54 protein-coding genes (1 of these 54 running past the window's edge) are annotated in these 57671 nt (G+C 43.7%); 14 read left to right on the top strand and 40 right to left on the bottom strand.

Annotated features, from left to right (window positions below; genetic code table 11):
• The 7 genes from G9G53_RS19730 to G9G53_RS19700 form a co-directional block, all read right to left on the bottom strand.
• On the bottom strand, positions 1-3190 hold the 5' portion of the coding sequence (locus tag G9G53_RS19730; RefSeq protein WP_029515515.1) for a nitrate reductase subunit alpha. 485 nt of this gene lie to the left of the window's left edge; 3190 of the gene's 3675 nt are visible here — the first part of the coding sequence; the start codon lies at positions 3188-3190; the stop codon falls past the left edge of the window.
• A 198-nt stretch (positions 3191-3388) separates the two neighbouring features.
• Positions 3389-4066 carry a molybdate ABC transporter permease subunit gene (modB, locus tag G9G53_RS19725; protein WP_165149743.1) on the bottom strand — a complete coding sequence of 226 codons (678 nt, stop codon included), beginning with the start codon at positions 4064-4066 and terminating at the stop codon, positions 3389-3391.
• Positions 4063-4917 carry a molybdate ABC transporter substrate-binding protein gene (modA, locus tag G9G53_RS19720; protein WP_165149730.1) on the bottom strand — a complete coding sequence of 285 codons (855 nt, stop codon included), beginning with the start codon at positions 4915-4917 and terminating at the stop codon, positions 4063-4065. Before modA ends, modB begins: the two co-directional genes overlap by 4 nt.
• A gap of 29 nt (positions 4918-4946) precedes the next feature.
• Positions 4947-5666 (bottom strand): iron-sulfur cluster repair di-iron protein, encoded by a 720-nt coding sequence (gene ric, locus G9G53_RS19715; RefSeq protein WP_165149728.1) that lies wholly within the window; start codon positions 5664-5666, stop codon positions 4947-4949.
• Between the two features lie 109 nt (positions 5667-5775).
• Complete coding sequence (hemG, locus tag G9G53_RS19710; RefSeq protein ID WP_029515519.1) at positions 5776-7197, bottom strand: protoporphyrinogen oxidase; 1422 nt, start codon at positions 7195-7197, stop codon at positions 5776-5778.
• On the bottom strand, positions 7181-8299 hold the full coding sequence (locus G9G53_RS19705; RefSeq protein ID WP_165149726.1) for a TIGR04053 family radical SAM/SPASM domain-containing protein: 1119 nt from the start codon (positions 8297-8299) through the stop codon (positions 7181-7183). Before G9G53_RS19705 ends, hemG begins: the two co-directional genes overlap by 17 nt.
• 14 nt (positions 8300-8313) lie before the next feature.
• The gene (locus G9G53_RS19700; RefSeq protein WP_069010497.1) at positions 8314-9102 is read right to left on the bottom strand and encodes a YwiC-like family protein; all 789 of its coding nucleotides are present in this window, start codon (positions 9100-9102) and stop codon (positions 8314-8316) included.
• 169 nt (positions 9103-9271) lie between these two features.
• On the opposite strand from G9G53_RS19700, the gene G9G53_RS19695 reads away from it, so the two are divergent.
• Positions 9272-9694, top strand: a complete 423-nt coding sequence (locus G9G53_RS19695; RefSeq protein WP_029515522.1) for a hemerythrin domain-containing protein — start codon at positions 9272-9274, stop codon at positions 9692-9694.
• Between the two features lie 28 nt (positions 9695-9722).
• Here the strand turns inward: G9G53_RS19695 and G9G53_RS19690 are convergent, their stop codons facing one another.
• From G9G53_RS19690 to G9G53_RS19670, 5 genes are all read right to left on the bottom strand, one after another.
• Positions 9723-10520, bottom strand: a complete 798-nt coding sequence (locus G9G53_RS19690; RefSeq protein ID WP_165149724.1) for a hypothetical protein — start codon at positions 10518-10520, stop codon at positions 9723-9725.
• A 78-nt stretch (positions 10521-10598) separates the two neighbouring features.
• On the bottom strand, positions 10599-11066 hold the full coding sequence (locus G9G53_RS19685; protein WP_165149722.1) for a hypothetical protein: 468 nt from the start codon (positions 11064-11066) through the stop codon (positions 10599-10601).
• A 52-nt stretch (positions 11067-11118) separates the two neighbouring features.
• Positions 11119-11589 carry a DUF6097 family protein gene (locus G9G53_RS19680; protein WP_029515525.1) on the bottom strand — a complete coding sequence of 157 codons (471 nt, stop codon included), beginning with the start codon at positions 11587-11589 and terminating at the stop codon, positions 11119-11121.
• A gap of 100 nt (positions 11590-11689) precedes the next feature.
• On the bottom strand, positions 11690-12400 hold the full coding sequence (locus G9G53_RS19675) for a DUF1963 domain-containing protein (RefSeq protein WP_238794847.1): 711 nt from the start codon (positions 12398-12400) through the stop codon (positions 11690-11692).
• Between the two features lie 11 nt (positions 12401-12411).
• Positions 12412-13338 carry a cell division protein ZipA C-terminal FtsZ-binding domain-containing protein gene (locus G9G53_RS19670; RefSeq protein WP_165149718.1) on the bottom strand — a complete coding sequence of 309 codons (927 nt, stop codon included), beginning with the start codon at positions 13336-13338 and terminating at the stop codon, positions 12412-12414.
• A gap of 160 nt (positions 13339-13498) precedes the next feature.
• Between G9G53_RS19670 and G9G53_RS19665 the strand changes: the two genes are divergently transcribed.
• From G9G53_RS19665 to G9G53_RS19650, 4 genes are all read left to right on the top strand, one after another.
• Positions 13499-14245 (top strand): hypothetical protein, encoded by a 747-nt coding sequence (locus G9G53_RS19665; RefSeq protein ID WP_165149910.1) that lies wholly within the window; start codon positions 13499-13501, stop codon positions 14243-14245.
• 268 nt (positions 14246-14513) lie between these two features.
• Positions 14514-15599 carry a WXG100 family type VII secretion target gene (locus tag G9G53_RS19660; RefSeq protein ID WP_165149716.1) on the top strand — a complete coding sequence of 362 codons (1086 nt, stop codon included), beginning with the start codon at positions 14514-14516 and terminating at the stop codon, positions 15597-15599.
• A gap of 35 nt (positions 15600-15634) precedes the next feature.
• Positions 15635-16471, top strand: coding sequence for a hypothetical protein (locus G9G53_RS19655; protein ID WP_165149714.1), 837 nt, complete (start codon positions 15635-15637; stop codon positions 16469-16471).
• Positions 16464-16949 carry a DUF5381 family protein gene (locus G9G53_RS19650; RefSeq protein ID WP_029515531.1) on the top strand — a complete coding sequence of 162 codons (486 nt, stop codon included), beginning with the start codon at positions 16464-16466 and terminating at the stop codon, positions 16947-16949. Before G9G53_RS19655 ends, G9G53_RS19650 begins: the two co-directional genes overlap by 8 nt.
• Positions 16950-16967: 18 nt before the next feature.
• Here the strand turns inward: G9G53_RS19650 and G9G53_RS19645 are convergent, their stop codons facing one another.
• From G9G53_RS19645 to G9G53_RS19635, 3 genes are all read right to left on the bottom strand, one after another.
• Positions 16968-17294 carry a phosphorylase family protein gene (locus G9G53_RS19645; RefSeq protein ID WP_338018501.1) on the bottom strand — a complete coding sequence of 109 codons (327 nt, stop codon included), beginning with the start codon at positions 17292-17294 and terminating at the stop codon, positions 16968-16970.
• Positions 17295-17316: 22 nt separating this feature from the next.
• On the bottom strand, positions 17317-18492 hold the full coding sequence (locus tag G9G53_RS19640; RefSeq protein ID WP_165149712.1) for an aminotransferase class I/II-fold pyridoxal phosphate-dependent enzyme: 1176 nt from the start codon (positions 18490-18492) through the stop codon (positions 17317-17319).
• A gap of 69 nt (positions 18493-18561) precedes the next feature.
• Positions 18562-19401, bottom strand: coding sequence for a MetQ/NlpA family ABC transporter substrate-binding protein (locus G9G53_RS19635; protein WP_165149710.1), 840 nt, complete (start codon positions 19399-19401; stop codon positions 18562-18564).
• Positions 19402-19690: 289 nt separating this feature from the next.
• Here G9G53_RS19635 and G9G53_RS19630 point away from each other — a divergent pair, with 289 nt between their 5' ends.
• On the top strand, positions 19691-20248 hold the full coding sequence (locus tag G9G53_RS19630; RefSeq protein WP_165149708.1) for a YdhK family protein: 558 nt from the start codon (positions 19691-19693) through the stop codon (positions 20246-20248).
• A gap of 86 nt (positions 20249-20334) precedes the next feature.
• On the opposite strand, the gene G9G53_RS19625 is transcribed toward G9G53_RS19630, so the two are convergent.
• The 5 genes from G9G53_RS19625 to G9G53_RS19605 form a co-directional block, all read right to left on the bottom strand.
• A complete protein-coding gene (locus G9G53_RS19625; protein ID WP_029515536.1) occupies positions 20335-22218 on the bottom strand; it encodes a stalk domain-containing protein in 1884 nt (627 codons plus the stop codon).
• A gap of 159 nt (positions 22219-22377) precedes the next feature.
• On the bottom strand, positions 22378-22665 hold the full coding sequence (locus G9G53_RS19620; RefSeq protein WP_029515537.1) for an antitoxin Xre/MbcA/ParS toxin-binding domain-containing protein: 288 nt from the start codon (positions 22663-22665) through the stop codon (positions 22378-22380).
• A 13-nt stretch (positions 22666-22678) separates the two neighbouring features.
• Positions 22679-23164: a methylated-DNA--[protein]-cysteine S-methyltransferase gene (locus tag G9G53_RS19615; RefSeq protein ID WP_049816894.1), complete on the bottom strand. Its 486-nt coding sequence runs from the start codon at positions 23162-23164 to the stop codon at positions 22679-22681.
• 25 nt (positions 23165-23189) lie between these two features.
• A complete protein-coding gene (locus G9G53_RS19610) occupies positions 23190-23750 on the bottom strand; it encodes a bifunctional transcriptional activator/DNA repair enzyme AdaA (RefSeq protein WP_029515538.1) in 561 nt (186 codons plus the stop codon).
• Positions 23751-23787: 37 nt separating this feature from the next.
• Entirely contained in the window at positions 23788-24576 is a 789-nt protein-coding gene (locus G9G53_RS19605) for an isocitrate lyase/PEP mutase family protein (protein WP_069010482.1), read from the bottom strand.
• 265 nt (positions 24577-24841) lie between these two features.
• Between G9G53_RS19605 and G9G53_RS19600 the strand changes: the two genes are divergently transcribed.
• On the top strand, positions 24842-25846 hold the full coding sequence (locus G9G53_RS19600; protein WP_069010481.1) for a chitosanase: 1005 nt from the start codon (positions 24842-24844) through the stop codon (positions 25844-25846).
• 227 nt (positions 25847-26073) lie between these two features.
• Here G9G53_RS19600 and G9G53_RS19595 read toward each other — a convergent pair whose 3' ends face one another.
• Positions 26074-26445, bottom strand: a complete 372-nt coding sequence (locus G9G53_RS19595) for a hypothetical protein (protein WP_029515541.1) — start codon at positions 26443-26445, stop codon at positions 26074-26076.
• A gap of 439 nt (positions 26446-26884) precedes the next feature.
• Here G9G53_RS19595 and G9G53_RS19585 point away from each other — a divergent pair, with 439 nt between their 5' ends.
• Positions 26885-27697 (top strand): GNAT family N-acetyltransferase, encoded by an 813-nt coding sequence (locus G9G53_RS19585; RefSeq protein ID WP_029515543.1) that lies wholly within the window; start codon positions 26885-26887, stop codon positions 27695-27697.
• Between the two features lie 101 nt (positions 27698-27798).
• Here the strand turns inward: G9G53_RS19585 and G9G53_RS19580 are convergent, their stop codons facing one another.
• The 4 genes from G9G53_RS19580 to G9G53_RS19565 all read right to left on the bottom strand — a co-directional run bounded on the left by G9G53_RS19580 (position 27799) and on the right by G9G53_RS19565 (position 30613).
• The gene (locus G9G53_RS19580; RefSeq protein ID WP_165149706.1) at positions 27799-28971 is read right to left on the bottom strand and encodes an MFS transporter; all 1173 of its coding nucleotides are present in this window, start codon (positions 28969-28971) and stop codon (positions 27799-27801) included.
• Positions 28972-29042: 71 nt separating this feature from the next.
• Positions 29043-29321: an ArsR/SmtB family transcription factor gene (locus G9G53_RS19575; protein WP_029515545.1), complete on the bottom strand. Its 279-nt coding sequence runs from the start codon at positions 29319-29321 to the stop codon at positions 29043-29045.
• 223 nt (positions 29322-29544) lie between these two features.
• Positions 29545-30282 (bottom strand): SDR family oxidoreductase, encoded by a 738-nt coding sequence (locus G9G53_RS19570; protein WP_069010479.1) that lies wholly within the window; start codon positions 30280-30282, stop codon positions 29545-29547.
• A 49-nt stretch (positions 30283-30331) separates the two neighbouring features.
• Positions 30332-30613 (bottom strand): Atu4866 domain-containing protein, encoded by a 282-nt coding sequence (locus tag G9G53_RS19565; RefSeq protein ID WP_029515546.1) that lies wholly within the window; start codon positions 30611-30613, stop codon positions 30332-30334.
• A gap of 198 nt (positions 30614-30811) precedes the next feature.
• On the opposite strand from G9G53_RS19565, the gene G9G53_RS19560 reads away from it, so the two are divergent.
• Positions 30812-31741, top strand: a complete 930-nt coding sequence (locus tag G9G53_RS19560; RefSeq protein ID WP_165149704.1) for an AraC family transcriptional regulator — start codon at positions 30812-30814, stop codon at positions 31739-31741.
• Positions 31742-31881: 140 nt separating this feature from the next.
• Here G9G53_RS19560 and G9G53_RS19555 read toward each other — a convergent pair whose 3' ends face one another.
• Positions 31882-32532: a hypothetical protein gene (locus G9G53_RS19555; protein ID WP_165149702.1), complete on the bottom strand. Its 651-nt coding sequence runs from the start codon at positions 32530-32532 to the stop codon at positions 31882-31884.
• Positions 32533-32650: 118 nt separating this feature from the next.
• The gene (locus G9G53_RS19550; protein WP_165149700.1) at positions 32651-33688 is read right to left on the bottom strand and encodes a LacI family DNA-binding transcriptional regulator; all 1038 of its coding nucleotides are present in this window, start codon (positions 33686-33688) and stop codon (positions 32651-32653) included.
• Positions 33689-34028: 340 nt separating this feature from the next.
• Between G9G53_RS19550 and G9G53_RS19545 the strand changes: the two genes are divergently transcribed.
• On the top strand, positions 34029-35081 hold the full coding sequence (locus G9G53_RS19545) for a 2,3-butanediol dehydrogenase (RefSeq protein ID WP_028542246.1): 1053 nt from the start codon (positions 34029-34031) through the stop codon (positions 35079-35081).
• Positions 35082-35254: 173 nt separating this feature from the next.
• Here G9G53_RS19545 and G9G53_RS19540 read toward each other — a convergent pair whose 3' ends face one another.
• Positions 35255-37249 carry an AraC family transcriptional regulator gene (locus tag G9G53_RS19540; RefSeq protein ID WP_081317522.1) on the bottom strand — a complete coding sequence of 665 codons (1995 nt, stop codon included), beginning with the start codon at positions 37247-37249 and terminating at the stop codon, positions 35255-35257.
• A 179-nt stretch (positions 37250-37428) separates the two neighbouring features.
• Between G9G53_RS19540 and G9G53_RS19535 the strand changes: the two genes are divergently transcribed.
• From G9G53_RS19535 to G9G53_RS19525, 3 genes are all read left to right on the top strand, one after another.
• Entirely contained in the window at positions 37429-38733 is a 1305-nt protein-coding gene (locus G9G53_RS19535; RefSeq protein ID WP_165149698.1) for a VWA domain-containing protein, read from the top strand.
• A gap of 181 nt (positions 38734-38914) precedes the next feature.
• Positions 38915-40258: an amino acid permease gene (locus G9G53_RS19530; protein WP_165149696.1), complete on the top strand. Its 1344-nt coding sequence runs from the start codon at positions 38915-38917 to the stop codon at positions 40256-40258.
• 7 nt (positions 40259-40265) lie between these two features.
• Positions 40266-41423, top strand: coding sequence for a VanZ family protein (locus G9G53_RS19525; protein ID WP_165149694.1), 1158 nt, complete (start codon positions 40266-40268; stop codon positions 41421-41423).
• Between the two features lie 143 nt (positions 41424-41566).
• Here the strand turns inward: G9G53_RS19525 and G9G53_RS19520 are convergent, their stop codons facing one another.
• The 7 genes from G9G53_RS19520 to G9G53_RS19490 all read right to left on the bottom strand — a co-directional run bounded on the left by G9G53_RS19520 (position 41567) and on the right by G9G53_RS19490 (position 49764).
• Positions 41567-42220 carry a nitroreductase family protein gene (locus G9G53_RS19520; protein ID WP_069010473.1) on the bottom strand — a complete coding sequence of 218 codons (654 nt, stop codon included), beginning with the start codon at positions 42218-42220 and terminating at the stop codon, positions 41567-41569.
• 51 nt (positions 42221-42271) lie between these two features.
• Entirely contained in the window at positions 42272-42664 is a 393-nt protein-coding gene (locus G9G53_RS19515) for a MarR family winged helix-turn-helix transcriptional regulator (protein ID WP_029515555.1), read from the bottom strand.
• Positions 42665-42947: 283 nt separating this feature from the next.
• The gene (gdhA, locus tag G9G53_RS19510; RefSeq protein ID WP_165149692.1) at positions 42948-44324 is read right to left on the bottom strand and encodes an NADP-specific glutamate dehydrogenase; all 1377 of its coding nucleotides are present in this window, start codon (positions 44322-44324) and stop codon (positions 42948-42950) included.
• Positions 44325-44705: 381 nt separating this feature from the next.
• The gene (gene thrC, locus G9G53_RS19505; RefSeq protein WP_165149690.1) at positions 44706-46097 is read right to left on the bottom strand and encodes a threonine synthase; all 1392 of its coding nucleotides are present in this window, start codon (positions 46095-46097) and stop codon (positions 44706-44708) included.
• A gap of 216 nt (positions 46098-46313) precedes the next feature.
• Positions 46314-47657, bottom strand: a complete 1344-nt coding sequence (locus tag G9G53_RS19500) for a TldD/PmbA family protein (protein WP_165149688.1) — start codon at positions 47655-47657, stop codon at positions 46314-46316.
• Between the two features lie 2 nt (positions 47658-47659).
• Positions 47660-49054 carry a TldD/PmbA family protein gene (locus G9G53_RS19495; protein ID WP_165149686.1) on the bottom strand — a complete coding sequence of 465 codons (1395 nt, stop codon included), beginning with the start codon at positions 49052-49054 and terminating at the stop codon, positions 47660-47662.
• Positions 49055-49458: 404 nt separating this feature from the next.
• Positions 49459-49764, bottom strand: a complete 306-nt coding sequence (locus tag G9G53_RS19490) for a hypothetical protein (RefSeq protein WP_185156361.1) — start codon at positions 49762-49764, stop codon at positions 49459-49461.
• A 679-nt stretch (positions 49765-50443) separates the two neighbouring features.
• On the opposite strand from G9G53_RS19490, the gene G9G53_RS26935 reads away from it, so the two are divergent.
• Complete coding sequence (locus tag G9G53_RS26935) at positions 50444-50587, top strand: IS3 family transposase (protein WP_425312629.1); 144 nt, start codon at positions 50444-50446, stop codon at positions 50585-50587.
• A gap of 349 nt (positions 50588-50936) precedes the next feature.
• On the opposite strand, the gene G9G53_RS19480 is transcribed toward G9G53_RS26935, so the two are convergent.
• From G9G53_RS19480 to G9G53_RS19460, 5 genes are all read right to left on the bottom strand, one after another.
• Positions 50937-52025: a DUF262 domain-containing protein gene (locus G9G53_RS19480; RefSeq protein ID WP_164964584.1), complete on the bottom strand. Its 1089-nt coding sequence runs from the start codon at positions 52023-52025 to the stop codon at positions 50937-50939.
• A 14-nt stretch (positions 52026-52039) separates the two neighbouring features.
• Positions 52040-52825, bottom strand: a complete 786-nt coding sequence (locus G9G53_RS19475) for an FRG domain-containing protein (RefSeq protein ID WP_164964585.1) — start codon at positions 52823-52825, stop codon at positions 52040-52042.
• A gap of 232 nt (positions 52826-53057) precedes the next feature.
• Entirely contained in the window at positions 53058-55070 is a 2013-nt protein-coding gene (locus tag G9G53_RS19470) for a DUF3732 domain-containing protein (RefSeq protein WP_164964586.1), read from the bottom strand.
• 3 nt (positions 55071-55073) lie between these two features.
• On the bottom strand, positions 55074-55556 hold the full coding sequence (locus G9G53_RS19465) for a three component ABC system middle component (RefSeq protein WP_164964587.1): 483 nt from the start codon (positions 55554-55556) through the stop codon (positions 55074-55076).
• Positions 55557-55559: 3 nt separating this feature from the next.
• A complete protein-coding gene (locus G9G53_RS19460) occupies positions 55560-56837 on the bottom strand; it encodes an ABC-three component system protein (RefSeq protein ID WP_165149684.1) in 1278 nt (425 codons plus the stop codon).
• Between the last annotated feature and the right edge of the window lie 834 nt (positions 56838-57671).

Below are 57671 nucleotides of genomic sequence, written 5' to 3'. Positions count from 1 at the left end.
GATCCCGAGGACCGAACACCATCGGTGGCAACGTCGGTTTGTAGATCGGCAATGATTCTCCAAATTGTTGGAAAATCTCATGATCAATATAGAAATGCTGTCTTCCCGTCAAAGTACGAAACGGAACGAGACGTTCAATATTCGTTGTAAATGGTGAATAGCGGCGTCCCTTCTTGTTCGATCCAGTGAATACTGGTGTCGGTATAACTTCCCGAGGCTGTGCCGTGATACTTTGGAAAGTGATTCTTTCCGCTGCCCGATCAGCCGAGATGTCTTTAAGTTCAACACCGTGAAGCTCTTCTGCCTGCTCATAAGCCTTTTGCGATACCCGTCCATTAGTCGCGGATGAAAGATGAAGAATTGCATTGGCCACTTGGCGAGCTGTCTGGATTTTTGGCAGTCCGTCTTTAATGGACTCATCGTAATAAACTCCGTTCAACTTTTTCATTTCCTCATATTCTTCTGCTACGGAGAAGCTGACGCCATGCGCACCTGCTTTCCCAGTAGTCAAATTCGGACCGAGTGAGATAAATTTATCGTGAATTTTAGTATAGTCACGTTCGATGATGCTGAAATTCGGCATGGTTTTACCCGGGGTCGCTTCAATCTCGCCCTTCGTCCAATCCTTTACAAGACCCATCGGCTGTGAAATTTCACCCACACTGTCGTGTGCGAGCGGCGCGGTCACAAGGTCTTTATATATACCTGGCAGGTACTCTTTCGCCATATCAGAAAAGACTTCGGAAAGCTGGCGGTAAATATCCCAGTCCGCACGGGATTCCCACAGTGGATTAACGGCCGGATTAAACGGGTGTACGAAAGGATGCATATCGGTGGACGACAAATCCGTTTTCTCGTACCAGGTTGCCGCCGGAAGCACGATATCCGCGTACAATGGGGTTGTCGTCATCCGGAAATCAAGTGCAACCATCAGATCAAGCTTTCCTTCTACATCTTCTCTCCAGACGATTTCCTCCGGTTTCTGCTCCTCGTTCGGCCGGGCAAGCAGGGCATCAGATGCTCCGAGTAAATGCTTCATGAAATACTCTTGTCCCTTTGCCGAACTGGAAATCAGATTGGACCGCCAAACAAAGAGTGAACGCGGGAAGTTCTCGGCTGCCCCAGGATCTTCTACAGCGAAGCGTGTCTTACGTGATTTAATCTCTTCCACAGAATGATTAATGATTTCCTCGTTGGACTTTTTGCCTAATTGCGCTGCCTCTTCGGCGAACAACAGACTATTTTTATTAAACTGTGGATAAGAAGGCAGCCAACCCAGACGCGCTGCGAGCACGTTGTAGTCTGCTGGATGTCTGTAACTGACATCCCCGCCAGTCGGTGACTTCAAGGTGTCTGTTCCACTTTCTTCGTAACGCCACTGCTCTGTTGCAAAGTAGAAAAACGATGTAGCATTTTGCTGTCGAGCCGCCCCTTGCCAGTCTTTTGCAAAGGCAATCGTTGACCAGCCTTCGATTGGGCGGAGCTTTTCTTGACCCACATAATGCGCCCAGCCTCCCCCGTTTACACCTTGGGAAGCCGTCAACACGACAAGGTTCAAGATGGACCGATAGATGGTGTCACTATTGAACCAGTGGTTGATACCCGCACCCATAATAATCATGGAGCGCCCTTTGGTATCGATAGCATTTTGGGCAAATTCCCGAGCAATCTGTACCACAACAGACGCCTTCACACCTGTGATCTTCTCCTGCCAGGCAGGGGTATAATGCGAAGCTTCGTCGTAATAATTCTTGGCGTTATGAGAGCTGTCATTGCGTGCGACACCGTACTGGCTCATCATCAAATCGTACACGGTTGCTACGTAACGTTCCGAGCCATCTGCCAAGCGTACTTTTTTGACTGGAATTACACGTTTGAACGTTCCATTACCTGCGTTATCAAAATAAGGGAATACGATTTCTTCCCATTGCTCGCCATGACCTTCCACAGTGAGTGCGGGCTCAACCTTTGTTCCGTCTTCCCGCTCCAGAATCAGGTTCCATTTCTTATCCTGCTCCCAGCGCTGTCCCATCGTACCGTTCGGAACCAGCATTTCCCCCGCTGCTTCGTCATATATGACTGGCTTCCAGTCCGCATGCTGCGAAGCATCTCCAAGGTCACTCGCCCGTAGGAAACGTCCACCTTTCCAGGCTCCCTCGTGCGGATCAAGCAGAATCATAAACGGCATATCTGTATATTGTTTGGCATAGTTAATGAACATCGGTTCTTGGCGCTCTTTGTAAAACTCATCCAGAATAACATGTGTCATAGCCTGGGCTACAGCAGCATCTGTACCCGGATGTGGTGCAAGCCAGTTGTCAGCGAACTTCACATTCTCCGCCAAGTCGGGAGCCACTGATACAACTTTTGTCCCCTTATAACGTACTTCCGTCATAAAATGAGCGTCTGGCGTCCGGGTAAGTGGTACATTCGATCCCCACATGATCAGGTAACCCGCATTGTACCAATCAGAAGATTCCGGTACATCCGTCTGCTCACCCCAAATTTGAGGAGATGAAGGCGGAAGGTCGGCATACCAGTCATAGAAACTCAACATCTGTCCACCAAGAAGCGAAATGAATCTGGCTCCTGAAGCGTAACTTATCATTGACATCGCCGGTATTGGCGTAAAGCCCGCGATCCGGTCAGGACCATACTTACGAATGGTATAGATGAGTTGCGCCGAGATCAGACGCAGGACATCGTCCCAAGCGACACGGACATGACCGCCTTTTCCGCGAGCTGCTTTGTAGAGCTTGGCTTTCTCCGGATCTTCCACAATGCTTGCCCATGCTTCCACCGGATTGGCATGTTCCTGGATGGCAGCCTGCCAAAGCCGCAACAGCTTACCGCGCATATAAGGGTATTTCACACGTAACGGACTGTATTCATACCAGGAAAATGTAGCGCCACGCGGGCATCCTCGCGGTTCAAATTCTGGCATATCTACACCGCAGGAAGGATAATCGATCTGTTGATTTTCCCAGGTAATGATGCCGTTTTTCACAAAAACCTTCCAACTACAGGAACCGGTGCAGTTCACTCCGTGAGTCGTCCGAACCACTTTGTCGTGAGACCAACGCTGTCGGTACACGTTTTCCCATTCTCTATTTTTTTCCTCAAGGATTGACCAATTTCCCGAATAGCTTTCGATCGGTTTAAAAAAGTTGAGGTTGTATTTTTTTTTCATCGATGACCAACACTCCTTTTTAGAATAAATCATCCCAACGCAAGTTCCATGGGAAGGTTCATTCGCTTACTCTCATTATGTAATTCATTCATCGCTGTTCCCATTAGGGAATGTCCTATAGCGCTACAGGAAATCCCTCGTTCTATCGAAAGATACAAAAAAGCCTCCCTCTGCTAAAGGGAAGCTTATATGAAGAGATTAATTGTTCTTTTGGCCCGTTAACAGGAGCATGATAAAAGAAATGAGTATGATAGAGCATGTCCACGCCCAGGCCATAGGAAGATGCCCAGAATCCACCGCAATATAAATGGCCGTCGGAATCGTTTGTGTTTTACCCGGAATATTTCCGGCAATCATCAACGTAGCACCAAATTCGCCCAGACCGCGGGCAAAACCGAGTATAAAGGCAGCTTTAAAAGAAGGGAAAATTAAAGGAAAGGTGATATACCGGAAAACCTGCCATTCACTTGCACCCATCGAACGTCCCGCGTTTTCCATGTCCTGGTCAACAGAAGACAATCCCATTTTCAGTGTCCGATAAACAAGAGGAAAAGCCACTACCACCGCTGCTATAACCCCAGCCCACCACGAGAATATAATAGGTTCTCCAAACGATTGCTCCACAAAACGTCCGAATCCGCTTTTTCGTCCTAGTAATATTAGTAGTAAAAAACCAACAACCGTCGGTGGGAGTACCAAGGGCAGCATAAGCACAGTTTCAACAACCGTTTTCCCTTTAAATAAACCTAACCGTGACATGGACCATGCCACAAGCAATCCTAATATGATCACTAGAACGCTGGATAACAGTGCAACCTGCAACGATAAGCGGATAGGAGGCCAATATTCATTCCAATCTATATCTTGCATGCTCACTTCGGTATGGTAAATCCATACTTAGCCATAATATTCAGAGATTCTTGTGATTGTAGGTATGCATAAAAGTCTTCGGCTTCTTGAATGTGCTTTGAACCTTTGATAATCCCGATTGGATACTCAACAGGTGAATAGGTTTTGGGATCCACCTCAAAGGCGATTTTTGCCTTTTGTGAAGTCAACGCATCTGTTTTATATACAAATCCGACATCAGCATTCCCAGTTTCCACATATTGCAGCACTTGTCTAACGTCTTTCGCTTGAACCAGCTTGCTCTGTAACGTGTCCCAAAGCTTCGCTTTCGTCAGCGCTTCCTGTGCGTAGTTGCCTGCAGGAACACTTTCAGGAATTCCGATCGCAACTTTCTTCACTTCTCTTTTTGTTAAATCGGTTACACTCGCAATGTCCATCGTCCCATCTGCTGGGATAACCGCGACCAATTCATTCGTCAGCCATGTTTTTTGTTTATTACTCTCTATTAACTGCTGATCTACGAGAGACTTCAAGTTTTTCTTCGAAGCGGACAGGAACAAATCCGACGGCGCTCCTTGCTCAATTTGTTTTTCCAGCGCACCAGAGCCGCCGAAGTTAAAATTCAATTTGGTGCCTGTATGGGTTGATTCGTATGAATGCTGAATTTCTTTGAGCGCATCCGTTAAACTTGCAGCTGCGGATATGGTAAGCTCAACAGTTTCAACCTTTTTCGAAGAATCCTGGCTGGAGACCTCGTTGTTCTGGGCCGTGCTGCTACCATTTGAAGCTGATTGTTGCCCCGCACCGCACCCTGAAAGTAATAAAATGATGGAAATAACCAAAACGAAAACAGTGCTACTTTTAATTAATTTATGCAATTGGTTCGGCTCCTCATGTTAGTTCATCATTAATTAATGGGTTTCGCTATTAGCTGTGCCTGTTTCGTACGTTCGATCAATGTACAATTTTCAAGAAGAATATGATTGAAAATATCTGCTTCCAGGTCTTCTAACCGCTTCAATACGAGTCGGTGCGTACCACAAGCTTCCTGCATCGGCTCAAAGCCATTTGTGATCAAGCGCATTTCCTTCAGGAATTCCACCACCGTTTGATGCTCGTCTTGCAACTTGGACAAAATTGGATTCAACTCATCTGCTCGTTCCACTGTTGATTCTTGTAAAAAGGCTTCAATCATCGGAAACACAAGGTCCTCCTCATATTGAATATGTTCCGATATTTCCTGTTTAAGCAAGGTGAACAGTTCATTAACTCGCTTTAGATGCGGATAACGTTCGCCATGAACCCGCGTTAGTTTGGTTACATACGGCGTTAACGCCGATAGTTCTTCCCGAAGCTTCGTATGATACTCATTTTGAATATAGGCGATTAGTTCTTTGGGTTCGAGTGAAGGAGGTTGCATTTGCTTATGTTGTGCCTGCTTTTCTTCCACTTCGTGTATCTGCGTCAGCAGTTCACCAGCGTGGAGACCTTGATTGGCTGCTGCTTCACGGAGTGATATTTTCCCTCCACAGCAGAAATCAATCCTCAGTTTGCGGAACAGATCTCCCGTTTTGGGTACTGCTTTCACAATGTCCGCCACCCATGTTTCTTCCGTTAACTGGCTCATCTTCCATTCCTCCATCTTACTTCGATTTTATACTTAACTTTCATTCTACGTCTCCCTTAAAGCTGAACCAATCAGGGGGTTCCCTCTTTCATTCGTGGAAAGAGCCTGATTATAAAAAATCAGAAAGCAACTGTTCAGCCGCTTCTTTCCCTTGAGCGATGCAATCTGGAATTCCAACGCCCCCATAGCCGGCACCACATAGAAAAACACCCGGTAAATCCTGTGCGAAGTCCTGTCTGATCTTCGCCATATGCTCTTTGTGTCCAATCGGATATTGCGGCATTGATCGATCACACCTACTGACTTCGGTGAATTCCGGTTCCGCTTCCAGGCCCATTAAATCTTTCAAATCTTTACGCGCGGCATCCACAAGTTGATCGTCTGTCATCTGAATCCACTCCTGTGCACCTGCATGTCCAATGTAGGTCCGTAAAAGCGTATATCCTTCAGGAGCAGTATGGCTCCACTTCGTCGAAGACCAAGTACATGCCGTAATCTTTTTGCCTTCTTTGCGGGGTACTAAAAATCCCGTTCCCTCAAAATTAAGATTAAGATCTGTGTTTTTATAAGCAAGAGCAATATTGGCTACGGAAACATAGTGAATCTTGTGTAACCAGCTAGCGCTTGCAACGCCGGAGAATAATGTAGCCGCTTCAAAAGCTGGAACAGCGCAGATCACCGCATCCGCATCTATTTTTTGTCCATGTTCTAAAATGACCTGATAACCGCTTTCTTTCCTTACTTCAACTACACCTTGCCCCATAACAAAACGTACGGTATCCAGCCTTTCCTTTAGCCGCTCCACGATCGAAGATAATCCTAGCCGATAAGAAAGAAACATACTTTTCTTAGCGATATCCGGCAGGTTGTCTTGTACTGCTGGCTTTCTCCCCGCCCCTTTAGACATACCCTTAATCAGACTTCCATGCTTTTGTTCCATTAGTTTAAATTGAGGGAAGGTTGACATGAGGCTCAGGGAATGTGTATCCCCAGCGTAAATTCCAGACAGCAGAGGTTCCGTAATCTGGTCCAGAACTTCTTTGCCGAGACGCCGTTTGATAAAATCACCTAGAGATTCGTCTGCATCACCTTTCTTTGCCGGAATGATTAAATCCAGGGCTGCCCGTGCTTTTCCCAGCGGAGAAATAAGTCCTGTCCGAATGAAGGGAGTGAGCTTTGTTGGAATGCCCAGAATGAAGCCCATCGGCATCGTATGAAGTTTGCCCTTATGCAAAATACTAGCAGATTTGGCTTTCGGGTTTGTCGATACCAGATCTGCTTCCAGCCCCAACTCCATAGTCAAATCCAATATTGCCGTCTTTCTGGCCAAGAAAGCATCCGGTCCTTTTTCGATCATAAAATCGTTTTGGCGAACGGTTTGCAGTTTTCCTCCTAGACGTTCACTTTTCTCCACCAGTGTAATCTCCACTTCAAGTTGCCGATCCTCAGCCAGCTTTTTCACATAAAAGGCAGCACTTAAACCGCTTATTCCTCCACCGAGAATAACGACTTTTTTAGAACTTTTCTTCATCATGAAAACACTTTTCCTCTCCAACCCCGGGTATATAAGCGCAATAAGGGTCACTCTCCAAATAGTCTCCTGTTATTGCAAAAGCCCTTGCTCTGGAGCCCCCACAGACAGCCTTGAATTCACAGACTCCACATTTACCTTTAAGTAGGGACTTATCTCTAAGATTCATCATGATCGGAGAGTTGCGATAAATATCTGCCAAGCTATCCTTTCGTACATTCCCGCACATAAGAGGCAGGAAACCACTAGGGTATACTTCGCCGATATGACTAATAAAAACAAATCCATCTCCGTCATTTACGCCTTTAGGAGCACGTCCTAAAACATCTGCCCTCTTTTGTCCGTCTGCTACACTGTTCTCACCTGCACTGTGCTTTTGCTGCAGCACGACCCTCCGGTAGTGAGGAGCTTCTGTAGCCTTCACTCCGTACGGCATCTGTTGCTGTATTTGATACAACCATTTCATTACGGCTTCATGCTCATCAGGAGTAATCATATCTTTCTCCATGCCACGTCCAGTTGGAACAAGGAAAAATAAACTCCATAACACGGCCTGCATTTCCTTTACTCTTTCTGCAATTTGCTCCAGATCATGAAGATTGTACCGGGATACCGTAGTGTTCACTTGAATAGGGATGTTCAGTTCCTTTAAATAACCAATTCCTCGCATGGTCGTATCGTAAGAACCCGCTGTACCCCGAAAATGATCGTGAATCTCGGCACATGAACCGTCCAGACTAAATGCCCACCGCGATAATCCAACTTGCTTTGCTTTTTCTACCGCTGTTCGTGTCACTTTAGGAGTGGCACTGGGGGTCATTGAAACCGACAGATTTTTCTCTTCAATTGCATATTGAGCCAGTTCAAACAGATCAGGACGCATTAAAGGATCTCCGCCTGTGAATACAAGCAACGGATGATTCATTTCAGCGATTTGATCTATTAGCTTCTTACCTTCTTCTAGTGTCAGTTGGCGAGGATCAGGTTTGTACTGAGCTTCCGCTCTACAGTGAAGGCACTTTAAAGCACAAGCTCGTGTAACCTCCCAGATGACTATAAACGGGTCAGTATGATAATCACGCGGCGTTTTTAAAGATATCATTGATGTCTCTCCTTTTAGAAATATAAAAACAACACAAAAACATAGAGCATCATTGAAAATCCAATTTCCGCCATGCCAACTTGTTTTGCCTTTAATCCGAGTTTAGGAAGCCAAATGGCTCTTATCAAAAAAATTAAAAAAGGAATAAACAGAAATAACTTTAACCAAATAGCAAACAACAAAATCACCGCATGATAGATAACGGAAGCATAATGGTAACGTATATTTTTTCTTTCACGAATGATCGTTTTGACATACAAAGCAGTTCCGATAAAGTAAAGCACCAAAAGCAAGAATAGCTCTGTTGCTACCCTCCAATCCTCTCCTCCCCCCATATAAATAACGGGATATATAAAAGAACAAAAGAGTAAAATTGCAACAATGTCATTGAGTAAAGCACGTTCATTTTTCGTTCTCGCAAAATAAATATTAGCCATAAAAAAGAGCAATAAAAGAACTCCATACCAGATCAAGGCAGGCTCAAACCATATCAGTGAAATTAACAAAGGAAGTAATATCACTCCGTATACAACGGCGGGTTTGCGGTATCTTTCACTGCTGCCTGTTTTGATCCATTGGAGGACAGGAAAACTGAATAAGTAGATAAAAAACCAGCACACAAATAGGGGTATATGAATGAGATCCCCTCGAGAAGCAGCTAAACCGAATAAAAATGGAAGAATGAGCATAGCCCAGGCTCCATGTTGATTGGGTATGTATCTGCTCATCCCCCTCAAACCCTTGATCCTTTTTTCACAATCTTTTTTATGTCTGTTATTTCGGTTAATCGATTCATCATCCATTCCCCCAAGATTGAGTTTTATCTTCTAACTTCATTCTAAGTATTATATGAAATTGAACCAATTAGGGAGTTCCCTTTTCCTTAGAGGGGAAAATCCTAACCGGAAAAATAACGCTATTTTCTTATGCTATACTGTACTAAAAAAGGGAACAAAGAAAGGATGAACTGTTATGGGAGGACCTTCTTTACGTCAACTGCATGCTCATCATGCCATTCATCAAGGCGGGCTATCTGGCGCTCTAGATAAGACGAGAGAAGTAGAGGAATTACTCGAAGCGAAAGAATTCCAGGTGGCGCGCCAGGCTGCCGACCACTTGATCGAATATTGGGAAACCCGCATTCTCAGCCATGCTGATGCAGAAGAGGAAGGATTCTATCAGGAAATGGTCGAGAAAAAACCGGAACTGCAGGAGGCTGTCGTCAAACTTACACGAGATCATGATCTGCTCCGAATCATTGTAAAAGAACTCAAAGCCGGGATCCGTGAAGAAGGGCTTACGCCTGAAGTTCTTCAACAGTTCCACGCGCTTCTGGTTGTCAATGCCATTCATAGTCGGGAAGAAGAACGTTTGCTGTTTGAGCAACCGTCATAATCAAGATGTGCATAACGATTCACATTCTCTATAAAAACGTACCAAAGAAATAGTCCAACGCCTCCTGCGAGTATCCGTCATCTCCTTGCCAGGCTGCTACGGAATAAAAATCATGATTGCCGTGCTGTCGTTTACGAGGCGTGTCCTGTGGGACCAGCAGTCCGGCATATCCCCACACCTCCATGACGACATCACGCTCGTTTTTGCTGGATGGGAACACATCCTTCCAGCGCTTTTCCAATTGACGTGCACTGCTTTGAGCATCACAGTTCTGAACAGCTTCGAGCATGTTATGGAGTATAGCTAGATCCTCATCGGAAACATGAACATCCTCTTCTTGACTGAACAATTCAAGGTCCATCCAGCAATACAGAAGGTAGTTCAGACGAATACCGCCCCATTTGATTCGTTCAAAATTTAGTACATTCAAATCTTTATTGACGTATTCCTTATCGGACATCATTTTATTAAAATTACAATCCCCACAGCTACTGTAATTGGGCAGGACGACAGGCCGCTCCCCATAGGTGTGCAAAGGAAGCCCTGCGGTTAATGCCCAGCTCGATAAGGCGCTTCGTAAATGAACCTTTTTCGTGGAAAGACTATGCAAAAATGCTGCTGCCACTCGTTCTTTTGTAGCCTTTTGCTGGTGCAGCTCATGCAGCCTGTTTATAATCTCGTTATGTGTAATGGTGATCGGATCGAACATCAAGCCCTTACTTTTGGCATATTCAAAATCCTCACCCGAAAAAGATCCCCGCTCCTGCTTCCAGCCGCTAGAGGACCAGAATGTGTTCATCAGTATTTTTTTCGACTTTTTATCCACAACACATCTCCCTTACTCATCCAACACCCTCACTTCCAACAAAAAGCGAAGGGTTGTCGTGTATTTTATGTAAGATTACTATTCATCTTTATACTTAAAAGCAATGGCCGTATTTCCCGACCGGGGGTCAAAATAAGAAGAGATTTTCCCCCAGTTCAGTTTATATTCCATATAGGGGTAAGGCTTTGTTTGACGATAGCTTGGCTTTACGGACAATTGTTGCTGTAACAAACGATCATGCTCCCTTTGCCGCTTTCTCTCCCCTTCTTCAGACCAATTATCCCACGAAGTTGGAAATTCATTGCCCTGGAGCGAAATCTCCACGACAACTAGGCTTGTATCCTTAAAGCATACAGACACAAAAAAATGCCGACGCAGCAAAGAAACCTGATCGAAATGATACCAGATATACTCATTTCCTAGCTTTCTTACAGAATGAAAATATTTAGAATACCAATCGGCCTCTAACAACTGATCTTCCGTTAAATATGAGTAAATCGCACGCTCACCATCGACCTGAATGATTCCCGATTCCCAGTCATTCATTGCTGCCACTCCTTCAGCTATTATGCCAATCTCCTACAGTTGCTCTCTGCCCTTATTTGTCCACATGATTGAAAATGGCCTGCCAGGCCCGATCTAGCACCCTCGTATGTAATTGTTTGGCATAAACAGTTCTAACGATGGCGAGAACGATCACACCCACGAATACAACACTGAGCAAAGTAATAGAGGGAACCCAATAGTCAAACATGGCATTCGCCAGCACTTGCAGCAAATGTCGTTCGGGTTGTAAATATTCCATTGCTGCAACGATGCCTGCTGCCAGCAATATGATCACTGATATAATCATAAGCATTGCATTGATTACTTTGTATTTGGCAAGCCCTCGCTGAAAAACGCGAGTTCCCGCATATTGCTCCAGCACGATGATCTGCTTGTGAAAATCATGTTCTACCTGCTCTACAGGCAGATCGTGCTCCTGAATAAATGCATGAGCTTTCTTCAGTTCGGATTGAATAAATAAACTACTCTGGATAGCAGATCCCAGCTGACCTAAAACATTCATATCTTTTCACTCCACTTCAATAGTATCTAACTTACGAGTATATAGGGTCATACCGAACATGGCAATGTATGGAAGACAGACTGCTCTCTAAATGAGCCTATTAGTAAAAATCAAAGTAGCCCCGCCAGACTCCGTCATTCTGATGCTTGGCAAAATAAAAGCTGCCTCCATCCACAATATTCAATTGGGCTTTGGCATCCGAAGCAATCTGAAATACAAATTCATAGCCCTCGCCAAAGTCAATGCCCGATTGAATAAAGCTGGGATAGCCACCGATTTTGTGAACCGCATATATTTCCTCTACGATGTCCTCAAAATAGTCGGGTTCCTCCTTGTCCATTTGGTTAAGGGCATCGCCGTATTCCTCAGGGATGTCATCACCGTCCCAGACCGGATAATCATTCTCTTTGAGTTCAGGGAACAGCGGAAATGCTTTGATTTGCATAAATGACGGACCAAAATCTTTTTCGACCAAATCCTCTACCGACGTATACTCACGAATACACATATACCCTTCCATGTCCTCATGATCCAGTACATCGGGAGACAGGAAGACTGTCAACAGCTTGATGCTACGCATAGCTTCAGGGACAAAGGGCAAGCCCGGCAAATACAATTGCATGATCGGAGCCATAGCATTCCCCTGTACATCAATGGGTCGTTCCTCCGTTGGCAAAGCCACTGTAACTCTACCAATCCAGCTTTGTTCAAGGGAATCCGACGGTCTACGACCCCCTGTATGAAAAATCGTAGCTTTACGTTTTAGAATCGTTCTTAGCTTCTCAATAGCGTTGCTGGACAACGAAATCACTCCTTTCTAATCTAGAATAGAAACAGAACAACATCCTCGCCTGCTTTAAATCCAAACTCTCTTAGTCGATCTTCCATCTCTTGAATCTGATGTAGATAATCTTCCGGCACAGCTGGCAGACCCTGTTCATTCACTAATGTCCCGCCGAGTCTGGTGCGTGCATATTCGGCACTTTTCCACATCGCCTCAAACACCGTTTGCGGCTGCGCGGTTCGCACCCCATCCATACTAAAAATTAAATCTGCAAAGCGCTCCTCTGCGAGTGTACTCAACCAAAAAAAGCCAGGCTCGGTTCCCGTATGTACGCTAAATAGTTCATCATAACCTCCCGTCCCGTGATGGTGTGCATGGAAAATGTCCATATCTCCCCACTCCATTCCGAGACTCAGCACGACATCCCAGATATCCGCTCCACGGTAAGATTGGCCTTGATCCGCTACTAGCCTAAGCATGACAGCGTGTTCCCTTTCACCTTCCTGATCTGTAAATGCTTTAAGTTTTTCCGCTTTTGCACGTGCATGGGCAGCATCCTCTCGAGGAAGCACATGAACAGTTCCCTTCTCCTGAAAACGCGCTGGCAGTGTGTTCATAAAGTCTGCAACCTTGGCTTCATCCAAACAAACCTGCATCTCTACATTATCGAATATATCTATACAAACACAAATTTTATCAAAATGGCATTCGCCTGCTGGTCTGCGCCCCACACTAGTCCACACCTGTAAATCATGAACATGCCCATACACGATATATCCTTTGAGCAATTGCAAAATATCCTCATCTGACAACGTAAAACCACTAAATTCCACATCAATCAGCCAATAGATATTAGCATCAGGCTCCACTTGATGGATTCCTTTTATGGTCTTGACAGGCTCATGTTCCAACTCCACGGCAAGGATGCTCGATACATCCTCACTCCCATGTTCGGGTAAATTCATGAATCTCTCTCCTAACTAGCTGTTTTCACTTTACAGTTTCCTATAATTCTCAATATATATTAAACTATAAATCACCAAGCACAAAATAGTATAAAAACGGTGCTGGGTTGTTGAACTTAACTTTTTAGAAATTCAAAGCTTCGAAAGGGGAGAACTCATGATGCAAAAACTTTGGCAAAAAGGCAAGGCTCTGTCTCTGCCTATTATGGTGTCCGCATCGCTGATATCTGGAGCGCTGTCTGTAAGTACACCTGCGGCGAATGCGGCTGCAACCAAGGAATTGCTTCAGCTATCCGGTCAGACTACTTACTATGGAGAGGTCGAGAATGGGCAGCCTAACGGACGTGGTACGATCAAATGGAGCGAATATAAGCAGTATTCGGGTGATTTTGTGAATGGCAAGCGATCAGGTACCGGAAAATATACAAATCAATACACGGATGCAGATGGACAGAATCATAAAGTCGTATACAACGGAACTTGGAGCAATGACACGATGAGCGGCAAGGGTACGCAGACTGAAGAAGTGACGCAAATGGATGGAACCGTACGTTCGAACGAGATCCAAGTAGGTACTTTTCAGAACAATGGATTACAGAACGGCTACCAAGTGATCCACGCTGTGGCCGATCCAGACTACAGCTTCACTTATAAAAATAGCAATGAAATAATAAATATCTTGCACAGTAATCAAGATCTGGTCCAAAGGTGGCAAAAAGGAGACCTCTTCTCCGTAAATTATAAAAATGGCTCTGTCCAAAAGGAATACTCCATGTTCCCTGAAGAGACTGCTACCAAAGAACGCCAAAGACAAGCGTCCATTAAGTATCTCAAAGGAATAACTGCCAAGGTCACTCCTCACTTGCAGCAGTTTGAAAAGCTGTCCAAGCAGATTCCGCTAAAGTAATTAAACCGACGCGAATATGTATTAGTCTCTACGCAAGAAGGCCTCTCTTTCTAATGGAAAGCTCCATTTGAAAAGAGTGGCTTTTTTCGTTTCGTTATGAATGACTATAAGAACTTCGGATCATACACCTCCTACTATTCTCCCTTATGCACCCTCATGAACTCATACAAATGACTTATTTTTCACTAAAACCCCCTCCTTTTTTTGCTAACCCCCACTGGATTCACTAAAATATAAGTAATTATTTTAATCATCCGAGGTGGACATCATGGCTAAAATTATGGTTCCTCCTGAGAAACTAGAAGCGGTTTCCAGGCAGTTCGCACAGGCACGTGAGCTGGGGGCACAAATTTGCGGACAACTGTCACAGCATATTCAGATGTTGGAAAATAGCTGGGCAGGAACAACACAGCAGCGCTTTTATCAGGATTTTCATAAAGCGCGTGGACAAATGGATGCTTTCACTCAAACTGTCAGTTCTGTCAGCACAGAGCTGCGTTCCATTGCAGTAAAATTTAAGGAAACAGATACCCAAGCAGACACGGGGATTACCAAAGGAGATCACAGCGGACAGATCAGCAACAGCGAAGGGGCAACTTCCGGGAAAAAAGGACCCGATCCAGCAGATATAGCCATTAACAGCCTGTCAGAGGCCAACAAATGGCGCGGGCAACTAGGATTTGCCGGAACAGCGATCTATAGCGGTCTGGCTTCCACACTTGTGCTCACCAAAACAGTAGAATTCAAGAAAAGTCTGAAGAATCCCACTCGAGCTGTTATACATAATGCGGCATGGGTGAAAGGCAAGGGTAACAATGCTTTTATGCGTAATTTGGGCAAAAGCCTAAACCGCCAATTCGCCAAACCCGGTATTGTGATGAAGGGGTTAAAGGGCTTTGATCGATTAGCTGGAAAGCTTCAAATGGGTAAGCTCGGCCTCGGATTCAACAAAGCCAACAGCTTTCCTCAGTGGACACGGAACGTCATCGCCGGGGTGGAAAAAGGACGTTACGGCATAGCCACCCGCCAAATTCCCGGTATGATTGCCAAAAAGCTCTACCCTATTAATGCCACCATGAATATTGTGGGCGAGGGCATCAGTCTGGCTGGAAAATGGAAAAACGGGAAGCTTACCGGAACGGATGTAGCTGTATCTGCCTCTAACGTAGTGATTAAAACCGCCGCAACTTATGGCGGCGCTGTCGTTTTGGGGTCCATAGGCGGTGCTATCGGTGGTCCGGTCGGCGCAGCCGTCGGGGCATACGTCGGCGGTACAGTGGGAAGCTGGGCAGGCGGAAAAGTCGCCAAATTTGCGGAAAAAGGGATACGCTGGGCCAGCAAATTATTTAAATAATATACACACCTAACAGATGGAGAAGGAGCCTGACTATGGACAAACAAACGGTAATTTTAACGCTTGAGGAGCTAGGTTTTGCCTTGACCGCATTGGGCGCAGAAGATATGGCTTCTGGTCTGCTCCAATCTTATTACGGGGAACTAACCGAAGATCGCTGGGAACTACTTTTTCATGCCGCAACGCATAGCATGATATCCAAGGGTTTGATGGAACAACGGGATGACGAGCAACAACAGCTCGAATTTGATGCGTTCATTGTTGAAATTTTAGCTCATCTGGTACAAAGTCGTCAGATGCTACGTGGCTTTAAGGAGCAACAAGATAAGCAAAATACGTTAACGATACACCATGGAAATGAACGTTTTCTGTATCATTTCTCCAGTCACAATGAACTCCATTTCTTTCGCTGGTCTTCTCCAGAAGACTGGCATCACGACATTGATCAACTGTTCGGCCTGTCTGCTCCGAACTTCAATGCGCACAGCCGATACGTCGATCTGACCGAAGAACAGTGGAATGAGTTAACCTCATCCAACTTCACCATGCAGCAAATGGCAACGTGGAAGCTTCATGAGTCGGCTCAACAAATGATACAAGACTGGCGGGAGGACTTTGATCGTAATCAGTGTAGCCTTGATAATTTGAGCCAAATGGTATACACGGATACGGATGAAGATGGTCCTTCTGTTACAAATCTGCTATTTGTTCTTAAAGGAATGAATGATATGTGGATTGTAAGAAATACAGAACTGAATATGCAGGCCACTCCATGTCTGCGAATTGAAAGTGTGACCGAAGCTGACTGGAGAGAACGAATAACTTATTTCATTCAGGCGTTTGTTCCCGACGAGGCGGTATTCCGTGGATAAAATTGTATATCGAAGATCTTTGGCATTTTGGAAAGCCATGGGCAGCTTGATGTTTGTGCTTATTTGTCTGTTTTTGCTGCTGCTCATTTTTATCGACGAAGATATCTCAGCTCTACAAATCTTCTTCTTTATTACGTCCGCCATTGTCGGACTTCCTTTTTTCGGTAGCTATCTCGTGGTTTGTTTGAGCAGAACGCTTCGCAAGGATACCTACCTGTTCATCTTTGACGAGCACAGCATTTCAGATGGTATTCGAACTGTCCCGTGGGCTGCAATCACTAAAGTCGAATTCGAAGGGGCCTCCATCCGCAAATGGCTGCGCCCTCGCTTTCCCGCCTTTATTTTTCATCTGAATGACCACAGCACCTGGGAAGTCAGCACCGACTATGTGTTGAACGATATGGAGCTGAACCAAGCCGGGAAACAACTTCGAACTCTCATTAACCAGCATGGCAAGTCGAAGAAAAAACGTTCCTGAATAGTGCCATTGAATATATCAAAGCTTGTCTCTATCATATGCGGCTACAAGAGCCACAACCAATGCGGCCGAATTGGCCGCAGCCAAAAATGGAACACCAAACTGGCTGCGGATAAAATGGGCGCGCTCAGCATGGGAGATAAAGGAGTCTGCCGTCGTAATCAAACCCTTGACGATCTTCCCCTCAATCCTGGTCTCCGCCAGCGCTTCTGTCGCAAAAGCAAGCAGCGCTGGATCGAGCCCACCCGCAGACCCGGTATTAATGACAAGCTCTGGGCTAAAACGCTCAATCAGCAGGGCCGTAGTCGAGGCAGCGTTCGCTTTGCCAATTCCTGATTGCAGCAAAATAACTTCCTTGTATTCCGGCTTATACTTGAAAAACACCCGTCGCTGCGATGCGCTGCGCCGCCTCCAGCAGCCTTTCCTCACTGTTTACCAGACTGACCCGCACATAAGAAGCTCCTGCACGACCAAAGCCTTCTCCAGGAGCGACCGCAACATGCGCCTCGTCCAATAAAGAGTCTGCAAAGGAAGCCGATGTATGCCCCTCCGGCACCTTGAACCAGGCAAAAAAAGACCCTTGGGGAGCAGCTACATCCCAGCCAATACCTCGTAACGCTGCAATGAGAACATCACGGCGCCGCTCATATAACGCCGCGAGCTCCTGTACTGGCTCCTGGGTGCCCAGCAATGCGACAGCTCCCGCATCCTGTACCGCGCCAAAAACAGTGCTGTAGGCATGCGTATGATAATGCTTGAGCGCACCAATAACAGACGCATTTCCAACCGCAAATCCGAAGCGCCATCCAGCCATGTTATACGTTTTGGAAGCTGTATACGTCTCGACGCCATACTCCTTGCCGCCGGGAATTTGCAATAAACTAATCGGCTTATGCCCGTCAAATCCAAGAGCACCGTAAGCAAAATCATTCATAACGGGAAACTGATACCGAGCGGCATAATCCAGCGTCTTCGTCAGAAAGTCTGCAGTAGCTACGGCTCCAGTCGGATTGTTCGGATAATTAATCATGAGCAATTTGACCTGCTCTGCGATTTCCTCCGGCACGGTTGTATAATCAGGCAAGAAACCAAGCTTCTCATCAAGCGGAATCGTATGAATATGGGCTCTTGCCAGCGCAGCAGCGGAATAATATTGGGGATATGCCGGATCGGTGGTCAATAACCAATCACCGGGATTCAGCAGCGCCTGTGGAATCCCCATTACGCCTATGGCTGAGCCGTTGAATATGGCAATCTCCCGGTCAGGATCCAGCTCCACCTGATACTCCCGTTTATAGAACGCGGCGACAGCCTCCAGCGTGCTTTTTTTTCCATGAAAAGGCGGATAGCCCTGATTGATCGGTTGATCAACCGCTTCCTTCAAAGCGCTGATAATATGCGCCGATGTTGGCTGATCCGGGTTGCCGGCTGCCAGATTAATTACATCTATTCCTTTACTTTTATACAGATTCACTTTGTCATCTATTGCGCTAAAATAGTTGTCAGGCAGAGCCTTGACGAGATCAGAGGATGAAAAAATCACGTTTATATCCACCTTCTATCCATAAGATACAGGCTGACAACGTCAGCCCGCAGAAGATAATACCCCATATTATTTGAAATAGCTTGGCAACTTGTAGCCTTCATAATCAGGGTTCGATTGGATGTACTTTTGGAATTCGTCTGAATGATATCCTTCAATAATGTCTTTGACGAAGGGCTTATCCTTGTTCTTGCTGTCCACAGCGACCACGTTCGTGAACGGATCTGTCATATTTTCAAGCTTTAATGCCGAGGTCAGCTTTATTCCATTCGATACAGCAAAGTTCCCTTGTATAGCCGCAAAATCAACATCCCTCAGTACACGTGGCCCCTGTGCCGGATCGGTAGCAACAAATTGCAGATGATGCGGATTAGAGGTGATGTCGTTCACCGAGGTTTGCAATGGATCGATATTGTCCTTTAACGTAATCCAACCTACTTCCTTCAAAATATTCAGCGCACGCAGCATATTGACTGGCTCGTTGGGCAGGTTGATTTGGGCTCCCTCACTGATTTCGTCAAGGCTGGTATGCTTGCTGGAGTACAATCCCATTGGAGGAGTTGGGACCTGCACAGCACCAATCAGATCAATATTCTCCCGCTTATTCATAGAATCCAGATAGAGCGAATGCTGGAATACATTAGCATCAATATCCCCCTTAGCCACGGCTACATTGGGCTGAACACCGTCTGTAAACTCTTTATATGTAATCTTATATCCTTTCTTCTCCAAATATGGAGCCACACCTTTCTTAAACTGATCGCTATATGGACCAGGATTAAAGCTGATATGCAGTGTTTTCTTTTCTTCACCCGCAGCGTTGCCCGACGTATTGTTGCTGCCGCAGCCTGAAATAAAAAGCACGACTGCTCCCAGCAGCAATATAAATGAAATCCATGGTTTCTTCATTTGATGTCTCCCCCTGCTCCTTGATATCATCTACTTTTGGTGAGTTAGAATGTTTACAGTCGCTCAAAATACCAAGTAACTTGATGCGTTTTATAGATATTACAATGATTTTTTATTCACTGTCAACAACATTTAATTACGCATCTTCTGCATAACAAATAAGGGATCACACAGGCGATCCCCTTGTAGGCAAAAACACTTCACAAGTTTGTAATATTATTCCGTTTCACTTATACCCCCTAGGGGTATAAGTGAATATGAAAATAAAACCCTAAAGGAGCTATTAAATATGAGAATGCAATGGGCTTTGCTCGCTGGTACAGTCATGATGATTTTGAGTGGGTGCGGGAACAGTAACGCGCCGAACCAGGAGCACACGGCAAACAGCGGTCAACAGCACGACACATCAGATATGAACCATTCCACTTCCAGTGAGCTTCCTGCCGAACTAAAAAAATCTGAAAATCCAGCCTTCAAAGTTGGTAGTCAAGCGACTATACGAGCTGACCATATGGCCGGCATGAATGGGGCTACGGCCACGATTGCGGGTGCTTATACGACTACTGCTTATACAGTCTCCTATACACCAACCACTGGAGGAGAAAAAGTGAATAATCATAAGTGGGTTATTCATGAAGAGATTAAGGATGCAAGCAGCGAGCCCTATGCACCGGGCACAGAGGTTATCCTTGCAGCAGATCATATGAAGGGGATGGATGGGGCTAAGGCTACCATTGATTCCGCCGAGCCAACGACCGTATATATGGTAGACTATACGCCGACTACAGGAGGAGAGCCTGTCAAAAATCATAAATGGGTGACGGAGAGTGAGCTTTCAGCCCATTAGAACTCTTTCAGCACAGGTCGCTTGTGATAACAAAAGGGAGCCTGGCATCGGCTCCCTTTAACGGCTTTAATTGAGTTTGGACAAACCTACTTCGCCAAATTCAGCTTGGCCTCCTTGATATCATACAAAGTCCCTTCGTTGGAATCTACAAGCTTTTTCATTTGTTTGTTGGCTAGTCCATTTGCAGGCACGATTGCATTAAAAATAACATCATTTTTCTGTAATTGCTCGTTAATTTCATCTACTGAAAAACGGGCTTTACCCAGGGCTGTATTCTTATCATGAACTGGTGCATCTGTAATGAATATGATTGTTTTGGAATTAGAATTTTTGGGAAATTTACTTATAGCTAACTGAATAGCCTCTAATCCCGATTCCTTCAAATCCCCGCCAGCGGAAGGGCGCAGCATATTCAAGTTACCTTTTAACTTATTTTTATCGGTCGTAAACTCCAAAAATTCTAAATCTTTATCTGCCTTCAGATTGATATCCCGAAATGCAACGACAGCAAAATGAGAACCTGCTGGAACGGAATCAACAAAGCCTTTCACCTTCTGTCTCACATAATCCAGCGTCCCTGTCATACTACTCGTAACATCTATGACGAACACAATATCCGTAGATTTGGAGAAGGTGGTGGATATCTTTTTCAGAATCGTTGGATTGGATTGTGATTCGGAAGCATCTTCATTTTCCTCCATTAATTGTTCACTTTCGCTAGTTGTCAAAACCTGCGGTGGAGCAAGGAAAATCACAACGCTCTGAGCTGCAATATTCCACTTCACCTTCGCACCCAGCGCCTCACTAACAAAGCGAATAGGAACCATTACTTTGCCGTTAATGAGTCTTGGCGCCGCATTGAGACGCACTAATTTTCCGTTGATATAGGCATCCCTGGAGCCTACAGTTAACTTGATCGTTGTATTTCCTTTGGTTGCAGTAACGGTCTTGGTAGCTCCATCCCACTTCACTTTCGCCCCAAGCGCCTCAAAAACGGCACGAAATGGCACCAGCATACTTCCGCTAATAGAGGTCGCAGGCTGCTCATATTGTTGCAGTTTACCGTCTATAAACACCTCAACCTGCTGAGCCTTGTTATTATTTATAGGAACAAATTGGGGTACAGACGCTGCCGAATTTCCCGACTGATCGATCATTTTGATATAAAAGTAATATCCACCTGTAGATAAATTCAGGTTACTCAAAGGGTAGCTAAACGTTGTTTCCGGATCGAACTGAATCCGTTTAATTAATTGAGCATCCGCATTTTTGACCATAACATATGAAGTGTACGTGGGTTGAATATTTTTCATCTTCAAACGAACTGAAAATGATGTACTTGAAGAGTTGATTGTAAATGTACCCGGAAAATTTTCTCCAGATGGGATAGACAAAGGGATTTCCGGTGACTCATCAACCGCTTGGTCCACTTTAGGCTCCTCGATCGGCTGGGTTACTTGCGGTTCAATTACTTTCGGTTCATCCACAGGTTGAGCAACTTTGGGTTCACTGGGAGTGGGAATCTCTTTTATATTGGTCTCCACCTCAGGCTGCGTTACTTTTGGCTCCTCCGCAAGTGGAGTTACTGTAGATTCATCGACTGACTGCACAGTCCCTTTCATAGTTATAGCTATAGGAAGTTCTATATGATTTTCTGATCCTGGCCCAGGTGCTGGTCGTGAATCCGCAATCGTAATTGTGGAGTTGGCATAATCGATCGTAAAGTCACCAGAAGGAATTTCAATGTTGTTGCTATACAGACGAATTGGTGTATCAGGCTTAATCGTAAACGGGAGATCAAATTTAAACACTCTGTTTACTCCATTACCATCATCAAGAATAAGCTTAAGCTTATCTCCATCTTTGAATACTGTCGAATTGGCAGCCTGAACACTTTCTGTGCACAAAGTGATCAACCCTACAAATATCGTTAAAAACGAAAGTAGAAACATCATTTTTTTGAGCTTCATTCTTATTTCCCCTTTTAAATCTATATTCTTGTTGGTAAATCATAGCATAGGGTTAGATGAAGTTCATTCCATTTGATTACAGTTATGGATATAGGAACTCACTTTTTCCATCATTCGCGCTCTGTTCAATGTTCATATGTATCTCCTTGGTCCGCTTCTTCAACGTGACATACGTAATATAGCCGCCTTCAGTGCTTTAGTCCCTTCTTCGCTTTTCAAATAATCCGACGGTGTTTCGTTGCCGAGTGCGGGGACTTTTCGATCCATCCAAATCAGCAAATACTCCCCCATATCGGGCAGCAGCACAATCTGAATCTCCTTGGGAATTTTACTTTTGGCCACTTTTGCTCTTATAGCCGGATCTACCTGTGCATACCGCTCCTGATAGACCTGAACCATGTTGGCCCAGTTCTCGGGCTTAAACTCTTTCAAATATATGTCTCTCATCTACGAACCCTCCTTAGGGCCTCAGACAACGCTTTTCATGCTGGAGCAACCATTCTTTTCTCCATAGCCCTCCTGCATAGCCCGTTAGTTTCTGATTGGAACCGATAATTCGGTGACATGGAATCACAATGCTCAGCTTATTTTTTCCATTAGCACTGCCTACGGCTCGGATCGCTTTTTCATTTCCAATAGCAAGAGCAATATCTTTATAAGCTGTTGTTTTACCGTACCCCACGGACACCAGAGCATTCCATACTTTTTGCTGAAAATCCGTACCTTCAAAGGCATAAGGAAACGTAAACTCAAAGCGCTCACCTTTAAAATACTCGTCAAGCTGGGTAGTGCATTCAGCTAATACTTGGATTGGAACCTCTTCTATAGCCCTCGTTAAGGGCTCATTCCGATTAGAGAACATAATAGAATAGACAGCCTCATTTGTGCCCTGTATCTCTACCTCTCCAATCGGCGATACATACTTCATTACGTATAGTTCGCTCATAAAAGGATACAACCTCCTTCCTTTTCTATTCCCTACTCAACTTTCTATACTCACTAGGAGAACAATGGTTCAAGCTACGAAACGCCTTATAGAAATGGGAGGGACTTTGGAAGCCCGTCTCATAGCAAATCTCAAGATTCGTAAGATTTGTACTTTTAAGAAGATAGGCTGCCTTATCTACTCTTATTTTTTCCAAATACGTGCGCGGGGTTTCGGCGGTTTCCTGTTTAAAGATCCGATCCAAGTAAAAGGAGCTTATTCCGATATGGTCCGCAATATCCTGCAATACAAGTTTTTCCTTGTAATGATTAACCAAAAAGGTTACCACATTCTGCACAAGTCTGATATACGGCGAATGGTCTGTATGGGGCTGGCATCTTTTGCAAGCACGAAAACCCGCCTTTTCCACTTTGTCCAAATCAAAGTAAAACTCCACATTTATTTTCTTCGGCTTTTTGGATCGACAGGAAGGTCGGCAGTATATGTGGGTTGTTTTCACAGCGGTAAAAAACAACCCGTCATACTTACGATCACACGCTATAATTTTCTCCCACATTTCTTCAAAAGAAAGACTAAGGTTAGCCATGATCGAATGCTCCGTCCTTTCTATAGTTCATATTCATCTAGCTCAAGGATTTTGCAAAATCCTCATATAAATGTGATGTATCTTGTAGCTCTATCAACTGTTCTGCATTCTTTTGCAAAGCAACTATTATCTTATCAGAAAATGCATTTCCAAAGCTAAACCGTTTAACTCCTAACTGCTGAAGCTGGTGGACATTCGTCAGACCCGGCAGGGATAAAACATTAAGCGGAGCATGGATATGAAACACAACTTCCCTGATCTCTTCATCACGCTTTAATCCTGGAACAAAAATTCCGCTCGCACCACTATCCTCATACGCTTTGGCCCGCTCTATGGTCTCTGAAAGTGGAGTATTCATCTGCAAATATGTATCCGTTCTTGCGTTTATAAAAAACGCTTGAAACCCACGCGCATCCAAGGCCGCTCTAATTTTGGACAATAGGTTACTGTGCAGACCCACTTCTCGAAGTCCCTTTTGCATTTTCAAAGAATCCTCAATATTAATCCCTGCAACTCCCACATCGGCTACCCTTAAAACATGCTCAACAATCGTTGCCGTGTCCTCTCCATATCCTGCTTCAATATCTGCCGACACTGGAATCTGAACATGCTCAACAATCGTCCGAATAATACTTACGTGCTGGTCAAAATCAATAAGCTCTCCATCTGAAAATCCAAACGTATTGGCAATCCCCCAACTCGTCGTACCTATCGCCTTAAAACCTGCTTTCTCCAGAGCCACCGCAGATAGCAGATCCCAGGCGTTCCCTAAAAATAAAAGTTCCTCTAATGTGTGAAGTGCATGAAACTGCTGGATTTTGTTCATAAATATAGCCTCCTGATATGTGATGTAACTCATTTTATCAAGAGGCTATCTTTGTTTCGTCCTCATTCTTGCACTTATGGTCTGTAGGAATCTAGGAACAACTTGGTCCATTTATTCACATATAAATCATAATTTTTGAAAAAAACGGTTATTTAAGCTCTATTCAATCCTATGCTTTTTATCTATACTCTTGCTAAATCCATTCGAGTTAGATGGAAATCTACGCTTTTAGCCTTTCACAATTACATTTTATAGGAGGAGTTATATGTATAAAATAAAGTTCCTTATGATCTTGCTAAGCTTTACTGTAGTCGCTTCTTTCTCTAGCTTGTCCGGCTCTTCACCTAGCAAGGCTTTTGCTGAAGAGAATGGGACTCCGGTGCAGAAAACGATCGATTTAAATGAGGGCTTCGACAACTCAAATGAAGCTAGTATACAGCCATTATCCCTTACCAGCGAAGAAGCTACTAGCCAAGCAGCGGTTACAACTATTGACCATGATGCTAATTTCTCACCTTCAACACTTCAGTTCCTGAAGGCTAATACAGGACTCGACGGTGAGCAGTGGGATAATATTATGAAGCTAGTGAACAAACCAGAGCAAGATTCTTTGAAATGGACTGAATTCTATGGCTATGCTGAAGATATCGGCGATAATCGTGGGTACACCATTGGTATCTTTGGAGCAACAACAGGCGGTTCAAATGATACGGGACCAGATGGCCCGTACTTATTTAAAGCTTTTGATGCTGCTAGTGGAGCTAGCAACCCTTCCATTGCAGGTGGATTAACACGTGCTGGTCTAAAGGGGAAGATGAATGGTTCGATTCTAAAGCTCAGCGATAGCGATAGTGTAATCAAGAAGAAGATCAACGCTCTCCAAAACAATGAAGCTTGGAGAGAAGCCATGTGGCGTACGTTCTATGACACCTATATCGAATATAGTGTACAGCAAGCACATAAACGCGGATTTAATACTGCTCTAACGATTGGATCATTTGTCGACACAGCACTCAATCAAGGCGCTACTGGTGATTCAGGTAGTCTTGAAGGAATCCTCTCACGTTCAGGCAGTAGTACGAATGAGAAGAATTTCATGACTAGCTTCTATGCTAAGCGTACATTGGTTGTCGATACCAACGATTATAACCAACCTCCCAATGGTAAGAATCGTGTGAAACAATGGAGTTCTCTCTTAGCTTCTGGCGAAACAGATCTTAAGAACGCAGATGCAGCCGTGATCAAAGCAACGAATTGGGAACTGAAGTAAATACAATATACGTCATTAGGAGGGCATATCGTATGTCCTCCTTTATTTATTTTCATAAATATTGAGTTGGTGTTGACTACTAACAAGGTCCCATTTTCCCAAACAGTTCCTCTCATCATTCAAATATGTGGGTCGCGTGTGCAAATAGAGAGACTGTCCCAAAAGCCCGAAAGTTGCAAGCTCCTGAAACAGTCTTGTAAAATGGTTATGAAGTCGAAATAAGGCCGTTAGATGATTCGGTAGCCAGATGGAAGTCTACCGCTACTGCGGATATTACGGATTTGTTGCAACGTCAAACGTTGATTGGTAGAGATAATAGATTCCACATCATTCCCACGAATCAGATCATCCAGGTCGGCGATGCTGCGATTGCCTCTAAACACACGGAAGTTACCTCTAAACCGCGTGCCTGTAAAGAGTACCAGTGTAGCATTGCTGCTGGTAGAAAAGAAACGCAGACTTTCGATGCCGTCGAGAATGTTATCGGTATTACGAATGCCTAGGTTTCCTCTGAATACTCTCCTGGAACCCCGAAAATTTTCTTCGTTGTAAACTGTAAGACGTGGATACGTTTGAGATACATATGCTTTGTTGTCCATGTTGTAATTCCTCCTTTCAACTTATCTTATGCCTCACCATCCGATTGGCGCGGGCCTCGCAGCATCCATCTAAAAATGGTTATGTGATTGAATAGAGCGATGCAGACTTGAAAAAGGAACATATGTTCTGTATAATCTAGCTTAGCAATTTGGAAAATCCTGAACTAACGGAGATGCGGACATGGACGATAAATTTATTGAGGAACTACGTGAAATTAGCAGAAACGACAAGCGAAGATCCGAATTTCTTATTAAGGGTATGAAGGAAACACTTCAGGAAAGAAAAGAAAAAAACTTTATCGAAAGATGGATTTGGCGACAAAAAAATAAGAAGCGTATAGCGCGGAAGTTTAAATCCTAGTAGATATAACAACCGAATCTTCATAGCTTCATAGCACTTTACAAGTGCTTAGGTCACAGCTCATTAGGAGGCAGAGTCATGATTGAGCAACTAGTCCCAAACGACGATATATTAAATCAAAATCTATTTTTGGCTGATGAAGTTCGATACCATTTGATCCATCGAATTTGTGAGTCAGAAGGATCAACATGCCTCAAAACGTCCGATAAAAATATGGTCTTTGCTCAATCACCCGGACATAAGGCCTGGTTATGGATCTCACAACAAATCACAGATAATCATAAATTGACCTATATAGGAGAACTCTTACGTTATTTAAAAGGAACCACCCTATCAGGTGTATGTGGTGATGCCGAAACAGTCGAGAAGTTCGCAAATGCTTACGCACAACGTCGTCATGCTGCTCAGGTACATACCCATATGGTCATGGAATCTTATTTCTGTCCTAAATATAAAAAGCCCTCGGGCGTTGAGGGAATGATCCGACAATCCATCCCAGAGGATGTACAATTAGTTGCCCAGTTTCTAGCTGGTTTTTCAGAAGAAGCTTTAGGTAGTTTTATTGATCCGGTTAGTCAAATATCGGTTGCGGAGAAGACCATCGGGACAGGAAATTTGTATCTTTGGATTGTAAATAACATGCCTGTGTCCATGGCTAATATTGCTCACCGCTCGCCGAGACATGCTCGCATTAATGCTGTGTATACCCCGCCTAATTTACGAAAGAAAGGTTTTGCCAGCGGAATGGTATCCGAGCTATGTTCGATTTTGGAAAATGAGCATTTAGTACCCATGCTATATGCAGATTTAAAAAATTCGGTTTCCAATCAAGTTTATAAAAATATCGGCTTTAAGGAAGCCGGCAAAATCACTGATATTACGTTTGAATAAGCCCTCCTACTGCAAGAGAGCATATTATTGTTCATTCAAAATCAAAGAAGACCACAATGTCACCTTCATCACTGGGCCTCCTTTTCACTTATCTATAAGCTTTACTCCGTAACACCCAATTCCGTGTGGACTGAGGATCTTCGTGAAAGTAAATATACAGCCACAATAGCTATAACGACCCCTGCTGCTCCAAACCAGGTGATGGAAGCCAGCGAAACCTGACCAACAACTACACCACCGATCCCAGCTCCGGCCGCCATGGCAAGCTGCATCGTAGACTGATTGAGACTCAGCATCACACCGGAAGATTCAGGCACAAGAGTGACCAAGTTATATTGTTGAGTAGGTCCAGTTGTCCAGGCAGCGAACGACCAAAGGATCAATAAAGCAAATACTGCGATCAGGGAATGAGCGGCGGCAGGAAGTAAAAGCAAGGAAAAGACATGCAACACCATGCCCCCGAATAATGTAAAGGAAATACCCTTTTTATCTGCGCTGTATCCACCGATTTTCGACCCGATCAGGCTGGCAATCCCGAAGGCAAGTAATACTGAGCTTAGCATATTATCCCCTGCACCTGATACATTCAGCAAGTACGGTGAAATGTAAGTATACGCGAGGAAATATCCCCCTCCCCAAAAGAAGGTAATCGCCAATCCCAAAGCAACTTCAGGCTTCTTCAGAAGAGCAAATTGCTGTAGTAAGGGAATCGGTTGATCTCCTTTTAAGCGAGGGATTGTCATAGCGATAACGATCAAAGCAATAATCGCTGTCAAAGCGATGCCGAGAAATACGGTTTTCCAGCCATATGCAGAAGATATCATTCTTCCAAGCGGCACCCCGATAATCAGCGAGGCTGTAAAACCCATAGTGATCGTAGCAATAGAACTGGCCTGCTTGCCGGCTGGAGCAATCTTCGCAGCAATGCTCAGTGCTGTAACCACAACCATCCCCGCCCCGAGGGCCATAAGAATACGTGCGGCGATAAACATTCCAAAACCCGGCAGAATAAAGGAGAGGGCATTAGCTACTGCAAATAATCCGAGCGAACTCAAGAGCAGCTTGCGTCTGTCCCATTTAGCGGTTACTGCCATCAAAATCGGCGTGCCAATCGCGTAAGCAAGAGAAAAGACTGTAATCAACTGTCCCGCTGCGGACACCGTAATCCCCATGGTTGTCGCAATCTGATCCAAAATGCCTGAGATAATGTATTCGGATGTGCCTACCAAAAAACTAACAATGGCCAAAATATACACTTTCCACGTGCTCTGCATTTTTAAATAACGCCTCTTTTCTTATATTGTTTTTATATTTTTACAAATATCGAAATTAAGACTAAAAAAAATTATGTCATCAGGAACGGGGCATATTTCTGCGCTGCTTCCACATCCAAGCTGTAATAGATAAACGTCCCCTCTTTACGGTATGTGAGCAGCCCCGACTCTGCCATTTGCTTCAGATGATGCGATAGCGTTGAAATAGCTACACTGTTCAGCTTCTCGCCCAGCACAGAGCAGCATTGGCCACTTTCCTCTTTTAGCAGAAGTGCTATCTTGAGACGAGTTGGTTCTCCAAGTGCTTTATATATTTTTACAGCTTGTTGCATTTCCGTTGTATCTTTCACCCTGTTCGGCTCCCTTCTGTTTCAGTCTTAATTTCGATGTTTGTCGAAATAAAGTTATCACAAACATTTGTAAAAGTAAACCCGTTTCTTCTAAAGACACTGCCTTTTTACACTCTGTGGTGTGAATGATGGTCTTTCTCATCTTATAAATAATCCCCCATCCATAAAAGGATGGAGGAAAAAATGATCTGAGTGTAAAGGGAGAATCATGGATGCCATAGCATTAATTCGGGCTTGCCGTGGGTCTGACAATAATTTCATTAACATCTACATCCGCTGGCTGCTCCATGGCATACAGAATGGAACGGGCTATGGCATCAGGCGAAATCGAAATACGACGGTACTCTTTCATTCCTTGCCGGGCCTCTTCATCTGAAATACTGTCAGCAAGCTCAGATTCAGTTACTCCCGGCGATACCAGCGTCACACGAATATCTCCCCCCACCTCCAAGCGCAATCCTTCAGAGATCGCCCGAACCGCATACTTTGTAGCGCAATACACCGCTGCAGTCGGGGTTACACTATACGCGCCAATAGAGGCGATATTGATAAACTGACCAAATCCTTGCTTTTTCATAATCGGAAGCCCTGCCGCAATCCCATGCAGAACGCCTCGTATATTTACATCAATCATGCGATCCCATTCCTCTACCTTCAGGGCCTCTAATTTTGAAAGAGGCATCACTCCCGCATTGTTCAAAATGACATCCACACGCCCAAATGTTTTTTCCGCGTAGTTAATGAACGCTTCCATCTGGTCCCTCTTCGTCACATCCAGTTGCTGATAATCAGCTGATTCACCTTTAGAACGAATCTCGGATGTCAGAGCCTCCAGTCTCTCTGTGCGTCTGGCCCCTAATATCACATGAGCCCCATGGCGAGCAAGTAAACGGGCAGTAGCTTCACCGATCCCACTGCTTGCCCCCGTAATAGCTACGACTTTCCCTTTAATATCCAACATGCTTATTCCTCCTCTAGTTTAAAATGTCACTGAAAAAAGATAAAATAGATTACTTTTTCTCTTCCCTGTAAAAAACCATCCCTGCATGATACAAGACACCATCTTTGAATTCACCATCTGCCGTAAATCCGGTGTCGTCCACATACTCGATATAGTCATCTTCTACGATGATATAGCTGCCTGTATAGGCACTTTGCCTTTGACCCCGTGCTTCATCATAACGGCCATTAGGCAAGAGTTCGTGACGGATATTTCCGTCTTCAGTTACCCACATCCCTATACAGGGATGCTGCGAAGCGTGTACACTTTTTTCCGCTTTGTTACTCTCCATGACTCCCACTCCTTTGCACTTCTATTTTTTTCTCAATTGCTCATTAGGTGTTGTATCTGCATCTTATTATGAGAGGAATGTCCATCGGGCTGGTAGAAGAATCAGAGCAAATTATTGCCTAATCCTCCAAAGACCCTTAATATGTAATAAACTACTGAAAATGAAAACGGGCTACGTTGAAAGAAGGGATGTGTCAAGATGGGGGCAACCAAAATAGAGGGTTCTACCATGGAAAAACAAGCCGAATTGGCAAGGCTTATAGAACGATTTTCAAATCAGGACGGAGTTCTCACTACAGCCATACCTTCGCTTCACTTCGTCCGAAGTTCAAATACAACCGTTCCGGTACATCAAGTCCATGAACCTGCCTTATGTATTGTGGCACAAGGCAGAAAAGTCGTGATGCTCGCAGAGGAAAGCTACCATTACGGCACATCCGACTACCTTGTTGTGTCGGTGGATTTGCCGATCTCGGGGCAGGTCATCCAAGCGTCATCAGAAGCTCCTTATTTGTGCCTCCGGCTCAATTTTGATCCGCATCAGGTTTTGGACCTGATCAAGGAATCTGCTTTTCCCACAAGCCCCATGCCTGATTCCAGACGAGGCTTGTATGTAAGTCAAACCAACTCACTACTGCTGGATGCCGTGGTAAGGCTAGTGCATCTTTTGGAAAACCCGCAAGATGTTCCGGTGCTGGCTCCATTAGTCATTCGTGAGATACTGTATAGGATTTTACAGGGGAATCAGGGGGAATCCTTAAAACAACTGGTCATGACCGGTAGCCATTCCAACCGAATTGCAGAAGTCATAAAGCGGATTAAGCAGGATTATGATAAGCCGTTGCGTATTGAAGAATTGTCCAAACTAGCGAATATGAGTCCTTCGTCACTACATCGACATTTTAAAGAGGTTACGGCTATGAGCCCCATGCAATATCAAAAACAATTACGTCTACAAGAGTCCCGCCGCCTGTTGTTATCCGAATCAGCGGATGCGGCAGATGTCGGTTTTCAGGTAGGTTACGAGAGTCCCTCACAATTCAGCCGCGAATACTCCCGTTTGTTCGGCCTGCCTCCAATTAGTGACATCAAACGCTTGCGCTCGGATCAAGATCACCCGACCACTTGAACACGTTGTTAGATGAACACAAGAAACCAATGGTCCTACTAACGCTTATCCCAATCATAGATGGCAGGATGTAAAAAACAGCACAAACAGCCGCTCTTCCGGTAGAGACGCGGCTGTTCAATATTTCCTCTATGCATGCATCAATACGGATTATCCAGCTTGACGAACAAAGCTCGAATGACATCCTTCTCTGCCGTAGTAAGCTTTTGTCCTGCCTGCCATTGTTGAATCTCTTTCTTGACTTCCTTGGGTTCTCTATAGCTGAGAGCATACCCGATGCTTCCTATACCTTGTGTGCGGTTGGTTTTATCCATATTTGCCAATGCTCGAGTCATCGCAGTTCTGTCTCTTGTAAACAAATCTCCCATAAGGGCAGCATAGCTTTCGCTTAAAGCTCCATCCAATCCTTCAGAAGCTCGGATCACATTTGGAAAACTTTTCGATGGAATAAAAGCTCGCTGCCTATACAAATATTCGATAATTTCCAGGCTTTGATGTTCATTGTTTTCGTTCATCTTTCCCCATTGGATTCCTGCTAAATGGTCCGTTATATGACGTACTTTTGCTTCATCACTGAGGGAAGAATCCTTATAAAAGGACAGCACAAGCTCCTCTTTACTTTGCTGGGTATGCTGCGTATCGGCTGCAGTTTGCTTGGACTCCCCATGGTTTGCTCCGGACGGCGCCACAGTTTCAGCATCTTGTCCCACTGGATGGGGAGTACACCCTATGGTTACAGCCATCATTAGTGCAGTACAAGTTGCAGAAACGAACCCATTCCCTTTTAACATGAATCCACTCTCCTGTCTGAACAAACAATGGTCGTTATAATTGCCCAAAATCCACTCCTATCTTGCTACGCCTGCAACCGTTCATCCATCTAACAATAGGAAGATTCCATCTAAACTTCTATACGTCACGTCCCACCGTAGGCTTACGGATCATGGAGACGCTCGATTCCCTCACAATCAGACGAGGCTCGAATTGCACACGCTCATAATCCCCAGGTGTCTGTTCCTGAATCCGCTTGAGCAGCAGTTCCGCAGCCAACCGTGCCACCTCTTCCCCCATGATGGAAACTGAGCTGATCTGAGGAGTCGTTACCATAGCCCACAGATTGTTATCAATACCAACTACAGCAACCTCATCCGGCACTTTTACGCCCAAATCCTTAAATCGATTGACGATCCCTATCGCCACCATATCATTAACCGCATAAATAGCATCCGGCATATGTTTCAAGCTGTAAAAATAATCGGCAGCACGCAGCCCTGTCTCAAAGGAGAAATCATCACCAAAATAAACGAGTGAAGGGTCCACATGCTGGAGAGACTGCTCATAAGCAAAGTATCTTTCCTCGATTTTGTCCTTCGCAGCACCTGCATAGGCAATTCTTGTTCTTCCGATTTTAAGCAAATGCTCCATCACGAGTCTTCCCTCTTGCCGGGCCAGACTGACGATATCCGCTTTGACATCTTCGCCCAACTTCTTGCCATAGTTAATAATGGACACGGGAACGCTAGCTTTATTAATCAGGTCTACCAGCATTTTAGGATATGCCAGCGGCATAATGATAAGTCCGTCTACATGCAGCTTCTTAACCTCACGCACCGTTTCAAGCTCCATTCTGGCATTCCCGGCGGTATTGATTTGCACGACACGGTAACCATGCTGCTTGGCGGCCTGCTCTACGGACCAAGCGATTTCCGGAATAATCGCGTTACGAATGTCCGGCACGGCCAGCGCGATTTGTCGTGTCTGACGCACTTTCAAGCTTTGAGCCGAGGTGTTGGGCGTAAACCCCATCTCTTCAATCACTTGCAAAATCAAGGCTTTCGTTCTCGGGCTGATGCCCTCACTATCGTTAATAGCTCTGGAGACAGTCGCAATACCGACTCCTGCCCGCTTGGCTACATCCTCTATGGTTACTTTCTTTTGATCTGTCACGCCCAAAATCCTTTCAAGAACGGAATCGTTTTCTGACTTTCTAAAATAAAGTCTTAATACTGATATTATAGCACAGAATGAGTGTCTAAAAATTGAAGTCGTTTTCTTCTTGTCTTTGCTTCAACTGAAAAATCCACAAAATCTCTTTGTATAAAAGTAACGAGCCAAATATAGCACTGCAGTCACAAGTGATTATATTCACAAAAAAATCAAGTGCTTTTTGTATGAATTTGGTTTGACAATGTGTAAAATTTGTGACATATTATTTTTCGGAAACGTTTCCTAATTCATTCACTTTTATAGAGGCAATGATCATATATTCTTCAAGGAGATGACAAACATGCAAGCATTGAGATGGCATGGAGTAAAAGACTTACGATTGGAAAACATTGAGCAGCCCGCCGCTCTGGCAGGAAAAGTAAAAATCAAAGTAGAATGGTGTGGCATTTGCGGAAGTGATCTTCACGAATATGTAGCAGGACCAATCTTTATTCCCCAAGATGCTCAGCATCCATTGACTGGCGAAAAAGCACCGATCGTAATGGGACATGAATTCTCTGGACAAGTCGTCGAAATCGGCGAAGGTGTAACCAAGATTCAGGTTGGCGACCGTGTCGTTGTAGAACCGGTTTTTGCATGTGGAGAATGTGATGCATGTAAACAAGGCAAATATAATCTTTGCGATAAAATGGGCTTCCTCGGTCTGGCAGGCGGCGGCGGTGGATTTTCTGAATATGTCGCAGCTGACGAGCACATGGTTCACAAAATTCCAGAAAGCGTATCTTTCGAGCAAGGCGCATTGGTAGAGCCTTCGGCCGTTGCTTTGTATGCTGTTCGTCAAAGCCAACTGAAAGTCGGCGACAAAGCCGTAGTATTTGGCGCTGGTCCTATCGGATTGCTGGTTATTGAAGCGTTGAAAGCTTCGGGCGCATCTGAGATTTATGCAGTAGAGCTTTCCGAGGAGCGTAAAGCTAAAGCTGAAGAGCTGGGTGCTATCGTGATTGATCCTAAGACTTATGATGTAGTGGAAGAACTGCACAAACGGACCAACGGCGGCGTAGATGTAGCCTATGAAGTCACTGGAGTACCTCCTGTGCTGACTCAAGCTATTGAATCTACTAAAATCAGCGGACAAATCATGATCGTCAGCATTTTTGAAAAAGAAGCTCCGATTAAACCGAACAATATTGTCATGAAGGAACGCAATCTGACGGGTATTATCGGCTACCGTGATGTATTCCCGGCTGTTATCAGCCTGATGGAAAAAGGATATTTCCCAGCCGACAAGCTGGTTACCAAACGCATTAAGCTCGAAGAAGTGATTGAGCAAGGTTTTGAAGGACTCCTGAAAGAGAAAAATCAGGTTAAAATCCTGGTATCTCCGCAAGCCTAATTTAGAAAATAAACCAGATGTCTGCTCTATGCAGACATCTTTTATTATAAAACCGGGTTGCACGGCAAGAGTTCATACGGAATTAAAAAGACAAAACAGCGCTCTCCTACTGTGGCTTCTGCCGTTAAGTGAGAATAGCGCTGTTTTATTATAATCTAGTTTATTGAGTTACATTACTTAGTTACATTTTTCAGAACATCGTCAATCATTTGACTATTTGCAATTGTACCTGTATACAACCAGCTGGAATCCTTGCCAAAATCGTATACATGGCCTTCTTTAACGGCTGGAATTCCCGCCCATACAGGATCTTTTACAATATCTTCTTTACTTACGTTTTTGCTGTTCACGATAAAGACATAATCCGCATCCAGCTCGGCCAGCTTCTCCAGCGATAAATTACTCCAGTTCGCCTTAGCCGTTTTGGAAATCTCCTGTACGACTTGTGGAATCTTGAATCCCAAATCCTTATACAATACATCACCGCTGGATAGATTCTGGTTTACGACATACACGTTTTTATCCGTTACCCATAATGCCGCCGCAGTTTTTTGTCCCACCGTCTGACTCAGCTTGGCTTTAGCCTCTGCTGCTTTTTTGTCGTAGTTGCTCAATGCCTGCTTCGCTTCATTGCTCTTATTCAGCACCTCACCCACGGTCAGCAGCTCTTGACGCCAATCATTGTTCATATTACTGCCTACCACGTAGGTTGGAGCAATTTTAGAGTATTGATTATATTTGTCGCCTTCCACCATGCTCGCACTGTCCATAATGATCAAATCAGGCTTGAAGTTCAGAACCGCCTCAAACGGAAGATCTGAAGCGATGGTAGGAACATCCTTCAGTTCTTTTTGCAGGTAAGCTTGAACTGAATTTTTACCCACCGACCATTGGGCTACCGGTTTAACACCCAACGCCACCAGATGATCCTCCAGATAAGAAGCGATCACACGTTGAGGCTGAGCCGGAATCTTCACCTCATGCCCGAGTGCATCCTTCAGCACCCTTTCCTGTGATGTTGGTTCCGCTGATGTATTATTGTTCCCTTGCGAAGCACCATCGGTTGCCGTAGGACTGGATGTGTCTGAGCACGCGCTGAGCAGCAGGGTAAAACTAAGCAATAAAATAAATGCCATGGAATGCTTTGCGTTTCTATTCATTCGTAAAATCCCTTCATCATAATTTTGATAATGATTATTATCCTCAATACCAGTATGCAGGGCGCCACTTATCGAATCAATGGAACATTCGGACATGCTCAATGGATTATCTAGACGTGTATCTCCCATAAAAGCAGATGAATATAGGCTGTCCCGATAGTGAACCGGGGATACGCCAGTATATTTTTTGAATGCTCGGCTAAAGAAATAGACATCCGGGTACCCCACACTGACAGCAATATCCTGTAAAGTGGCATCCGTCTTCCGCAAAAGCTCCTTCGCCTTGTCCATTCGCAGTTGAATCAAGTACGTAATCGGGCTACAGTCTGTTTGTTTTTTAAATAACCGGGTCAGGTGCCGCGGACTACATTCCAATAATCCGGCCAAACGTTCCAGCGTAATGGACTCCGCGTAACAATCCTGCATAAATCGAATGGCCTGTGTCACGATACCCCGCGCAGAAGTTCGAGCCTTCGGTTCCTGCAATTGCCTCATACATTCATATGCAAAATCATAGAACCGACCCTGAGCCTGAATCTTGGATAGCGCCTCTTGATCCTGCCATGCGTACTTCAGTAGTTGAAGCTTTTGATACAGTATAACCGGATAAGGCGGTGAAAAACCATGAACTATCGAAGGATGATTATACACCGTATGTCCCGATAGTGAAGTCGCTTTATATAGTACAAGGATATATTCAATCCCGCATTGCGAGGGTTTCATATTCAGTACAAAGCCTTTGCTGCCATGCAGTACGTACCCTGAATGTGGCGTATCCTTCCAATCACCATCCAAACGCACGCTACCCTGCAATACAAATACAAAAGCCTGCGCTGGAAGACGATACGGTTGAAGCAACTCTTCTGGCTCCAGTCGAATATGCCGGACATCCATGACACGGATCGACGAGTGGAGCCATAAGGACAGCAGCTCGTTCAGCTCGTCAGCCTCATGCTCCTTACTCGTCCCGGTGTGGGAACCTGTCTGCTTTTTCCGGTCCTGCTTCACTTGTCAAGGCCTCCGCTTCATAAATATCATACTTTGTATCCAAACCAACCTCATTATATATCATCTTTTACTGCGTCTACCATGAGACAAATATTCCTGCACGAAACAAAGTGAATATACCATTTCCATGGTACAATTTGTATAATACAAGATTTAAAATACATAGGGGGTTTGACAGCATGAGCGGTCCCAACGTTGCATTGAGTACAGGAGCTAATGCACCATTCGGTAAGGAAGATACAGTGCGGGTCACCATTACATGGAAGCATGCACCTGCCGAACTGGATGTTAGCTGTTTTATGGTAGGAGCAGACGGAAAGGTTTCCTCAGATGACTATTTCGTTTTTTACAATCAACCCGCTGACCCGCACGGCCATGTACGGTTACAGCGTCCAAATGACAGAACCACTGAGTTTACTGTAGCGCTCCAGGAACTGGAACGAACCGGGGTGGAAAAATGTGTGTTTGCGGCCACACTGGACGGCCCAGGTACTTTTGCCGATGTGGTCGGCTGCTCAGTTACTGCTCAAGGCAAGCAATCCCATATCACCTACAGCATCACCGAAGCCACCAGTGAGACATCGCTTGTGCTGGCAGAAGTGTATCGTCATACGTCTGGCTTCAAGCTTCGCGCAGTTGGGCGTGGTTTCAACGGAGGACTAAAGCCGCTTGCCGAAGCTCATGGTGTGACCGTGGAGGAAACGGAATCGCCAGTGGATACCGTTCAGATGAACATCCCTACATCGGCGATCTTAAGCGCGGTAGGTGCTAAAGCTGGCGGAAAAGAGACTGCCCCCATTAACGCAAGAATTAATCTGCACAAGCAGAATGTACAATTTTCACTGAAAAAGAAAAAAATAGACCGTGAAAAAGCACGTGTAGCGGTTGTATTCGATGCTTCTATTTCTATGTTCAAATTGTACACGGGTGGGACTGTGCAAAAAGCCTGCGAACGTGTGTTGGCTGTAGCCGCCTGTATGGATGACGATGGTGAAATGGATGTATGGTTTTTTGCGGACAAAGCCAAGCGTGCTCCAAGCGTCACAGAGAGGAATTTCGAGAATTACATTCATAGGAATTATGCTGAGCCTAGTGAAGATAGTGAGCTGGGGTGGGGCAATAACGAGCCAGAAGTCATGAAGGATATCATACTTAAATACACAAAAGAAGATCCCAACGACATGATCCCGACCTACATTATCTTTTTTAGTGATGGAGGTATTTATGAACAAAAAAAAATAGAACAGCTGCTGATTAAAAGCTCAAGCACTCCGATTTTCTGGCAATTTGTAGGTCTTGGTAAAGCCGATTACGGAATTCTTCGAAAGTTGGATAAGATGCGCGGCCGCGTAGTGGATAATGCTGATTTCTTTGCCTTGGATGACTTCGACTCGGTGACGGACAGCGAATTATACGACCGTCTACTGAACGAGTTCCCTGGATGGCTTAAAAAGGTACGAGCTAAGAAAATATTACGAAGCTAGCTCCTAGAAGCTTGTATAATACGCGATTTTCTTCAGTTTGTCCTCTATCGATTTCAATCTCCCTACCAGATCCTATTTCTTTCATTTCCTAATTGGATATTTTCATGTAGTATAAGTCTAATTGAAGTAAGCCTGTTTGGGCCATGCTGAAGCTATACATTATATGAAGGAGGATTTCATATTGAAATCAAATGAAGCAACTTTGCACAAAAAGCTGCTCCCACGGCATATTACCTTTATGGCTATGGGTGGAGTCATCGGGACGGGTATTTTTAAAGGAAGCACCGAAACGATTAGCTTGGCGGGACCAGGTGTTATTCTATCCTATGTCTTCGCTGGACTCCTGCTCTTGGTCGTTATGGGCGCAATTGCCGAGATGGCTACCGTCTATCCCAACATGAATATGAAGGATTTTATTCGCAAAGCTTTTGGAGAACGACTGTCCTTTATTATCGGCTGGTTGTATTGCTTCATGTGGCTGGCCGTCTGTATCATTGAGGTCATTGCTGCGGGAAGTTTCCTGCAATATTGGTTGCCAGATGTCCCTCTATGGGTACTCAGTTTAGTGAGTGCGGCTTTCATTATTGTCGTCAACATGCTGAGTGTCGGCGGTTTAGGGGAGCTGGAATTTTGGCTTGCGGGTATTAAGATAGCCATGATTATTATCTTCATCGCCTTGGGTGGCTGTATACTGTTCGGGATTATTCACACTGAAACTCCACCTTATCTAAGCAACTATGTGCAGCACGGCGGATTTCTACCCAATGGCTGGTTGGCTATCTTTTCAGCGCTGCTGGTCGTTACCTTTTCATACGGAGGGTCCGAGCTGATTGGACTGACGTTGACGGAGACAGAAAACCCGGAAAAGGTGCTGCCTAAAGTGGTTAAAAGCTTCATTCTTCGCGTTGTTCTGTTCTACACGTTGCCCATTCTCATTATTTGTGGCTTGATTCCCTGGAACCAACTGGATACGAATACCAGTCCGTTTGTACAGGTATTGTCTTCTGTAGGGCTTCAAGGCTCGGCTCATGTCATGAACTTTATTCTGATCACTGCTGTACTGTCTGCCGCCAATTCGGGGATTTACGGGGCTACACGTATGCTGCATTCGTTGGCGGTCAATGGAGAAGGTCCTAAATCACTCGCTCGCGTATCTTCTAATGGGGTTCCAGTGAATAGTCTCAAATTCTGCGCTGTAGTCCTGATTGTCGGTTCCATGGTTGCTTATATCGCTCAGGACGGGCTGTTCCGTATTTTGATGGCTGTGCCGGGCTTCGTCGTGCTGCTCGTCTGGAGCTGCATTTGTCTGTCCCAATTGAAATTGCGCAAATCTTATCCAGTGGAGCCTACTTTCAAGATATGGGGATTCCCTTATGTAACGGCGATTACAGTGGGATGCCTATGGATAATCGCGGTTCTATTCTTGCTTGACCCGCAAAATCGCATCAGCATTAGCGTGTGCGTGGCTTTCATGGTATTTCTGGTCATTTGGTCTTTGGTGAAGTTCCGGAGAAAGCAGGCGTAAGCAGCACATGATTCAATCGTACCTGTTTCCTGTTTCATATGCCTTTCTTGCGTTTCCTTTTGCTGCGTTATTGTTCACACTGCCTTTCCTAATCGTGCAATATCGCAGGCATGGCTATATTCACAAGGCTAGAGCATGGCTGCTTTACCTGATGCTTTTATACTTGATGAACGCCTTCTTTCTGGTCATATTACCGCTTCCGGCATCGCGTCATAATGCTGCATTAACCGGGGGAGCGTTGCAGTTAATGCCCTTGCAGTTCGTTCAAGACATTATAAGAGAAACATCCGTCTCACCCGCTCATCCCTCCAGCTATGTTCATTTGCTGAAGGAGCGTGCCTTTCTACAAGTCGTTTTTAACGTTGTGATGACCATGCCTTTCGGTATGTTCTTACGTTATTATTTCCGTGCACGATGGGGATGGTGTCTGATTCTGTCTTTCACCCTGTCCCTCTTCTTTGAGGTGACACAGCTGACAGGATTATATGGATTTTTTGACCATGCGTATCGTGTATTCGATGTGGACGATCTGCTGGCTAATACATTGGGCGGTATGCTAGGCTTTCTATTAGGCGAATGGTTTTCACGCTTCCTGCCTCGCTTGGAGCATCTGGACAAGCATTTGGACATTACGACCAAACGGGTGTCCTATACCCGACGGGGTGTTGCCTTTTTCGTGGATTCTATCCTTTGGGCAGGGTTGCTCAGCATTATGGAGTCCATGCATGTATCTGCTGCTTTCTGGGTTTCCAGTGGAATTTACTTTATGGTGGTTCCTTACCTGACAAATGGACGAACTCCGGGGAAGTGGCTGGTACGCATTCATCTGATAGGGAGAGGAAAAAGAGTTGCCCTGTGGGAGCTCATTAAGCGCTACAGTCTCTTGTATTGGTTGTATTTTGGACTTAATTACGTACTAGGTGGATCTGTACTGGGATCTCATCTGTCTCCTTGGATAAATGTTATGATCAGCCTTGTGCTGTTGGTGATGAACGGATGGTTCTTTTTCCATCTAGTCATACGCCTATTCAAGAAAGCACCGTTATTTTATGAGGAGCTTAGTCATACTTCGCACCAGATTATATGGCCCAAGCGCTACCATCCTACTCAGAATGACCCCGCTGACCCAACACAGACGTCGGGAGCGAATATAGTACAAAAATAACCAGAGGATCGACACGTCATCAAGCCCCGGATCTGCATTGCATCCTGGCGAATAAAAAAACAGGCGAAGCAAAGGGATGTGCCTTTGCTCCGCCTGTTTTTATTTTGCGTATATTTTTATGTTGCATATAGATATAACTTAACTTATTTCCACTGTGCAATTTGATCAATAGGTAAACGTGTGGAAGGATGACCATCGTTGATTCCTTTACCCATGGAAATGAGCATAACAGGGACATAACGATCTTTGTCCAGACCAAAGGCTTCAGCAATTTGATCCTTCTCATAACCGCCGATAGCGTTGGTGTCGTATCCATGAGCGCGCGCCACCAGCATAAGCTGCATGGATACCAAACCACCGTCGATCAGGACCGTTTCTTTGTTCACAACGGGATCAAGCGCTGCAAAGTGAGCTGCTACTTTTTCCTGTTGCATTTCTTTAATGTCTTTTGGCATATAGCCCAGTTCTACAGCTTCTCCGAAAATTTGTTCGAAATTATCAAAGTTGTTCAAATCTCCAAACACAGCGATCACTGCCGAAGATGTCTCCACTTGACGTTGGTTGAAACGGGCCAATGGTGCCAGTGTGGCTTTACCTTCAGGGCTGTCAATGACGAGGAAACGCCAAGGTTGCAGGTTAATGGAAGATGGTGCGCGTGTAGCTTCTGTCAAAATCTCAGTCATTTCCTCACGGCTGATCTTCACGGACGGATCGTATACTTTTACCGAACGGCGTCCCAGGGCGATTTCTTTAAAATCATTCGTTTTTACAGTACTGGATGTATTCGTATTATTCATTCCAATCTCTCCTTATCCCTCTGTGGGTATAGTAATGTTAAAAAAATGTTGTCAGTCCATATCGGATATATGACTATTCATCACTTGCAGCATATCAGCTAGCTGGTGCCGCTGGGTCTCGTCGAAGCTCTGTAGCATCTGAGCTACAAACTGTGAACGCTCCTGCTTAAAGATGACAATGCGTGCACGCCCATAATCGGTCAGGCTTACCAAGGTAACCCTGTTGTCCTCTGGCTTTGTGCGTCGAGTGACCATTTCTGTCGCTTCCAGTTGTTTCAAATGGCGTGTTACGGCTGCAGCGTCAATGCCAACCTCTTTTTGCAACAGAGTTTGACTGATTTCCTTCACTTGATACAACTTGCACAATAGTTGCAATCTGGATGCGCTGACTCCTGCACAACGCTCAAACTTGGAGCTAATCTGCTTGTTCAGCAACAACAGCATGTCAAAAATATACTCAGGCTCGGATGGTGTCTGGGTGATATCAATCTCTCCTCCCTTAAGCATATCGCTGGGCTTCATGATCCAACCTTTGATCCATCAATTATTGATCTATCAAGTAATATACATCCTCTTTAAAAATAAATCAAGTCCCTGATAAAAATAAAGTGTCTCATTCCAAATAAAAGCTGAGCGACTCACACAGAGTCGCTCAGCTTCAATATTGCTTTTATTAGCTAGGTTATTCAATCATTGTACAATAGAGATAAGGAGTTGTGCCGTTGAGTTAGATAATCCCGTGAGACAGCATAGCATCAGCCACACGCACAAATCCTGCGATATTGGCTCCGACAACCAGATTGCCCGGCACGCCGTATTCCTCAGCCGCCTTTACGCTGTTAGCATAGATATTTTTCATAATATCATGCAGCTTGGCATCCACTTCCTCAAAGGTCCAAGACAGACGCATGCTGTTTTGTGACATTTCGAGCGCCGACACGGCTACTCCACCTGCATTGGCAGCTTTGGCTGGCCCAAACAGAACTCCATTGTCCAAAAACACTTCAATGGCCTGTAACGAGGATGGCATATTGGCACCTTCGCCTATAGCTTTTACGCCATTGCTTACCAGCAATTGGGCTGCCTGCTCGTCAATTTCATTCTGAGTGGCGCATGGCAGTGCGATGTCGCATGGGATCGACCAGATCCCCGAACAGCCTTCTGTATAGATTGCGCCTGGACGTTCTTGCGTATACTCGCTAATCCGCAGACGGTTCACTTCTTTCAGCTGCTTCACCAGCTGCAGATCGATACCGTCTGGATCATAGATGTAGCCATTCGAGTCACTACATGCCACCACTGTAGCACCGAGTTGCTGTGCTTTTTCAATCGCATAAATGGATACATTCCCCGATCCCGACACGACGACACGCTTTCCTTCAAAGGACGATCCCTGAGCCTGCAGCATCTCGTTTACAAAATACACACAACCGTAGCCGGTCGCTTCCGTACGTGTGAGACTGCCTCCGTAATGAATTCCTTTGCCCGTTAGGACGCCGCCTTCATGTCCTCCGCGAATCCGCTTGTACTGCCCGAACATATAGCCAATCTCACGTCCGCCTACACCAATATCCCCTGCCGGAACGTCGGCATCTGGACCAATATATTTATACAATTCCGTCATGAAGCTTTGTGTAAAACGCATCACTTCGTTATCTGATTTCCCTTTGGGATCAAAATCTGAGCCGCCTTTACCACCACCAATGGGAAGACCCGTCAATGCATTTTTGAAAATCTGCTCAAAACCCAAAAACTTGACGATTCCCAGATAGACAGACGGATGGAAGCGAAGTCCACCTTTATAAGGCCCTATCGCACTGTTAAACTGCACACGGAAGCCACGATTGACCTGTACAACCCCCGCATCATCCACCCAAGGTACTCGGAAGGTAATGACCCGCTCCGGCTCCACTAGCCGTTCCAAAAGCCCCTGCTGCATATACTTAGGGTGCTTAGCCAATACCGGAATTAGCGAATCCAATATTTCCTTGACGGCCTGATGGAATTCATTCTCATGAGGATTGCGCGCGATAACCTTCTCAAAAACGGACTGCACATATTCGGCTGCTGCTTGTTGACTCTGCTCTGGACGGATCATGGTCATTACTTAATACACCCCTTTTATAATTAGCCCCTCTGTTAAATGACGGAACGACTTGATTCTGCACCTTTGAGAGTGGAACCTTATGTATTCATAAAATTTAGTTAACTATACATGATTTTTTATAATAATACAGCAAATTCGCCTATAAAAGATTTTTGTATCCTTCATTAAATAACTCTATGAACCTCTCATTGCCTGTTAGTTTCCTGAAGCTAAATCCCTTGATTTACGGGCTTTTTTCACGATTTCTAAGGCCCAAACACCTTACTCTATATGGCATTATAATGTGAACAAATTCAAACTAATACATACATCATATCTGGAAAATATGGATATAAAAAAAGAGGCTGCGCACAGGGCGTAGCCTCTTTTCCCATTCTGTTACACATAAAAGGCTTCAAGCTGACGCACAATTTCTGCTTCGTCATGCTCTACCACCTGCTGATGCTGCGGCTTGGAGAACAATTGTTCAATTGGCGCCGGGAACTCCTGCTTGATGTCCACCAGACGGATCGCTTCATCGAATTTGGCCGGATGTGCTGTTGCAAAGGTCACACATACTTCGTCTGCGCCATTATACGCCTCATACGCGGCAATACCACAAGCTGTATGCGGGTCGAGCAAATAATCGTACTCGGCTTTGTATTTTTTGATCAGCTCCAGACACTGCTCATTCGAAGCACCCAGCGCTTCAAAATCCTGCTGGACACGCTTCAAATCCTCTGCACCGATCACAATCCGTCCCTCGGTTTTGAGCTTATCCATGTATTCAGATACCTTGGCCGCATCCTCCCCGAGGAAGTAGTACAGGTATCTTTCGAAATTGCTTGCCACCTGAATGTCCATGGAAGGACTGTATGTGCTTTTGAAATCGCCCGGTTGGTATTCGCCAGTCTTCACGAAGCGCTCCAAAATATTATTTTCGTTCGTGGCAATGATCAGCTTATGGATGGGCAGACCCATTTTCTTCGCAAGAAAGCCGGAAAAGATATTGCCAAAGTTGCCGGATGGCACGCTGACATTGATCTTCTTCGTACCCGCAGACTCCTGTGCCCGGAAATAAGCATAGAAGTAATATACGGTTTGCGCCAAAATGCGCACAAAGTTAATTGAGTTAATCGCCCGCAAATGATGTTTGGCTTTGAAATCCAGATCGGCAAACAGGTCCTTAATGACCTTTTGACAATCATCAAAGTTCCCTTTTACGGACAGATTCAGTACATTCTCATCGTCTACCGTCGTCATTTGCAGCTCTTGTACCTTGCTCACCTTTTGGTGTGGGTGCAAAATACAGATTTTAATTCCTTCCTTGCCGCGCACGCCCTGAATCGCTGCTGCCCCGGTATCGCCCGAGGTTGCACCCAAAATGTGAATGATTTCATTCTGCTTTTTGGACACGTAGGAATAAAATTCCCCCATGAATTGTAGCGCCACATCCTTGAACGCGAACGTAGGCCCGTGGAACAGCTCCAAAATAGATAGGGAATCGTTGATCTTCTTCACTGGCGTAACTTCTGGATGGCGGAAGCTTGCATAACTGCGCTCTACCAGCTGCTCCAAATCTTCACGAGGAATCTCATCATTGATATACAGCGCAAAAACTTCCAGCAGCAGCTCTCTGTAGCTCAATGTCGCCCATTGCTCCAAAGTAGCTGCCGACACGGTCGGAATCTGCTCCGGTACCATTAGACCTCCATCGTCAGCTAACCCCATGAGCACAGTATCAATAAATCCCTTGGCTTCTACTCGACCTCTAGTGCTTATATATCTCATATACATCCCCCAATAAAAATTCAATTCGAACCTTTTTTCGAATATATTATTGTCTATAATACCCTGTCGCGGTGCTGTAACCAAGCCTTTTTTTCATATTTTAAAGACTTTCTCCTACTTTACCATACCCCGATGCATCAGGCATCTATCATTGCTAGACAATCAGAACGTCAGGAACAGGTCGTAAGTCTGAAAAAAAGCAGGCTGCTTCAGCCATTAGGAGCCTGAAATCGAGAGTGCAGCCAGCTTGAGCGAAGGAGATGTGCAGCTTCCTGTAAAACGCAAATCGTTGCCCACTTCCTCTACCTGCTGTAGTACGTCAAAGAAGTTGCCCGATACGGTAATTTGATTAACCGCTCTGACCACTTGCCCCTGCTCAATCCAGTAGCCCAGACAAGCCAGCGAAAAATTACCGGACGCCGTATTCGTACCTGCATGCAGCCCTTGCAGCTCAACGATCATCAGCCCGCGATCCATCTTGCGAATCATGTCTTCCAACGAAGACGCGCCTGGAGCCACGTACAGATTATGATACGACACCCCGATTTTACCGTTATAGCTGCCTTTGGAAGCATGAGAGGTACTCTCCACCCCAGCCTTACGGGCCGTCTTGCGGTTATGGAAATACGTCCGCAGTTCTCCATCCTTGATGATCTCGTTGCGGCGGGTCGCACTGCCTTCCGCGTCAAACGTGCTGCCTGCCGGAACATTCTCCATTAGCGGATCATCAATCAGTGTGATATGTTCGCTTGCCACCTTTTGTCCCAGTTTCCCAGCCAAGCGTGAAAAGCCTTTATCCACCGACTCCGCAGAAAATACCGACGTATACGCAGCCAGCAATTGCGCTGCTGCATCATGACGGAAAATGACTGGATAGTTATCCGATTGGATCGTGTGCGCACCCAGCTTGGAAACCGCCTCTTTTACGGCTTTATGCGCCACATCCACAATATCGATTTCCTCCACGCTCCGCAGGGAATAATCATGCCAACCCCCGGTAACGGTCTCACCTTGGTCTGCTGCAATCACATACACATAAGCGGTCGCCAGACTTTTGTGACGATGGCAGTGCAGTCCTTTGGTATTCACAATCAGGACCTCATTCTCACGAATGCTGACCGAGCAATGCCGAGCCATCACAATCCGTGGGTCTGCGGCAAGCGCTGTACGCTCCATTTCTAGCGCCGCTTCGATTAGAATCTCAGGAACTGTGTCAGCCAGCGTTGAGGCATAAGCAGGCTGCTCAGGGTAGCTCTCAGAGCCTGCAAACAGCTCATCCTGCTCCTCGCTCTCCAATATGTCCGCGTTGCTGCGTGCTTCTTCCAATAAGAAGTCGATCACATCCGGTTCCAGCTTCTCCGTAGAGGCATAGCCCATTTTGCCGTTAATGACACCACGGAAGGAAAGTCCGCCATTTTCAACGATGGTATATTGGTCAATTTCTCCCTTCAGTACCTTCACCGAGGTAGAACTTCCATTTACATAGTAGATTTCCATATCCGCGTAGCCCATTTCCCGACCTTTCGCGAACAACGCTTCCTGAAATTGCTGAATATTCATCGCTATTCCCCCTTTCGTCCGCCGACGGTCATTTCGGATACTCGAATCGTCGGTTGTCCGCAGTTCACCGGAAGACTTCCACTAACCGAGCCGCACATCCCCTGACCATGATCCAGATTGTTGCCGACCATATCAATATTTTGCAGGGTTTCAATCCCTTTGCCGATCAACGTTGCGCCTTTGACCGGCTCGGCAATTTTACCATTGCGAATCATATAAGCCTCTTCGACTGCAAAATTAAACTCGCTCGTCGAGGTATTCACCGAACCACCGCCCAGCGATTTGGCATAGATCCCGTACTCTGTATTGGCAATGATCTCTTCACGGGTAGACTCGCCATTCGCAATGAACGTATTGTTCATACGAGATGCAGGCGCGAATTTATAGGACTGTCTTCGTCCTGACCCTGTCGCAGGTACACCCATCTGGCGCGAGCCCATGCGGTCAATCAGATATCCTTTTAAAATGCCGTTCTCGATCAGTACGTTGCGCTGTGTCGACGCTCCTTCATCATCGATATTGAGCGAGCCCCACGCATTTGGAATCGTTCCATCATCTATAGCTGTAACGAGCGGTGAAGCCACCTGCTGCCCGATCTTATTGGCAAACACGGAGGTTCCATGGGCCACTGCCGTAGATTCCAGCCCATGCCCACACGCCTCGTGGAAAAGAACGCCGCCGAAGCCGTTCTCAATTACGACAGGCAGTCTGCCACTAGGCGCATATCCCGCTTTGACCATTGTGGACGCAATCCGAGCGGCGTGTCTGGCATTTTCTTCGATATTCAGGTTCTCCAGAAATTCAGTCCCAGCATACGCTCCCGGCCCACGGAACCCGGATTGTCTATGCTCCCCATCAGTCGCAATGGCGCTTATTCTCATGCGTGTATACGTGCGGGTATCCTCCACCAGCAGCCCGTTGCTATTGGCGATTAAGATGTTCTGGATCGAGTTGCTAATCCCAACAGAGGTTTGCGTGATGGAAGGATCGTATTGGCTTGCCGCCTCATGCGCCCGTCTCATCATGTCGATCTTGGCACGTTTCTGTGAACCGTCAGGGATGATCGCAATTGGATGTTGGTTAGGGATGACATGGGGATGAAGTGTAATCGTGTGTGTACCTGGTGCTCCACCGCCACGAATAGCCTTGGCAGCCGATTTGGCCAGTCTGATCAGGCTCTGTTCGCTCATATCACTGGTGTACGCATACACCGAAAAGTGCTCCTTCATGATCCGAATGCCAATCCCAAAATCCCGGCCCGACAGCGCCGTATCCACGACGCCCCCAGTCATACCCAATTGTCCATTGGTGCGGTCCTCGACGAACACCTCTGCAAAGTCTCCGCCTGTCTCCAGCGCGGCTTGCAGCATATCCTGAATCTGTGTTGGATGTATCATCACGTTCCTCCTCGTTTTTGCCATGTTACATATTGTACGTCTAAGCGATCAAGATCATATGCGGGTTCATGTTTATTTCCCATAACTTTACTATACATGATGTTGGGAGTGGGTGTAACTATCTGGGCGTAGGGTGATTGCGGGGGGAGTGAAGATTTATGCGCGGGGGAGGGAGGGATTGAAATGAGAAAACCCGATCAGACCGAGAAGGGTCATGTCGGGTTTTTGAGCGTTTTGATTACTGGGTGGATTGAGCAAGTAAGTGCATATGAGGCCGCTACGTAGACGGATCATTCTTCCGATCGCTGTTGCCCCAGATTTTTTTTGATTATATTTTAGCGGTAAAAATCCGGGTTTAAAGGCGAACGCTGCGCTTCTTCAGAACGATTCCGCCCCCTCCGCTGCTATGTTTGGGTTTGCTTCATTCTGTTCGCCAAAATACTTTTTTTCAAACGAACTTTAAACAGTTCTCTTCGTAAATCCAGTTCCATGATATGAAGATGATCGGCCGCTTCTTTGACGGTTTCCATGTGCAGTACACTTGCCTTTTGAGAAATGATAGCTAGCGCATCCCAAATGAGCTTTGTGCATGTTTTAAGTCTCTCTATGTGTTCGTCTTCCTGCTGTACCAAACTTTCATATTGCTCAGCCGTATTTTCAGATGGGTTTGTATGTTCCACGCTCTTTAGTATCTTGGGTTGGGTATCCAAGTTATCATCTCCTTTTTATTCAAAGTGTAGCAAAGGATGATGACGGATGTGGTACGTAGATACGTAACAATGAGAGAATAATAGTGAGCGACCTAGAGAGCAATTCAGGATGGAAGAATTAGGACGGAAAATATCGGGAGAAAATAAAGAATAAACTTATGATACTCAAAACCCTTGTACAGTAAACATGCAATACTTCACATATGCTGGGTAATCAGTGAGAACACCCCCGATACGATCTATCCTTACGACTACAAAACTTAGAACTGACCTCATAGGCTGGGTTAAAATAAAATATCTTTAAGAGAATGCCCTATGTCTCAAGATATGGGAGAACTTTGGTGATGTTTTTGCTATGGCAACAAAAGTGATTACGTATCTTCCATTCGGCGGGAAAACCTTGTACTTATCGAGCATCTTGGACTTATATAACAGTGAGATTGTGAGACTTAGAGTATAGCAGGTAAACAAGACAAGTCTTTTATTTTGGATAAGTTGCACCAACTTCCAAGTTCACCTAGCATATGATCCTTATAAAGGATCAAGGTAGTGTGCACATATCTCAGACCTACCAGAAGGCAGTCAAAGGATAAGGCAATACCTTTAGCATCTCTGACATGGAACGCCCGCTGATAATGCCCCCATCGAATTGTTTCATTTCTACACTTAAGTCTGAAACATTCTATCTCGATGCCTAACTTGTCAACAACGGCAATCGTTGTATGAACGGGTTCGAGAATATATTACCTACTATATCTCAACTCATATTCAAGCGAAACTAAATTACCAGTCACCGATGGGTTTCCGACGGCTGGCTGCGTAATTTGTAAGGTATTTTGGTCTCTGCCTCACAAATAGGGGGTCCCCCCCCTTTACGGATGTCAGGCTTTTATTTTGAATTGAATAAGCACTTTCTACACTCATACTTAAGCTAAGGGAAAATATAGACAATGATGATGAGTTAGATAAATCATATACACATACTAACCATCTTCCATTTGAAATTTCGTATAGAAAATACTGCACTGCCTCTGAAATAATAACAAGTTTTAGATCTCTAAAATCTACAACTACAAATATTCCGATTTAATTTTATTTAAACCCATTCTAAGAAACAACTTGCGTTCTTTTATAAAATTGAAATAATAGATATAAAATTAATATTTTTAAATTTATTCCCATTCTAACTCATGAGAATCAATTAAGGTTAATTCATCAACAAAACCTTGGCGTTTATAAATATTATAATATTGTTTTAATATAGATAATCTTTCTTTTATTGCATTTAATGAGTTTGCGCCTTGTTGATTTAACCTATCATATTCATTTAATATAGGATTTAATCGTTCGAAGCTCATCTTCCGATTATTCATTTTAATCTTCTCAAAACTATATATAAATTTTCTCAACTTTTCTGGATTTTTGTCCCAATTATCTCTAATAAATAAATAATAAATTGGTATAGTCGTTTTTTGTGTTAATAAATCTTCTATCCCCTGGAATATTACGCTCATAAGTTTAAGTCCACTTATAGTTCTAAGTATCACTTTATCTATCTCTTCTTTTTGAATTTTAAATGTTTCTACAAATTTATCTAGATTGGTTTTAGTAAGCGAAGACAAGACATCACTATATTCTAACAATAAAAGTTTTGTAAGAAGTTCCTCATATGAAAACCTAGAATTTTTAAACCGTAGCATACTAAAGAAACTATGTCTTGATACAATAAGTTTTATTTCCCTGTTAAGATATCCTTCTTTAGCAAGCCTTTTCTCAGAATTATTTAATGCAATCCCTTCATTTAGTCGTAAGAATAGTTCCCTAATCTTTTCTTCATCGTTGGTTATTATTTGAACTACGTCTAGAGTGTATCTATCTAAACGATCAACTATTTTAGGATAATTTACCGCTAGATAATCATAGCTTTTCCCTGATATATCTCCAGATTCCACGTCATCTAAAGTAAAGTCTTTAGAAAGGGGAAATTTATTCTCAATAAAATCAAAAATACATTGCAATCTTTGTTTACCGTCAATAATTGAGTAGAGATATTTATCATTTAAGTTCCATGGTTTATGAACATAGAATTTAGGAACATCATATCCGTTAATTATTGAATCAATAAACAGTTGTCTTGCATTTACATCCCACAGTCCACTTACTCTCTGATAAGGAGGATCAAAGTCAATTTGTTCCTTTCTTCTATACCAGTCTAATATTGATTGATTAGACTCACTTCTAGCAGGTATTATTTCAAACATCTTTTAGCCCCTCCTCAATACAAATTAAATTCTTTGGAAATCTCAGATGAAAGATTTTCTAAGGAAGGATATATTGAATTCTGCGTTAAGCCTAATTTTCTAAGCTCATCCTGGATTTGAGCTATAAAATTTTTATCAATTTCTATTGTAGTGATAAAATCTCCTAGTTCAGTTAGATGTTTTAATGAGTGCTCTTCATTAGGTCTTGCTGGAAAAATCGTGAATGCCCCTTTCTGAGCAACAATCCTTATATTATTTAAAGGGCCCACGCATGCTAGAGGAAATCTATAGTGATTGTTACCTCTCAAACTAAAAATATTCACAACTTCTTCCATGATTATATTTGGAATAAACTTTTCAGGTTTTTGATGGGTTCTTGTAAATTCATTATTTAATTTATACGGCTCCAAACAGTACACTACTGCATTATAATCTTGGCCTTCGATACGGTTCATTACAGCAAATGAAAGTGCAATCAGGGCGTCAGACGTCCAGTCTAATAGTCTTGTTGGTATACCATAATGTTGCATTACAAAAAGCCATTCAAAATAGGAACTAGGGACTTTATCCAGAAGAGGAATAGCTCGTGATTGAAATCTAAAATATATACTTTCCTCTAATCTTAGTCCATTTTCTTGTCGAACTAATTTGGGTACCAATCTTTCATAATCTTTACCCTGTCCGCGAAACCATAGTAAATCTTTCCCCGAATAGAGATTCTGGACTTTCTCTAAATAATCAATTATTGATGTAACTGGGGGAATAATACTTACAGCCGGGACTGTATTTGTTCCTACCATATTTAATTTATCTCTCCTTTATAGGTAATTCAAAATTTACCAATTAATTTCTATCTTAAAATCCATGTTTCTCGGGTTTTATAAAGTCATGGTACATTTACCTGTTTGAGAAACAGACAGGAAGATGTAGAGATCAAATATCTACTCTTCAGAGATAGTCCACTCTTCGTGGCTATCAGATCATCTTATAAAAAGGACTCTATACTCACTTTAGCTTTTAATTAAATTTTATTCATAACCATTCCTCGGGGATCAATGCATCATTTCCATCTCTCCACCTCGCAACCACATGTATGTCATGTTCAGCGCTTTTCCACGTAATCTCATCAGCGTGTTCAATTACTATAATTTGAGTGGAATAGTTATTAAGAGTTTTTAAACTTAAATGAGTAGACAGCGCAGTGAATATTTTTTCTACTCTAACTACATCTTCTTGTTTAAACTGCGGTATCTGTTTTTTTTCAATTTCATCGTTTTCTTTTGTGTTTTCGTTTTCGATAACTTTTTCAGGAAAATATACCTGACTGGGCTGGTCTATTACTAAAAAATGAGGAACAGGATTCCAATTTAACCCTTTAAAGAACTCATGCAACGCAAGCATCGTAGCAATATGATATCCCATCCAATTTGCACCACTACCAATTTCCCACAAAAAATCTTCTCTTTTACCAGAGGTCTTCCTTAACGTTAAATTAGTAATATCCAATGAAATAGGGTGATCTGCATCTTCCACTCCAAGAAAATCAGCATATCTATTTATTTTACTAGATATATTTTTTAATGCTTCTTTCAAATTCATCTTAATTTGTTGAGGATTTATTTTTTCTTTTAAGATATTTATCTGCTTTTCAAGTTCTGTCACTTCATCTTGCAAATTGTGATCTTCATGAACAAATCTATAATCTTCTAATGCCTTTTCTAATCTTCCAACAAAACGAAAAACCTCTTGCTCTGTTTGCCTAATTTTCCTAATTTCCTCTGATTCTACTTCTAAATTATTTTTCTGTTTTCTGATGTTATTTAGAGATTTTTCTAGTTCGCTTAACCTTGCTCTAATTTTTACGATTTCTCTATCTAACATATCGTAGGATCTTACAATGTCATTCGAACTTATACTAATTTTAGTTTGATAATTATATAGCCTATTAAGTTCTTCATAAGCGCTACTGTTCTCAGAACCACAGAAAATACATGTAGTACGAGGTTCCACCAATTTTTGAAGCCAGTTAGTTGGTTGTAATCTTTCCTGCTGTTTTTCTAAGGAGTCATGATAAAGCTTCTCAGATTCAAAAAGCCTCGACATCTTATAGAGCTTTTGTCGAAGAGTTCCAATTTCACGAGATAACTCTAGTTCTTCATTCAGAAGTAAATTTAATTCATTAACAGCACTGTTAGTAGCCTGACTTTCAATTAAGAAAATTTTGGAGCTAACTAATTGAGGAACTTCCTCTAGATATTTAATATAGACTTGAGTCGACCATCCAATCATAAAGTCTGGAGCATTTGGAAGTAACCCATACTCTTTTGCTTGTGAGTAATAACTTTTCACTCTATAAATCCAATGTTCTGTAGTACGTTTAACTTCATTTAATTCTTTTATCTTTTTAGAATATTCCTGTTCAAGTTCTTTTAGTTCTTGCCTTAAAATTAGGGTTTCTTTATCTAAAGCACCAAGTACTAACGGGAAAATATTTTTCAAACGCTCTCGATTATCATAAGTATCAGCTTTATAAAATAGTGTATACGGATTAGCAACTATATGTTGAGGCTGAAATTGGAATGCGGAAAAATCTCTGAAACTTGCTCTTTTCCCTGCAGCATTCTCATCAAAATCGTCTGCCAAAGTAAGATAAGGCAAAGCGGCAATCTCATTTAATCTGTTTTTAAGAAAAGTTACATTTCTTTCTGCCGTCGGCCTAGGTAATTTGTCAGTTTCAACATTTTCCCTAATAAAGACTTCTGAGCTTTGACTATGGACTCCTGGTTCTTTTCGAGCAAATAAAGTCTTCTTTCCTTCAACACTAACAACAATTCCAAACCACTCAGTTTTTTCTCTAATTAACCCAACTGGGATTGTGCATTTGGAACTTCCAAGGCAATAATCAATAATTGGTATTATAGAAGATTTACCTTTTTGGCTGTCACCTGTGATTACATTTATTTTGTCTAGTTTAAATTCTAGATTCCTTATTTTTTTGCTAGAATCTCTTGGCCATAAAATAATATTATTAATCTTAAAGTCCATATGTTAAAACCTCACTTTTAAAAGCTGACATAATTCGTTGAATTCAATAGTTGCAAACCAATAGCCAAAACGTTTTGAAGCAGATAATATTTTTTTTATAGACTCTGCGTAACCAAGATTAGAGGTTCCCATTCTAATAGGAACAAACTCATAACTATTATGCTGATACATCAATAATTTTCCAGAAAGGCATAGATTAAGTGATTTTAGTGAGAGTGCTGACATATCTTGCATACGTTCTTGTAAACCTACAAAGAGAGCTTTATCATCATTTAATGAATTAAAAAGCCCTCCTTTGAATTTCCTTTTATATACTGAATTTGTAATGGACTCATTATAAATTAAAGGTAGCACTAACATAAGTGTCGGCAAATCAATTCCTCTTTTTTCTTCCAATGTTTTATAGTACTCTACTGAAAAAGACCAAAGAGCAAGTGAACCCAACGCAATATTTTGAACCACTTCGTATTCATCTAAATCAGTCAAGTTTTATTCTCCTTGTCCAAGCAGCATTTTATATTCAGGATGCCAACCAATTTGTAGCTTATTATTATTAGCTAATCTATGATAACTCCCTCTGGTTAAATAATATTGCTCTGTTGGTTGATCCGCTAACGGCTCTCTATGATCTAATGTTTTTGTCAGAATACTAAAACCCATATCTGCACCAAAATCGTTTATATCATCGCATGTTTTCTGTCCTCTTTTATACTTACGGTTAAATTCAGCAAAAATAATTTTCCATCTTTCAAATAGATTTTGATCGAATCTATCCATTTCCTCCTTAGTAATGTTCCCTTGGATACTCAATCTTGTTCTTTCATGTTTACACCTTAAGTAATCCTCAATTGAATCAGTAAGTATGTCATTATCTTGCTCAAGTGCTAGTATATAAAGTTGCCTTACAAAAAGTTCGTTGTATTGAGCTTCTTTATCGACTAAAGAAAGTGGAATTAATGAATGGTCCGTTTCAACAAATGTCTTAAGCTTATATCGAGAAATTATTCTTTGGTAATATTCTGCAAAAGTGTCTCTTGGTAACCAAGCTGGTTTGTCATTTCTCCAACAATTCATTGCAAAATTATGCACCCATCCGAGTAACGAGTCGTATATCTCTGAAAAAGGTAAACTTTCTGGTATAAGTAATTTTGATCTCATCTCTTCTTTTAATCCGTCGCCATAGCTATTAGCATTCCCATCGCACAGAACAACTTTTTCAATCAACATACTTATAGTTTCGCCATCATACTCACAAACCTTCTCTGCGTAAACTTTTACACCAGTGGGAACACCCAAAGCTATATTCCTTAAACTTTCCACACAATTAGTGATCTCCTCTTTAGTTTGAGCAGTAGCAATTGACTTTACTATTCCGTCCTCAATAATTTTATTTGTAACCAAGTGAAACTCAGCGTTTTTCACATCTATTTCTTTGCTTGAAATTGCTTTTAACCAAATATGGAGAGTATTCCACAAATCTTTACTATGGTTACCAAACGGTATATTTTTAGAAATAGAATGCTTATCTTGTTCATACACATTATTTTCATTATCGCTTTTGGCTTGTTTCACAACATCATCTTCTGTCTCAATCCCTATTTTCGCTCCACTTTTGCTATTTACTAGCCAAAACAAGGCTCTTTCGGGTTGGAAGAGATATCCTGCAAGGCTACCGGGAGCTACGTGCTTTTCGTGCTTATCTTTCAGATTAGAAATGACAATCCTCTCCTTGGCCTTTAAAAATAGTCCGTTAAAACTAAAATTCAAAAAAATAAACCTTTTGAACTAGTATCCATTTTCGACATTATGTAACATTTTCCTCCCGAACATATGTTTTACTTTGAATACATTTTTATTAGGCTTCCCCAATTTGATTTTGTGTAATTAAAATTTAGTCAAATATCCCCCCATATTGTTTACTTACAAACAAAACAGAGCCATATATAGGCATATTTACGAGGCTTTTTCAGCAAAAATATCTTGAAAGGTTATTAGCTTTAATCAAGTGCAGAGAAACAGAATAGCTAGTTATTCAAATTACTTCATCCACATCCTACTACTTTAGAACTACTTAAGGGTTACAAACAGTTAGTGTATGAAGTGAAATCATCTTAAAATAAGCCCCCAACAAATTAAGCAATTAATCTCATAATCAACTGTTATTTCTATAATATGTTCACCTAAGATTCCTCAACACATGCTCCAGACATATTACAAACATTTACTTTCACGTATGCCAAAACGACGGAAAGGATATTACTTACTCTACTTAAAGCTTGCCTCCCACCTCTCTTACTTCCAAAAATGCAAATAGTAAATCTCCCAACGAATGGGTCATTCTGTAAACTAAATCTCGCTTTTAACCGATAAATACATATGCTGGGTTGTTTATTAAATATCACCTCCTGCCCCTTTTTAGCGTACAAACCTTGTTATACATATTTATATGGACTCACTGTTATACTCATCTGCGGCTTCTTTAATCAAAAGCAATTTCAAGAAGACGTGCTTTACTTGGAAATCCCCATCGCATCTAGAAAGGAGTCATGAACTCACTTGAGCGTATTATCAGATGGGATCGGATATGAAAGCCTACGCTTT

This window comes from Paenibacillus sp. EKM206P, from assembly GCF_011066155.1.
Taxonomy (GTDB): Bacteria; Bacillota; Bacilli; order Paenibacillales; family Paenibacillaceae; genus Paenibacillus; species Paenibacillus polymyxa_D.
Note: the sequence above shows the minus strand (reverse complement) of the source record. Positions and strands in the feature narration are given on the sequence as shown.

Bases quoted from the DNA above. Each gene is read 5' to 3' on its own strand.
- G9G53_RS19695 (WP_029515522.1), top strand. From the start codon at position 9,272: ATGGGAGGACCTTCTTTACGTCAACTGCATGCTCATCATGCCATTCAT.
- G9G53_RS19545 (WP_028542246.1), top strand. From the start codon at position 34,029: ATGCAAGCATTGAGATGGCATGGAGTAAAAGACTTACGATTGGAAAAC.
- G9G53_RS19660 (WP_165149716.1), top strand. From the start codon at position 14,514: ATGGCTAAAATTATGGTTCCTCCTGAGAAACTAGAAGCGGTTTCCAGG.
- G9G53_RS19625 (WP_029515536.1), bottom strand. From the start codon at position 22,218: ATGAAGCTCAAAAAAATGATGTTTCTACTTTCGTTTTTAACGATATTT.
- G9G53_RS19495 (WP_165149686.1), bottom strand. From the start codon at position 49,054: ATGATACATCCAACACAGATTCAGGATATGCTGCAAGCCGCGCTGGAG.
- G9G53_RS19605 (WP_069010482.1), bottom strand. From the start codon at position 24,576: ATGAACAAAATCCAGCAGTTTCATGCACTTCACACATTAGAGGAACTT.
- G9G53_RS19705 (WP_165149726.1), bottom strand. From the start codon at position 8,299: ATGATATCTTTAAAAACGCCGCGTGATTATCATACTGACCCGTTTATA.
- G9G53_RS19520 (WP_069010473.1), bottom strand. From the start codon at position 42,220: ATGAATAATACGAATACATCCAGTACTGTAAAAACGAATGATTTTAAA.
- G9G53_RS19630 (WP_165149708.1), top strand. From the start codon at position 19,691: ATGAGAATGCAATGGGCTTTGCTCGCTGGTACAGTCATGATGATTTTG.
- G9G53_RS19615 (WP_049816894.1), bottom strand. From the start codon at position 23,164: ATGAGCGAACTATACGTAATGAAGTATGTATCGCCGATTGGAGAGGTA.
- G9G53_RS19665 (WP_165149910.1), top strand. From the start codon at position 13,499: ATGCAAAAACTTTGGCAAAAAGGCAAGGCTCTGTCTCTGCCTATTATG.
- G9G53_RS19560 (WP_165149704.1), top strand. From the start codon at position 30,812: ATGGGGGCAACCAAAATAGAGGGTTCTACCATGGAAAAACAAGCCGAA.
- G9G53_RS19480 (WP_164964584.1), bottom strand. From the start codon at position 52,025: ATGTTTGAAATAATACCTGCTAGAAGTGAGTCTAATCAATCAATATTA.
- G9G53_RS19680 (WP_029515525.1), bottom strand. From the start codon at position 11,589: ATGAATGTTTTAGGTCAGCTGGGATCTGCTATCCAGAGTAGTTTATTT.
- G9G53_RS19500 (WP_165149688.1), bottom strand. From the start codon at position 47,657: ATGAATATTCAGCAATTTCAGGAAGCGTTGTTCGCGAAAGGTCGGGAA.
- G9G53_RS19580 (WP_165149706.1), bottom strand. From the start codon at position 28,971: ATGCAGAGCACGTGGAAAGTGTATATTTTGGCCATTGTTAGTTTTTTG.
- G9G53_RS19525 (WP_165149694.1), top strand. From the start codon at position 40,266: ATGATTCAATCGTACCTGTTTCCTGTTTCATATGCCTTTCTTGCGTTT.
- G9G53_RS19535 (WP_165149698.1), top strand. From the start codon at position 37,429: ATGAGCGGTCCCAACGTTGCATTGAGTACAGGAGCTAATGCACCATTC.
- G9G53_RS19475 (WP_164964585.1), bottom strand. From the start codon at position 52,825: ATGGTAGGAACAAATACAGTCCCGGCTGTAAGTATTATTCCCCCAGTT.
- gdhA (WP_165149692.1), bottom strand. From the start codon at position 44,324: ATGACCATGATCCGTCCAGAGCAGAGTCAACAAGCAGCAGCCGAATAT.
- G9G53_RS19600 (WP_069010481.1), top strand. From the start codon at position 24,842: ATGTATAAAATAAAGTTCCTTATGATCTTGCTAAGCTTTACTGTAGTC.
- G9G53_RS19655 (WP_165149714.1), top strand. From the start codon at position 15,635: ATGGACAAACAAACGGTAATTTTAACGCTTGAGGAGCTAGGTTTTGCC.
- thrC (WP_165149690.1), bottom strand. From the start codon at position 46,097: ATGAGATATATAAGCACTAGAGGTCGAGTAGAAGCCAAGGGATTTATT.
- G9G53_RS19620 (WP_029515537.1), bottom strand. From the start codon at position 22,665: ATGAGAGACATATATTTGAAAGAGTTTAAGCCCGAGAACTGGGCCAAC.
- G9G53_RS19595 (WP_029515541.1), bottom strand. From the start codon at position 26,445: ATGGACAACAAAGCATATGTATCTCAAACGTATCCACGTCTTACAGTT.
- G9G53_RS19635 (WP_165149710.1), bottom strand. From the start codon at position 19,401: ATGAAGAAACCATGGATTTCATTTATATTGCTGCTGGGAGCAGTCGTG.
- G9G53_RS19470 (WP_164964586.1), bottom strand. From the start codon at position 55,070: ATGGACTTTAAGATTAATAATATTATTTTATGGCCAAGAGATTCTAGC.
- G9G53_RS19570 (WP_069010479.1), bottom strand. From the start codon at position 30,282: ATGTTGGATATTAAAGGGAAAGTCGTAGCTATTACGGGGGCAAGCAGT.
- G9G53_RS19555 (WP_165149702.1), bottom strand. From the start codon at position 32,532: ATGTTAAAAGGGAATGGGTTCGTTTCTGCAACTTGTACTGCACTAATG.
- G9G53_RS19585 (WP_029515543.1), top strand. From the start codon at position 26,885: ATGATTGAGCAACTAGTCCCAAACGACGATATATTAAATCAAAATCTA.
- ric (WP_165149728.1), bottom strand. From the start codon at position 5,666: ATGAGCCAGTTAACGGAAGAAACATGGGTGGCGGACATTGTGAAAGCA.
- G9G53_RS19610 (WP_029515538.1), bottom strand. From the start codon at position 23,750: ATGGCTAACCTTAGTCTTTCTTTTGAAGAAATGTGGGAGAAAATTATA.
- hemG (WP_029515519.1), bottom strand. From the start codon at position 7,197: ATGAAGAAAAGTTCTAAAAAAGTCGTTATTCTCGGTGGAGGAATAAGC.
- G9G53_RS19670 (WP_165149718.1), bottom strand. From the start codon at position 13,338: ATGAATTTACCCGAACATGGGAGTGAGGATGTATCGAGCATCCTTGCC.
- G9G53_RS19685 (WP_165149722.1), bottom strand. From the start codon at position 11,066: ATGAATGACTGGGAATCGGGAATCATTCAGGTCGATGGTGAGCGTGCG.
- G9G53_RS19515 (WP_029515555.1), bottom strand. From the start codon at position 42,664: ATGCTGTTGTTGCTGAACAAGCAGATTAGCTCCAAGTTTGAGCGTTGT.
- G9G53_RS19565 (WP_029515546.1), bottom strand. From the start codon at position 30,613: ATGGAGAGTAACAAAGCGGAAAAAAGTGTACACGCTTCGCAGCATCCC.
- G9G53_RS19700 (WP_069010497.1), bottom strand. From the start codon at position 9,102: ATGGATGATGAATCGATTAACCGAAATAACAGACATAAAAAAGATTGT.